This is a genomic window from Amycolatopsis sp. w19 (assembly GCF_051373225.1).
Lineage (GTDB): Bacteria > Actinomycetota > Actinomycetes > Mycobacteriales > Pseudonocardiaceae > Amycolatopsis > Amycolatopsis japonica.
The window spans coordinates 1-56,570 of the sequence record NZ_JBPQFM010000009.1; the positions used below are offsets into that span (position 1 = coordinate 1).

The 56,570-nt window shown below is 69.6% G+C and carries 55 protein-coding genes (1 of these 55 running past the window's edge); 19 read left to right on the plus strand and 36 right to left on the minus strand.

Annotated features, from left to right (window positions below; all coding sequences use genetic code 11):
- On the plus strand, positions 1-457 hold a 457-nt coding region (locus tag ACSMFO_RS19100; protein ID WP_436459926.1), incomplete at its 5' end, for a TNT domain-containing protein.
- Between the two features lie 72 nt (positions 458-529).
- Here ACSMFO_RS19100 and ACSMFO_RS19105 read toward each other — a convergent pair.
- The 8 genes from ACSMFO_RS19105 to ACSMFO_RS19140 form a co-directional block, all read right to left on the minus strand.
- Positions 530-1,117: a pentapeptide repeat-containing protein gene (locus ACSMFO_RS19105; protein ID WP_436459927.1), complete on the minus strand. Its 588-nt coding sequence runs from the start codon at positions 1,115-1,117 to the stop codon at positions 530-532.
- A 22-nt stretch (positions 1,118-1,139) separates the two neighbouring features.
- Positions 1,140-2,210 (minus strand): reverse transcriptase family protein, encoded by a 1,071-nt coding sequence (locus ACSMFO_RS19110; RefSeq protein WP_436459929.1) that lies wholly within the window; start codon positions 2,208-2,210, stop codon positions 1,140-1,142.
- A gap of 139 nt (positions 2,211-2,349) precedes the next feature.
- Positions 2,350-2,832 (minus strand): VOC family protein, encoded by a 483-nt coding sequence (locus tag ACSMFO_RS19115; RefSeq protein ID WP_436459931.1) that lies wholly within the window; start codon positions 2,830-2,832, stop codon positions 2,350-2,352.
- A 66-nt stretch (positions 2,833-2,898) separates the two neighbouring features.
- Positions 2,899-3,408 carry a hemerythrin domain-containing protein gene (locus tag ACSMFO_RS19120; protein WP_037332496.1) on the minus strand — a complete coding sequence of 170 codons (510 nt, stop codon included), beginning with the start codon at positions 3,406-3,408 and terminating at the stop codon, positions 2,899-2,901.
- Positions 3,409-3,514: 106 nt separating this feature from the next.
- Entirely contained in the window at positions 3,515-6,871 is a 3,357-nt protein-coding gene (locus ACSMFO_RS19125) for an error-prone DNA polymerase (RefSeq protein ID WP_436459933.1), read from the minus strand.
- 3 nt (positions 6,872-6,874) lie between these two features.
- Positions 6,875-7,027 carry a hypothetical protein gene (locus ACSMFO_RS19130; RefSeq protein WP_167551727.1) on the minus strand — a complete coding sequence of 51 codons (153 nt, stop codon included), beginning with the start codon at positions 7,025-7,027 and terminating at the stop codon, positions 6,875-6,877.
- 2 nt (positions 7,028-7,029) lie between these two features.
- Positions 7,030-8,640, minus strand: a complete 1,611-nt coding sequence (locus ACSMFO_RS19135; protein ID WP_436459935.1) for a DNA polymerase Y family protein — start codon at positions 8,638-8,640, stop codon at positions 7,030-7,032.
- The gene (locus ACSMFO_RS19140; RefSeq protein ID WP_038524473.1) at positions 8,637-9,311 is read right to left on the minus strand and encodes a hypothetical protein; all 675 of its coding nucleotides are present in this window, start codon (positions 9,309-9,311) and stop codon (positions 8,637-8,639) included. Before ACSMFO_RS19140 ends, ACSMFO_RS19135 begins: the two co-directional genes overlap by 4 nt.
- A gap of 228 nt (positions 9,312-9,539) precedes the next feature.
- On the opposite strand from ACSMFO_RS19140, the gene ACSMFO_RS19145 reads away from it, so the two are divergent.
- Positions 9,540-10,361: a hypothetical protein gene (locus ACSMFO_RS19145; protein WP_436459936.1), complete on the plus strand. Its 822-nt coding sequence runs from the start codon at positions 9,540-9,542 to the stop codon at positions 10,359-10,361.
- Positions 10,362-10,423: 62 nt separating this feature from the next.
- On the opposite strand, the gene ACSMFO_RS19150 is transcribed toward ACSMFO_RS19145, so the two are convergent.
- From ACSMFO_RS19150 to ACSMFO_RS19160, 3 genes are read right to left on the minus strand one after another with little or no spacing between them, the layout of a single operon-like run.
- Entirely contained in the window at positions 10,424-11,770 is a 1,347-nt protein-coding gene (locus ACSMFO_RS19150; RefSeq protein ID WP_436459938.1) for a hypothetical protein, read from the minus strand.
- A 58-nt stretch (positions 11,771-11,828) separates the two neighbouring features.
- Entirely contained in the window at positions 11,829-12,269 is a 441-nt protein-coding gene (locus tag ACSMFO_RS19155) for a VOC family protein (RefSeq protein ID WP_073847372.1), read from the minus strand.
- Between the two features lie 11 nt (positions 12,270-12,280).
- Entirely contained in the window at positions 12,281-12,766 is a 486-nt protein-coding gene (locus ACSMFO_RS19160; protein WP_436459940.1) for a pyridoxamine 5'-phosphate oxidase family protein, read from the minus strand.
- A gap of 180 nt (positions 12,767-12,946) precedes the next feature.
- On the opposite strand from ACSMFO_RS19160, the gene ACSMFO_RS19165 reads away from it, so the two are divergent.
- On the plus strand, positions 12,947-13,651 hold the full coding sequence (locus ACSMFO_RS19165; protein ID WP_436459942.1) for an SRPBCC domain-containing protein: 705 nt from the start codon (positions 12,947-12,949) through the stop codon (positions 13,649-13,651).
- Here the strand turns inward: ACSMFO_RS19165 and ACSMFO_RS19170 are convergent.
- From ACSMFO_RS19170 to ACSMFO_RS19210, 9 genes are all read right to left on the minus strand, one after another.
- Positions 13,648-14,424, minus strand: coding sequence for a hypothetical protein (locus ACSMFO_RS19170; protein WP_436459943.1), 777 nt, complete (start codon positions 14,422-14,424; stop codon positions 13,648-13,650). The two genes, ACSMFO_RS19165 and ACSMFO_RS19170, sit on opposite strands and share 4 nt — an antisense overlap.
- Before the next feature lie 226 nt (positions 14,425-14,650).
- Positions 14,651-16,213, minus strand: a complete 1,563-nt coding sequence (gene purH, locus ACSMFO_RS19175) for a bifunctional phosphoribosylaminoimidazolecarboxamide formyltransferase/IMP cyclohydrolase (RefSeq protein WP_436459945.1) — start codon at positions 16,211-16,213, stop codon at positions 14,651-14,653.
- Entirely contained in the window at positions 16,210-16,827 is a 618-nt protein-coding gene (gene purN / locus ACSMFO_RS19180) for a phosphoribosylglycinamide formyltransferase (RefSeq protein ID WP_037332511.1), read from the minus strand. Before purN ends, purH begins: the two co-directional genes overlap by 4 nt.
- Positions 16,828-16,903: 76 nt before the next feature.
- Positions 16,904-18,349, minus strand: coding sequence for a cell division protein PerM (locus ACSMFO_RS19185; RefSeq protein ID WP_436459948.1), 1,446 nt, complete (start codon positions 18,347-18,349; stop codon positions 16,904-16,906).
- 143 nt (positions 18,350-18,492) lie between these two features.
- Positions 18,493-19,299, minus strand: coding sequence for a DUF5336 domain-containing protein (locus tag ACSMFO_RS19190; RefSeq protein ID WP_436459949.1), 807 nt, complete (start codon positions 19,297-19,299; stop codon positions 18,493-18,495).
- A gap of 308 nt (positions 19,300-19,607) precedes the next feature.
- Positions 19,608-20,495 carry a succinate--CoA ligase subunit alpha gene (gene sucD, locus ACSMFO_RS19195; protein ID WP_005165134.1) on the minus strand — a complete coding sequence of 296 codons (888 nt, stop codon included), beginning with the start codon at positions 20,493-20,495 and terminating at the stop codon, positions 19,608-19,610.
- 1 nt (position 20,496) lies between these two features.
- A complete protein-coding gene (gene sucC, locus ACSMFO_RS19200; protein ID WP_016331197.1) occupies positions 20,497-21,666 on the minus strand; it encodes an ADP-forming succinate--CoA ligase subunit beta in 1,170 nt (389 codons plus the stop codon).
- Positions 21,667-21,783: 117 nt separating this feature from the next.
- A complete protein-coding gene (locus ACSMFO_RS19205; protein ID WP_436459951.1) occupies positions 21,784-22,143 on the minus strand; it encodes a hypothetical protein in 360 nt (119 codons plus the stop codon).
- Positions 22,140-23,966 carry a hypothetical protein gene (locus tag ACSMFO_RS19210; RefSeq protein ID WP_436459953.1) on the minus strand — a complete coding sequence of 609 codons (1,827 nt, stop codon included), beginning with the start codon at positions 23,964-23,966 and terminating at the stop codon, positions 22,140-22,142. The genes ACSMFO_RS19205 and ACSMFO_RS19210 overlap by 4 nt, the downstream gene beginning before the upstream one ends.
- Positions 23,967-24,553: 587 nt before the next feature.
- On the opposite strand from ACSMFO_RS19210, the gene ACSMFO_RS19215 reads away from it, so the two are divergent.
- Positions 24,554-25,240, plus strand: coding sequence for a M23 family metallopeptidase (locus ACSMFO_RS19215; protein ID WP_038519612.1), 687 nt, complete (start codon positions 24,554-24,556; stop codon positions 25,238-25,240).
- A gap of 187 nt (positions 25,241-25,427) precedes the next feature.
- Here the strand turns inward: ACSMFO_RS19215 and ACSMFO_RS19220 are convergent, their stop codons facing one another.
- Together ACSMFO_RS19220 and pcrA are read right to left on the minus strand one after the other, a co-directional pair.
- Positions 25,428-25,676: a hypothetical protein gene (locus ACSMFO_RS19220; protein ID WP_360129013.1), complete on the minus strand. Its 249-nt coding sequence runs from the start codon at positions 25,674-25,676 to the stop codon at positions 25,428-25,430.
- A 240-nt stretch (positions 25,677-25,916) separates the two neighbouring features.
- Positions 25,917-28,325, minus strand: a complete 2,409-nt coding sequence (pcrA, locus tag ACSMFO_RS19225; protein ID WP_436459955.1) for a DNA helicase PcrA — start codon at positions 28,323-28,325, stop codon at positions 25,917-25,919.
- A 90-nt stretch (positions 28,326-28,415) separates the two neighbouring features.
- Here pcrA and ACSMFO_RS19230 point away from each other — a divergent pair, with 90 nt between their 5' ends.
- From ACSMFO_RS19230 to ACSMFO_RS19260, 7 genes are all read left to right on the plus strand, one after another.
- The gene (locus ACSMFO_RS19230) at positions 28,416-28,835 is read left to right on the plus strand and encodes a DUF1707 SHOCT-like domain-containing protein (protein WP_436459956.1); all 420 of its coding nucleotides are present in this window, start codon (positions 28,416-28,418) and stop codon (positions 28,833-28,835) included.
- Between the two features lie 171 nt (positions 28,836-29,006).
- Complete coding sequence (locus ACSMFO_RS19235) at positions 29,007-29,294, plus strand: chorismate mutase (protein ID WP_038519624.1); 288 nt, start codon at positions 29,007-29,009, stop codon at positions 29,292-29,294.
- A 152-nt stretch (positions 29,295-29,446) separates the two neighbouring features.
- On the plus strand, positions 29,447-29,752 hold the full coding sequence (locus ACSMFO_RS19240; RefSeq protein ID WP_038519627.1) for a hypothetical protein: 306 nt from the start codon (positions 29,447-29,449) through the stop codon (positions 29,750-29,752).
- Between the two features lie 338 nt (positions 29,753-30,090).
- Complete coding sequence (locus tag ACSMFO_RS19245) at positions 30,091-31,320, plus strand: hypothetical protein (RefSeq protein ID WP_436459959.1); 1,230 nt, start codon at positions 30,091-30,093, stop codon at positions 31,318-31,320.
- 255 nt (positions 31,321-31,575) lie between these two features.
- Positions 31,576-32,421, plus strand: a complete 846-nt coding sequence (locus tag ACSMFO_RS19250; protein ID WP_395868020.1) for a hypothetical protein — start codon at positions 31,576-31,578, stop codon at positions 32,419-32,421.
- Between the two features lie 219 nt (positions 32,422-32,640).
- Positions 32,641-34,254: a serine/threonine-protein kinase gene (locus tag ACSMFO_RS19255; RefSeq protein ID WP_436459961.1), complete on the plus strand. Its 1,614-nt coding sequence runs from the start codon at positions 32,641-32,643 to the stop codon at positions 34,252-34,254.
- A 12-nt stretch (positions 34,255-34,266) separates the two neighbouring features.
- Positions 34,267-35,316, plus strand: a complete 1,050-nt coding sequence (locus ACSMFO_RS19260) for a serine/threonine-protein kinase (RefSeq protein ID WP_436459963.1) — start codon at positions 34,267-34,269, stop codon at positions 35,314-35,316.
- Here ACSMFO_RS19260 and ACSMFO_RS19265 read toward each other — a convergent pair.
- Entirely contained in the window at positions 35,313-35,981 is a 669-nt protein-coding gene (locus ACSMFO_RS19265; protein ID WP_038519642.1) for an alpha/beta hydrolase, read from the minus strand. The genes ACSMFO_RS19260 and ACSMFO_RS19265 overlap by 4 nt on opposite strands.
- A 70-nt stretch (positions 35,982-36,051) precedes the next feature.
- Positions 36,052-36,984, minus strand: coding sequence for a LysR family transcriptional regulator (locus tag ACSMFO_RS19270; protein ID WP_038519645.1), 933 nt, complete (start codon positions 36,982-36,984; stop codon positions 36,052-36,054).
- Between the two features lie 102 nt (positions 36,985-37,086).
- Between ACSMFO_RS19270 and ACSMFO_RS19275 the strand changes: the two genes are divergently transcribed.
- Both ACSMFO_RS19275 and ACSMFO_RS19280 read left to right on the plus strand, forming a co-directional pair.
- On the plus strand, positions 37,087-38,028 hold the full coding sequence (locus ACSMFO_RS19275; RefSeq protein ID WP_436459964.1) for a DMT family transporter: 942 nt from the start codon (positions 37,087-37,089) through the stop codon (positions 38,026-38,028).
- The gene (locus ACSMFO_RS19280; RefSeq protein ID WP_436459966.1) at positions 38,025-38,369 is read left to right on the plus strand and encodes a hypothetical protein; all 345 of its coding nucleotides are present in this window, start codon (positions 38,025-38,027) and stop codon (positions 38,367-38,369) included. Before ACSMFO_RS19275 ends, ACSMFO_RS19280 begins: the two co-directional genes overlap by 4 nt.
- A 77-nt stretch (positions 38,370-38,446) precedes the next feature.
- Here ACSMFO_RS19280 and ACSMFO_RS19285 read toward each other — a convergent pair whose 3' ends face one another.
- The 3 genes from ACSMFO_RS19285 to ACSMFO_RS19295 are packed head-to-tail and all read right to left on the minus strand — an operon-like array spanning position 38,447 to position 40,892.
- Positions 38,447-38,821, minus strand: coding sequence for a DUF4345 domain-containing protein (locus ACSMFO_RS19285; protein WP_436459968.1), 375 nt, complete (start codon positions 38,819-38,821; stop codon positions 38,447-38,449).
- Positions 38,822-39,529 carry a response regulator gene (locus ACSMFO_RS19290; RefSeq protein WP_085939730.1) on the minus strand — a complete coding sequence of 236 codons (708 nt, stop codon included), beginning with the start codon at positions 39,527-39,529 and terminating at the stop codon, positions 38,822-38,824.
- A gap of 7 nt (positions 39,530-39,536) precedes the next feature.
- Positions 39,537-40,892, minus strand: coding sequence for an ATP-binding protein (locus ACSMFO_RS19295; protein WP_038519655.1), 1,356 nt, complete (start codon positions 40,890-40,892; stop codon positions 39,537-39,539).
- 111 nt (positions 40,893-41,003) lie between these two features.
- Between ACSMFO_RS19295 and ACSMFO_RS19300 the strand changes: the two genes are divergently transcribed.
- Positions 41,004-42,275, plus strand: a complete 1,272-nt coding sequence (locus ACSMFO_RS19300; RefSeq protein WP_436459970.1) for a PspC domain-containing protein — start codon at positions 41,004-41,006, stop codon at positions 42,273-42,275.
- Complete coding sequence (locus ACSMFO_RS19305; protein WP_038519661.1) at positions 42,268-42,510, plus strand: hypothetical protein; 243 nt, start codon at positions 42,268-42,270, stop codon at positions 42,508-42,510. Before ACSMFO_RS19300 ends, ACSMFO_RS19305 begins: the two co-directional genes overlap by 8 nt.
- 296 nt (positions 42,511-42,806) lie before the next feature.
- Here ACSMFO_RS19305 and guaA read toward each other — a convergent pair whose 3' ends face one another.
- Positions 42,807-44,363 carry a glutamine-hydrolyzing GMP synthase gene (gene guaA, locus ACSMFO_RS19310; protein WP_038519664.1) on the minus strand — a complete coding sequence of 519 codons (1,557 nt, stop codon included), beginning with the start codon at positions 44,361-44,363 and terminating at the stop codon, positions 42,807-42,809.
- Positions 44,364-44,489: 126 nt separating this feature from the next.
- Between guaA and ACSMFO_RS19315 the strand changes: the two genes are divergently transcribed.
- The gene (locus ACSMFO_RS19315) at positions 44,490-45,020 is read left to right on the plus strand and encodes a DinB family protein (protein WP_436459973.1); all 531 of its coding nucleotides are present in this window, start codon (positions 44,490-44,492) and stop codon (positions 45,018-45,020) included.
- Positions 45,021-45,055: 35 nt separating this feature from the next.
- Positions 45,056-46,501, plus strand: coding sequence for an aldehyde dehydrogenase family protein (locus ACSMFO_RS19320; RefSeq protein WP_436459974.1), 1,446 nt, complete (start codon positions 45,056-45,058; stop codon positions 46,499-46,501).
- Here the strand turns inward: ACSMFO_RS19320 and ACSMFO_RS19325 are convergent.
- Genes ACSMFO_RS19325 through ACSMFO_RS19340 form a run of 4 tightly spaced genes read right to left on the minus strand, consistent with a single transcriptional unit; the run spans position 46,498 to position 50,828 of the window.
- The gene (locus ACSMFO_RS19325; RefSeq protein ID WP_436459976.1) at positions 46,498-47,937 is read right to left on the minus strand and encodes an FAD-binding oxidoreductase; all 1,440 of its coding nucleotides are present in this window, start codon (positions 47,935-47,937) and stop codon (positions 46,498-46,500) included. The two genes, ACSMFO_RS19320 and ACSMFO_RS19325, sit on opposite strands and share 4 nt — an antisense overlap.
- A 37-nt stretch (positions 47,938-47,974) precedes the next feature.
- On the minus strand, positions 47,975-48,769 hold the full coding sequence (locus tag ACSMFO_RS19330) for an ABC transporter ATP-binding protein (protein ID WP_360128964.1): 795 nt from the start codon (positions 48,767-48,769) through the stop codon (positions 47,975-47,977).
- Positions 48,766-49,824: a FecCD family ABC transporter permease gene (locus tag ACSMFO_RS19335; RefSeq protein WP_436459978.1), complete on the minus strand. Its 1,059-nt coding sequence runs from the start codon at positions 49,822-49,824 to the stop codon at positions 48,766-48,768. Before ACSMFO_RS19335 ends, ACSMFO_RS19330 begins: the two co-directional genes overlap by 4 nt.
- A complete protein-coding gene (locus ACSMFO_RS19340) occupies positions 49,821-50,828 on the minus strand; it encodes a FecCD family ABC transporter permease (RefSeq protein WP_051972690.1) in 1,008 nt (335 codons plus the stop codon). Before ACSMFO_RS19340 ends, ACSMFO_RS19335 begins: the two co-directional genes overlap by 4 nt.
- A 53-nt stretch (positions 50,829-50,881) precedes the next feature.
- Here ACSMFO_RS19340 and ACSMFO_RS19345 point away from each other — a divergent pair, with 53 nt between their 5' ends.
- Positions 50,882-51,865, plus strand: coding sequence for an ABC transporter substrate-binding protein (locus tag ACSMFO_RS19345; protein ID WP_436459981.1), 984 nt, complete (start codon positions 50,882-50,884; stop codon positions 51,863-51,865).
- Positions 51,866-51,883: 18 nt separating this feature from the next.
- Here the strand turns inward: ACSMFO_RS19345 and ACSMFO_RS19350 are convergent, their stop codons facing one another.
- Both ACSMFO_RS19350 and ACSMFO_RS19355 read right to left on the minus strand, forming a co-directional pair.
- Complete coding sequence (locus ACSMFO_RS19350) at positions 51,884-52,606, minus strand: maleylpyruvate isomerase N-terminal domain-containing protein (RefSeq protein WP_436459983.1); 723 nt, start codon at positions 52,604-52,606, stop codon at positions 51,884-51,886.
- A 9-nt stretch (positions 52,607-52,615) separates the two neighbouring features.
- A complete protein-coding gene (locus tag ACSMFO_RS19355; protein WP_436459985.1) occupies positions 52,616-54,322 on the minus strand; it encodes a GMC family oxidoreductase N-terminal domain-containing protein in 1,707 nt (568 codons plus the stop codon).
- Positions 54,323-54,399: 77 nt separating this feature from the next.
- On the opposite strand from ACSMFO_RS19355, the gene ACSMFO_RS19360 reads away from it, so the two are divergent.
- Positions 54,400-54,963 (plus strand): DinB family protein, encoded by a 564-nt coding sequence (locus ACSMFO_RS19360; RefSeq protein ID WP_436459986.1) that lies wholly within the window; start codon positions 54,400-54,402, stop codon positions 54,961-54,963.
- A 120-nt stretch (positions 54,964-55,083) separates the two neighbouring features.
- Here ACSMFO_RS19360 and ACSMFO_RS19365 read toward each other — a convergent pair whose 3' ends face one another.
- Together ACSMFO_RS19365 and ACSMFO_RS19370 are read right to left on the minus strand one after the other, a co-directional pair.
- Positions 55,084-56,217, minus strand: a complete 1,134-nt coding sequence (locus ACSMFO_RS19365; RefSeq protein ID WP_034304399.1) for a GuaB3 family IMP dehydrogenase-related protein — start codon at positions 56,215-56,217, stop codon at positions 55,084-55,086.
- Between the two features lie 161 nt (positions 56,218-56,378).
- Positions 56,379-56,570 carry the final stretch of a DUF3574 domain-containing protein gene (locus ACSMFO_RS19370; protein WP_436459987.1) on the minus strand. It continues 279 nt past the right edge of the window, so the window shows 192 of its 471 coding nt (coding positions 280-471); its start codon lies off the right edge, out of view — the gene reads right to left on this strand; it ends in the stop codon at positions 56,379-56,381.

Consider the following 56,570-nt stretch of genomic DNA (forward strand, 5'->3'; position numbering starts at 1 on the left):
GCGTGAGCCGCCGGTGACGCCGCCGCCTCCGCCGCCGATGCGGCGCGAGGAACCGGCCCGTCCGCCGGTCGCGGCGAACGCCGGGGCACCCGACGCCAAGCAGAACTGGCCGATCTCGCCGCTCAACGGCGAGCCGCCGCTGACGCTGTTCCGCGGCAAGGAGCTGCGTGAGCTGCCCGCCGGCAGCGAACTGGACCGTTTCGGCGGCCCGAACGGAAACCTGACCTACGCGGCCGGGACGCCGTTCGAGGAGCGCTCGCTCGTGCCGGAGTGGGTGAACCGGCCGTATCACGTGTACCGCGTGCAGCGTCCGCTCGAAGCCCTCGCCGGTGTCGCGATCCCGTGGTTCAACCAGCCGGGTGGCGGGTCGGCGTACCTGCTGCCCGCGTCCATCGAGGAGTTGCTCGCCGAGGGCGACCTCATCGAGCTGGACCCGGGCGAACCGCCGATCGACTAGCTCCCTCAAGCGCAATGAAAGGTCCTTTCCTCGCAAATTTTGCGAGGAAAGGACCTTTCATTGCACGCGGGGTCAGTGGATGACGAGGCCGTGCGCGGCGGCGTAGGCGATCGCGGTCTCGGTGTCCACGTGGACACCGGAGAGGTTCGCCTGCACCAGCCCGTTGGCGTCGAGCCGCGCGCCGCGCAGGTCCGCGCTCTCGAGTTTCGCGCCCGCCAGCCGGGCACCGGTGAGATCCGCGCCACGCAGATCGGCACCGGTCAGGTCCGCGTCCAGCAGGTTCGCCTCACGCAGTCGCAGGCCACCCAGGTCCACTTTGGACAGACGGGCCTTGCTGAGCGAGACGAGCGAAAGATCGCATTCGGTGAAGGCGATCTTCTGGAATCGGCAGTCCACAAAGGACGATCCGAGCATCGAGCAGGAGCTCCACCGCGTGCCGGCCAGTACGGTGCGGTCGAAGGTGCACGAGCGGAACGCCGACGCCTCGTGGCGCGAGCCCTCGAAGTCCGTCTTGGTGAAGTCGCACTGGTCGAAGGTGCAGCCTTGGGTGCGCAGCCCGCGCAGGTCGGCTTCGGTGAAATCACAGCCGACGAAACTGCGTTTTTCCCACCATTGCCGGGAAAGGACGGCTTCTCGGTAGTCCTCGGCAGTCTCGATCACCCGTCCAGGATCGCATACCCGCTCAACCCCAGGTGATCCTGCCGAACATCGCGCGCAGCTTCGCCGCCCGTGCCTGCGAAGACGCGGCGATCCAGCCGATCCGGCCGAGCAGATGGGCACGGAAGTCCGGATGCCCGCCCTGGTTCTGCGCTTCCGGGCCGGTTCGGGCGCAGTTGTGAAGCAGGGCACGCAGTGCGTCGTAGTCGGCACGCGTCGCGGCGGGCGCGCTGTTGACCACCAGGCCCGCGACCCGTTGCCGCTGGTGCGCGCCGGCGATCGACGTCTTGTCGTCCCGGAGCCGGAAGCCCTCGTCGGTCACGATCCGCCGGACACCGGGCAGCAACCGGTGCAGTGGCAGGGAATCCCCGGAGAACGCCAGATCGTCGGCGTACCGCGTGTACGTCGCGCCCAGTACGCGCGCGAGCCCGTCGAGCCGGCGGTCCAGATGATGCGTGACCGCGTTCGCGACCGAGGGCGAGGACGGCGCGCCCTGCGGCAGATGCGTGGCCGCCAGGTTAGTCAACAGCCGCGTTCGCGCCGAGTCCCGCCGTCCGCCGGGCACGGTGGTGAGGACGTCCGGCGGAACGGCGGTGGTGAGCACGCCCGCCAGCGCCTCCGCCACGGCGGGCGGGTAGCCGGCGACGGCGAGCAGCGCCGAGATCCGGCGCGCGGACACCGCCGGGAAGAACCCTTCGAGGTCCATCCTGACCACGGTCTCCCGCCCGGCGTGCGGCGCGGCGCACGACAACGGCGAACGCCCGCGCCGGAACCCGTGCGCGGCCTCGTGCACCGGCAGCGCGCCGACGACGTGCCGCACGATCCGGCGCTGCAGTTCGGCGAGCCGCGGTTTCGGCCGCTCGATGAGTCGCACGCTGCCCGACGCAGTCGGGATCCAGCGGTAGGTGTAGTGCCGGACCGGCTCGGCGGCGCGCCTGTTCCAGCCCTTCGCGTCGGCGAACCACGAGAGTTCGCCGGGCGTCAGGTCGAGCGCGGCGGCGCACTCGTCGACGGTCGTCCAGCGGGCCACCTGGAACCGCCAAACCGGCGGCAGGGGTTCGAGGAGCGACGCGGAGGTGACTCTTTCTCCTGTCATCCGCGCGGACTCGCACGCGGAGCATGCCGCGCTCGCGCGGGGCGCCTCGTCTCGCTGACTTCGTACTCCCCGGGGTTGCCCCGGAGTGGGTGGCGATCCACCGGCTCACCTCCGCGTCGCTGTCACCACCCTACCGATTTCAGCGGCTGGGGATGATCTTCGAGCCGGAGACGTACCGCATGGCCTCGATGAACTTCGGATCGTTCATCCGTCGCTCCATCTCCGGGTAGCCGAGATCGACCAGCCGGGTCTGGATCCACCACAGGTTGCCGAACGGATCCCGGACCCGGCCGACACGGTCGCCGAAGAAGAGTTCGGTCTGCCTCGTCACTTCTTCGGCGCCCGCCTCGACCGCCCGGCGCTGCGTCTCCACGCTGTCCTCGACGTAGAGCCTCAGATAAGCCGGAGTGTCGACCCAGTCGTCCTTCGCGTCGAACAACATGACGACCGAGTCGCCGATCCGGATCTCCGCGTGCCCGATCTTCCCGCCCTCGACGTACACCGGTTCACCGATCGGCTCGGCGTCGAAGACGCGCTTGAGGAAGTCGATCACGCCCGCGGTGTCACGCGAGATGATCCACGGGGTGACCGAGTGGTAGCCGTCGGGAATCGGGTTGCTCATCGGAGTTCTCCTCGTCGTCGTAAGCGATGAGAAGAACGCTAGAGCCCGTATAGGACAGATCGTGTCCTAATGCGTCTTCAGCAGGAAAGGCGGCTGCGACTCCTGCCACTCCGGCATGTCCAGCGAGTTGAGCACCTCGACGATCCGCTTCTCTTCGTAGCGGAAATGCGTCTCCATGATCGCCGTGAGGCCGTCCAGTTCCCGTTGGACGTCAAGGATCTCGTCCTGACTCGACCCTGGGCCGACACCGGCGACCAGCTCTTCGAGCCGTTCGATGATCCCGGTCATCACCCCGTGGTCGTGTGCGAGCTCTTCGAGCGAAGGTCGCAATTCGGGGAATTTGTCCGCCAGCACAAGGAAAGCGCCACCGTCCTCGCCGGTGTGATGCCTCGTGAGCGCCGAGCAGAAGGTGAGGCAATGCGCCCTGAGATCGCGTAGCCGCTCGGCACGCCCCTCAGCGACCGACCCGAGGTCGTCGTGCAGCAAGGCCAGCTCTTTACGCAGCCAGTTGTGAACCTGAACGAGTTGATTTCCGAACGCCGTCAACCGGCCGTTCGTCCGAGAAGGGGTTTCCATGATTTCCCATGGTCCGGCGCCTCCATGCCCGCGACGGTCTCTTTGCCGGGTGCACTGCGACGCTGGCGCAACTTCAGCACAGCCCCCCGGTGATCGTCAAGAGGATTCAGCGGAAGTCACGGGACTTGGCGGTGATCCGCAACGGCAGATGCCGGATCTGTTCGGCCAGGACGTTCACCACCTCACCGGTGCGCTCGACCACGCCTCGGATCAGCAGCGCGGGACTGCCGCGGGCGACCCGGTGATAGCGCTGCCACACGCCCATCGTGCAGACGACGTTGATCATCCCCGTCTCGTCTTCGAGGTTCATGAAGGTGACGCCGCCCGCGGTCGCCGGCCGCTGGCGATGGGTCACGGCGCCCCCGGTCAGCACCTCGGCGCCGTGCGGGATCTCGCGCAGGCCCGCCGCGGTGACGACACCGAGTTCGTCGAGGTGTTCCCGGATGAACTGGGTCGGGAAGCTGTCCGGTGACACCCCGGTGGCCCAGACGTCCGCGGCCGCGATGTCGATTTCGTCCATCCCCGGCAGCATCGGCGCTTTGACCCCGGTGATCAGCCCCGGCAGTTTCTCCAGGCTTTCGTCGGCGACCGCGCCCGCCGCCCAGAGCGCGCTCCGCCTGCTCTCGCCGAAACAACCGAACGCTCCGGCCGCGGCCAGCGCCTCGACCTGCGGTTTGGTCAGCCGCACCCGCCGGGCGACCTCCGCCAGATCCGCGAACGGGCCGTCGCATTCCCGCTCCTCGACGATCTTCCGCGCCAGGTTCTCGCCGATCATCCGCACGGTGGACAGGCCGCCGCGTACGGCGAGCAGTTCTCCCCCGTCCGGCAAGGGTTCCAGCGTCGCGTGCGGGAGGCTCGCGTTGATGTCCGGGCCGAGCACCCGCACTCCGTGCCGCCGCGCGTCGGCGACCAGCGACTGCGGCGAGTAGAACCCCATCGGTTGCGCGCGCAGCAAACCCGCCAGGAACGCGTCCGGGTGGTAGTACTTGAAGTACGAACTCGCGAACACCAGCAGGGCGAAACTCAGCGCGTGGCTCTCCGGGAAGCCGAAATTCGCGAAGGCCTTGAGCTTGCCGAAGATCTTCTCCGCCAGCTCCCCGTCGACGTCGTTCCTCGCGGCACCTTCGAGGAAACGTCGTTTGAGCCTTTCCATCTTGTGCTCGGAACGTTTGGCACCCATGGCGTGCCGCAGCTGATCCGCCTCCGCCGGGGTGAAATCGGCGATATCGAGGGCGATCTGCATCATCTGTTCCTGGAACAACGGGACGCCGAGCGTCTTCCCCAGCGCGTTGGCCAGTTTCGGATGGTCGAAATCCCATTTCTCCTGGCCGTTCTTGCGCCGGATGTAGGGATGCACCGAACCACCCTGGATCGGGCCGGGCCGAATGAGCGCGACCTCGACCGCCAGATCGTAGAATTTCTTGGGGCGCAAGCGGGGCAGCGTGGCCAGCTGCGCGCGGCTCTCCACCTGGAAGACGCCGATCGCGTCGGCACGGCAGAGCATTTCGTAGATGTTCTGATCCTTGAGATCCAATTCGGAGATGTCGACCTCTTCCCCTTTGTGGTCACGAACCAGATCGATCATATAGTGCAGGGCCGACAACATTCCGAGCCCGAGCAGGTCGAATTTGACCAGTCCGGCGGCGGCGCAGTCGTCCTTCTCCCACTGCACGACACTGCGATTCTCCATACGGGCCCATTCGATCGGGACCACCTCGCTCACCGGCTGTTCGCAGATCACCATGCCGCCGGAATGGATGCCCAGATGCCGGGGGAAGTCTTCGAGCGCGCAGGCCAGCTCCACGACCTCTTCCGGGATGTCGTGATCGTGGTCCTTCTCCGTGGCCCGCAACGCACCCCAGCGGTCGATCTGCTTGCTCCACGCGTCCTGCTGGCCGGGCGAGTACCCCAGCGCCCGCGCCGCGTCCCGGACCGCGGATCGCGCCCGGTAGGTGATCACGTTCGCCACCTGCGCGGTGTTCAGCCGCCCGTATTTCCGGTAGACGTACTGGATCGCCTCCTCGCGGCGATCGGATTCGATGTCGAGGTCGATGTCCGGGTAGCCGTCGCGTTCCGGGGCGAGGAACCGTTCGAAGAGCAGGCCGTAGCGCACGGCGTCGACCTTGGTGATGCCGAGCGCGTAACAGACCGCCGAGTTCGCGGCCGATCCCCGGCCCTGACAGAGGATCTTGTTGTCCCGGCAGAACCGCACGATGTCCCAGACGATCAGGAAGTAGCCGGGGAAACCCAGTTCTTCGATGATGTCCAGTTCGTGCTCGATCAGCTTCCGGGCCTTCTCGCGGTACTCGGCGTCTTTGTTCTTCTCGTGCTCCTTCGCGCCCTCGTAAGTGAGTTCCCGGAGGTAGGACGCTTCGGTGTGTCCCTCCGGTACCTCGAACGGCGGCAGCTTCGGTTCGATGTGGTGGAGTTCGAACGCGCACTCCCGCCCGAGCAGCGCCGCCCGCTGCACCGCGCCCGGATACCGCGCGAAGATCTCGGCCATCTCCTCCCCCGATCGCAGGAACGCCGTCCCCGCGGCGGGCAGCCAGCCCTCCATGTCCTCCAGGCCCCGCCGGGCGCGAATGGCACTGAGCGCGTCGGCGAGTGGCGCCCGCTCCGGCCGGGCGTAGTGCGCGGCCGTGGTCGCCACCGTCGGCAGGCCGAACTCGTCGGCCATCTCGCTCAGCAGGTCGTTGTGCGTGCTGTCCAAGGGAAGGCTGTGGTCGACGAGTTCGACATAGACGTTCTCCCGGCCGAAGCAGTCGATGAGTTCCTTCAACCGCACGACGGCCGCCGCAGGGCCTTCGGTGACGAGCGCCTTGCGCACCGCGCCCTTGCGGCAGCCGGTGAGCACGACGCACTTCCCGCGCACCTCTTCGGCGACCGCGCGCAGGTCGTAGACCGGCCTGCCCTTCTCCGCCCTTTCCTTGGGGGACAACGACCGCCTGTCGAAGCCGTGCAGCTGGCCGGCGGTGATCGCCCGGTTCAGGCTCAGATAGCCGTCCTTCTGCTTGGCCAGCAGGAGCAGATGCTCGCCCTCGGGATCGGCGAACCCGTTCTGCGGGCCGGACAGCCCGAAACTGAGCTCCGTGCCGAAAACGGTGTGCACGCCCAGTTCCCTCGCCGCTTCGGCGAAGCGCACCACGCCGTACATGCCGTCGTGATCGGTGAGCGCGATCGCGTCCAGGCCCAGCCGCGCGGCCTCCTCCACCAGTTCCTCGGGATGGCTCGCGCCGTCGAGGAAGCTGAAGTTCGAATGGCAGTGCAGTTCGGCGTACGGCACCCGGCGCGCGGTGGCGCCGTCGTCGTCACCGATCAGCCCGGTCAGATCCGCGGGCCGCTGGTAGCCCTGCCGCTTGGCGCTCCACGCGGGGCTGTCACCGCCGTCGCCGGGCGGTGACACCTCGCCCGCGAGCTCGCGGGCGAGGTCCTTCCACGGCCGCGGAGGATTGTTCCAGCCCATCGGTCACCGGTTCTCGGTCGAGCTTCTCGGCGCGGGGACGAACACTTCCGCGCGCGGAACGCACGCCGCCCAGGCCGTTTCCAGTTCCGCACGTTGCACCGGGATGGCCGGCTCCTCCAGCCATCGCCGCACCAGCCGCGTGTACTCCTCGTCCATGTTCAGTCGTACTTCCCTTCCAGTGTCCACATCGGATTCTTGTGGTGCTCGAAGCGGAGCAGCACCGCTTCCTCGGCGTCCTGCCCGTCGGCCAGCAGCACCTGCAACCGCATCCGCGTCCCCGACCGGGCATGGCCCGCGCCGGCCCGGACACCGACGAACCACGGCCCCGCCCAAGCGAGAACCTCGCGCGGCTCACCGCCTTCGAAGCTCACGAGACACGGCGCGGCGGTGACCCGGCGCCGCGCGGTGATCTCCACGACGCGTCCGTTCTCGTCCAGCACCTGGGCGGGCACCGGGCGGGCGAACACCGTCGCCGGGGAGGGCGACGGGAGCCTCCCGGCCCAGTTCGCGTCCGCCTGCGCCGTCTTCTCCCGCCTGTCACCCCACGGCACCAGCCGGGCCCGCTCGGCGGGGCCGTGGCCGCCGTCGAGCACCGCGGTGAAGACGCTCTCCGGGCCGAGTAATCCCTGCACCCGCACCAGGGCGCGACCGGCGCGCTCGCCGGACAGGTCCTCGTCCTCGGTGGACGGCCGCAGCACCCCCGCCGCACCCGCCTGCCACAACCCGAGCTGCAGCGACCGGCCTTCGACCGTCTCCTCCGGCTCCAGCCGAAGCCGGACGACCCCCGAATGGGGACGATCTTTGGCTTTCAGCCAGCCTTCGAACTGCCAGCGCACCCTGTCCGCGACGCCGAGCGGCGTCAGCGGTTCGGCGCAACGCCACACCCGGCCGAGCTGTTCGCCGGTCTCGGTGGTGGCGTAGATGCCGAGCCGGGTGCAAGCCAGCCCGTACGCGGCGAGCCCGGCATGGAAGCGTTCGCCGAGCCCTTTCGCCACGAACGCGGCGGCGTCGACCCGGTCGATCGGCGGATCGAACGCCTTCGCGAGCGAGAGTTCCGGTGGCGGACGGCGGCGCGACGGCGGACGTTCGGACCGTCCTCGTGCCAGCCGATGCGCGAGCACCCCCTCCATTCCGAACCGCGCGGAGACATCACTTTCACCGAGCGCCGCGAAGGCACCCAGCGTCTGCAGGCCGAGCTGCTTGAGCAAGGTGACCAGCTCGGCGCGGCCCGCCTCGGGCTGGTCGAGTTCGCGGATGGGCAGCGGGGCAAGGAATTCCGCCGTCCCACCGGGTTCGACCAGCGTCGACCGGCGGGCGGCGAGCGTCGCGGCGAACAGGCCGTCGGCCACGCCGACCTGGCTCTCCACTCCCGCCGCCACCGACACCTCGTCCACCAGTCTTTCGAGGAGGCCGTGCTCACCGCCGAAGTAACCGGCCGCGCCGTCGACCGGGACGGCGACGATCCCCGGGCGTACCACTTCGACCCCGACGGCCAGCTCTTCCACCGCCCGTGCGACGGATTCGAAGAGCCGGGCGTCACGACCTTCGTCCTCCCCGAAGACCGCCAGCTCCGGACAGCAGGACTGGGCCTCGCGCCGCCGCATCCCGCGGCGGACGCCGTAGCCCCTGGCCACCGCGGTGCAGGCGACCACACGGTTCGCCGAGAAGACCGCGGCCGGGCGGCCGACGGGTTCGCCCGCGACGGCCGCGGCGGCGACCGCGGGCCAGTCCGGGCACCACAGGACGAGCATGCGCACTGGCGGATTCATGCCGTGCCCCACTTGGTCGTGGGGAACTCGGCCCGCTCGACCTCGCCCTCGCCGGGAAAGCGCAGCAAGGCCGACATCGGCCGGGCGGCCGCACCCCGGCCGCCCGCCCGCACTTCCACCTCACGAGCGCGCAGATAACCCGCGCCGCCGCCGGTGAAACCCGTCCAATGCGAACGACGACAGCTCAGCTCGACTTCCGCACCGGGCCAGGAACCCAGCGAAAGCAGCACCGAACCACGGTTGCGTGCGCGGGCGGACAGCCTTCTCGCCACGTCGGGCCGGGCGAGCCCCGGACCGACGACCACGAGATCGAAACCGTCCAGCAAGGCCGCGGTCACCGCCGGGAACTCGGCACCGGGACGGGGGACCAGCGCCAGCCTGCCCACCTCGACCCCGAGTTCCGCGGCGGCGACCACCCCGAGCGTGGGCAGGCCGACCGCGACCGCCCACGCACCGCCGGCGGTCGCGGCGGCCAGCAGGGTGAGCATCAGTGACGTGGACCCCAGCACCGAAACGGTGCTCCCGCGCCGGAGCCCCGCGGCGGGCAGCAGACCGGACAACGCCGGGGACACCGGGAGCACCCTTCCCGTCGTCCTCGCGTGTTCGGCCGCGGAAGCCACGCCACTGGCCGTGCTCACTCCTGGCAAAGCCGCCAGCCTCGCCAACGGCAAGGCCCGCGCCTCGACCACCTCCGCTGTCACCGGACCTCGCCTCCCCACGACACCTAGACCGTCCTTTGTGGACGGCACCGGCGTGCCACGGGGAAGGCGGCACTTCGAACGCTTGTTCGATGACCCCAGTAGACCGGGTGGCGCAGCGGTTGTCAAGCGAGCCGGAACGATCACCGGACCTGTCACGTCCGAGACCGGGGGTCTTCCCGTCAGGAAAGGAAAACCGCAGTGGACGACGCTTGGCCCGAGACGGTGAACGGCTGGGAACTCGCCAGGGAAGGCCATATCGAGAACTACCGCAAACGCCTGGCCAACCGGGTCACGGTCACCGCGATGTGGGAGAACGGGACCGGGCGGGGCCGGGTGGACGCCCGCACCGAGCCGCTGGGCGGCGGCCGGACGCTGACCAGCAGCCGCAAGGACTTCCGGGACAAGGACGCGTTCTGGACCGCCGCGACCTGCGTGCTGGAGATGGCCGCGAACCTACCGTCGCTGGGCTGGCACACGAGCCCGGCGCCCACGGCGCTGGCCGGGACCGTGGCGGGCATGGTCGAGGCGGAGCCCGGCACCAGCGGTTACCCGGAGGCCGAACTGACGTTCACGTTGACCGACGGGCAGACCGTGACGCTGTGCATGACCGACGAACAGGCCTTCGACCTGAGCAACAGCATCTCGCGGCTCGATCACCACGTCTGGTCCGAAGAACGCGAAGACGACGAAGATGAAGACGACTACGACCTCGATGAGGTCGAACCCGTAGTCGTCGAAGAAGTGCCTGACGTCAGCGAAGTCCAGTCCGGCCCGGACAGCGGGCACGACCTGGTCATGGTTCTGGAGGAACGGTTCGGCGTCACCGAGGACGACCTGCTGGCGCACGTCGACTGGTCCGCGCTCATCGTGGTGGGTGAACCGGCGGTGAGTTCCCTCATCGAACGAGGTGGCGAACTGACCGACGCGGTCGCGCCGCGGTGGTATCCGGTCGTGGCGGACCGGCCCGGTGAACGCTGGGTCGTCCTGAAGCGCACCGGCCTGCGCTACCACGGCGAATGAAGCCTCGTGAGTGGCAAGGACGGTCAGAACCCGTCCTTGCCACTCACGAGACCCGGCCGACCTCAGACGGCACGGGGAAGCGGATCCGGGTGATACCGCCGGAAAGCGGGTGCGGCGGTCCCCGGCTCACCGTGCAGCCAGTCGTAGAGGAAGCGGAACTCCGGGCCGAACCGGTTCGCCTCGGCGTTCAAGCGTTCCGGTGACGTCGAAGGCCAGCGACCGGTTTCGACGCGGTCCCGCAACACGCGCAACGCCGTCAGTTCTTCCGCGGCGGTGTGCTGGCAGTGCCCGCCCCGATTCACGAACAGCTGCCGGATCCGGCCGGGATCGACGCGGTCGCCGTAGGTCCGCTCGTGTTCGGGGGCGACGCCGTCCCCGATCGGATGCAGCGTGACGACGGGCTGACGACCGCGCCCCGTCGGTGTCCCGACGCGGCCGAGCCATCGGGCGGCGGCCTTGTCGGCCTCGACCCGGGGCGCGGTCGCGAGCCGTGCCAAGTCGGCGTCGAGGTCCAGGCCCGCGTCACGGTAGGCCTGACTCACGAGGCCGCGTTCACTGGACCGGGTGAGCAGGCCGCGGTAGTCCACTCCGGTGTTCCCGGTCGGATTCCCGCCTGCCTGCGTCTCCAGATCCGCCCGGTGCACACCCCAGGCCAGCTGGTCGTAGACCGCCTGGACGAACTTCGTCTGCTGACGGATCTGCTCGGCGACATCGGCGGAACGGGGATGATGCGCCGTCGACCAGCCGGGGACGTCGGCGAACGCGTTGGCGAGAGCGAGACGCGCCCGTCCATCGGGTGATTCCAGCGCCTTCGCGATCACCTGATGGGCTTTCGCGAGATTCGCCCCCGGGTCGGCGATGCGGACGATCTCCAGTTCGGGCGCCAGCAGCGTCCGGACCGTGAACCCCAGATCGAGCGCTTGGGCGAACAACGCGGAACCACCCGCGACGGGACCGCACATCGCCAGCGCGCCGTCGATCCGGTGCGGGAGCCGCTCGGACAGCAGGACCGCGTTGAGCCCACCGCCGGAAGCTCCCCAGGTGAGCACCTGCTCCGGGCGGCCGACGTTGTGGTCGAACCAGGACAGCAGTGCCGTCTGATCGTGAACGGCTTCGCGGGCCGAGAAGCCGTTCGGCTTGCTGTAGAGCGACGCGGCCAACGCGTACCCCTCGCCGAGCAGAACGGGTTTCGCCTCCGCCCGGTTGGCGAGCTCGATCTCCTCGGGAACGTAGCCCGGCGGATAGATCCCGTGGTTGTACAGCAACAACTTGCCGTTCCAGTTCGACGGCACCTCGACCTGGTACCGGGCACCGTCGATCGTTCCGGTGTGCACGTGGACGTCGTCCGTGCCGATGGCGGGCGCACCGGTGACGATCAGCGCGGCGGCCAGGATTCCTGTCAGTGTCATGGCGGAAATGCTGGCAGCGCGGGGCGTCGCGGGAATCCGTCGAGACGCGGCTTCTCGCCTACGCTTCCCGGCGTACGAGTGCTTCCGCCAGCTCGACGACGATCCCCTCCGGGCCGCGGACGTAGCAGAGCCGGTAGCTGTCCTCGTAGCGCACCAGCTCGCCGACGAGCGTGGCGCCGTGCGGCCGCAACCGCTCGAGGGTCGCGTCGATGTCCTCGACCGAGAACACGAAGTGACTGATACCGGGCGTGTTCATCGGCGCGTGCGGATCACCTTCCGGCCCTTCCGGCGTGTGGTACTTGATCAGCTCCACTCCGCCGTGGCCGTCCGGCGGCCGCAGCACGGCGATATCCGTCCGGACCCCTTTCAACCCGGTGATGCGATCGACCGTGTCGCCTTCGAGCGACGCCTCGCCTTCCAATTCGAGACCGAGCGCGAGGAAGAACGCCTTGGCCGCTTCGAGATCGTGGACGACGGCGCCGATGTGTTCCAGCTTCATGACCGCTCCTTTCAGGCGCTCTGACGGCGGATGAGCTCTTCGACGGCGGTGGGCAGCGTTTCCTCGAAGTCGATGAGCTTGACCCAGGTCGGGGTCATCACGATGCGGACCATGCTCTCGTAGAGCGATTTCACGTTCTCTTCCCATTCGGCCCGCTGCTCCGGCGTCATCTCGTAGGTGCCGTTCCACTGCATGTACTCGTCGGGGATGCCGTCGACGTGGTCCAGCTCGACCGTGCCGCGCAGGAGCAGGATCTTCGGCGGGTGCGATTCGGTGTCGATCGTCAGCGCGACGGCCGGGTTGCGGCGCAGCGAGTGCAGCTTCGGCGCGTTCGTCGAGGTGCACATGACGATCTCCTTGCCGTTCCAGTGGATGCTGATCGGGATCGCCCGCGGCGTGCCGTCGGACGCGGCGTAGGCCAGCCGGGCCATGTCACGGGCCAGGAGCTCCTGGCTGTACGGGCGGTTCAGGATCTCGTCGATCGTGCTCTGCCGCATGTCTCTCTCCTCGGGTTCGCCGTCTTCGCGGACACCCCGGGGACGCCGCTGTCCGCCGCACTTCGACATCCCGAAATGTGACCTGCGCCACTTCGCCTTTAGCGGGCTAAACGCGATCCGGTTGTCGAAAGCGCCCCTGGCCAGGCGTCGCTCTCATAAGACACAAGAGAGAGGACAGCCATGGCGAAGGAATCCGAGGTCCGCTTCGAGGGCTTCATGCCCACCACCCCCGCCGACACCTGGGCCGCGATCACCACCGCCAGCGGCGGCTGGCTCTGGCCGATCCAGTACGAACCCCGCGACGGCGGCGCCGAGTCCGGCCTCACCCCCGACGGCGGCATGGTGACCGTCTGGAAGCCGTCGCGGCGCTTCGTCACGTACGCGGAAGACGAGAGCGGCTGGTTCAACACGCTCGAATACGTCCTCGAACCGAAGGACGGGGGCACGTACCTGCGCTACGAGCACACCACCGTCCTCGACGACTGGGACGTCGAATACGACGCGTGCCGTCAGCACACATCGTTCTACCACCACTCGCTGGGCGAGTACCTGACGCACTTCAACCGGCGTCAGGCGAAGTACTTCAAGACCGACGCGCCCGAATCGTCGAAGGCCCCGGAGGCGTTCGAGGCCGTGCGGGCGGCGATAGGCGCGAAGGCCGTGGGTGACCGTGTGTACCTCGACGTCCCCGGAGTCGAGGGCGTCGTCGACTACCTGACGCCGGCCTTCATCGGCGTCCGGACCGAAGACGCGCTGTACCGCTTCTACGGCCGGAACGTTTGGGGCTGGCCTGTCGGCATCGGGCACCACCTGTTCGCCGAAGACGCCGACGCGGACCAGGCCGAGAAGGCGTGGACGGCCTGGCTGAACGGCCTGTACGCCTAGCGGGGCAGGTTCTTCACGAGTTCGGCGCCCACGGATTTCGCCACTTCGGCGGACTCCGCGGGCGGGATCGGCGATTTCGTGAAGAACCCTTTGTCCCAGCCCTTGTAGGTGACGATGACGACGTGCGCGCCCTGGGTGACCCGCAGCTCCGCACCGCTGAAGGCGCTGTCGGTGTCGAGGGAGACGAGAACCGCCTTCTCCCCGATGCCTTGCACCTGCTGCTGACGCTCGGACGGCGCGGCCGACCCGGGGGACGACTCCGATGCGCGTTTCTCGGCGTCCGGCCCCTCGTAGCGGTACACCATGATCTGGAGGGCGCGGTCGTGGACGTTGTCGCTCTCCGGCGGCAGCCAGGAACAGCCCCGCTGCTTGGTGACGAACTCGCCTGCCTTCATCTCGTTGTCGCGGACGCCCTGGAAGCTGGTGGTGAACATCTTGTTCAGCAGCTCCGGGGAGACGGCGCACTCGGTGGGCGGCTGCTGTGAGACCGGCGCCTTGCCGACCGAGGAGTAGTACTCCGACCCGAGGATGGCGCCGGGAATGCCCAGGCCGAGAAGGACCACGCCACCCACGATCAGGCCGACGATCAGCCCGGTCTTTTTCTTCTTGGGCGGCTGCCCGTAGCCGGGCGGGCCATAGCCGGGCGGCGGACCGTATCCGGGACCGGCGGGCTGGCCGTAACCCGGCTGCTGTCCGTAGCCCGGCTGCCCTCCCTGCCCAGGCGGCGGGCCGTAACCCGGCCCCTGGCCGTACCCCTGCGGCGGCTGGTGCACCGATCCTCCCCTGGCGACTCACGTACGTCCGCGTCGCGTTTAGCCCGCTAAAGGCGACACGCGCCCGGACCTGCGTTTCGCGGGCTAAACGCGATCCGGAGCCAGCATGGCACGAACCCCAGAACCCGGGCACCGGGAACGCCCCCGAACCCCCTCGGATCGCGATTAGGGGGCTAAACGCAGGTCCGCGCGCGGATCGCGTTTAGCCCGCTAAACGCAGGTCGGCTCAGTGGGCGAAGTGCCGCGTGCCCGTGAGGTACAGGGTGACCCCGGCGGCCTCGGCGGCGGCGATGACCTCGGCGTCGCGGATCGAGCCACCCGGCTGGACGACGGCACGGACGCCGGCCTCCAGCAGGACCTCGAGCCCGTCCGGGAACGGGAAGAAGGCGTCCGAAGCGGCGACGGAGCCCTTCGCCCGCTCTCCCGCACGCGACACCGCGAGCCGCGAGGAGTCGACCCGGTTGACCTGGCCCATGCCGACGCCGACGGTCGCGCCGTCGTTCGCCAGCAGGATCGCGTTCGACTTCACCGCGCGCAGCGAACGCCACGCGAACTCGAGGTCGGCCAGCGTCCGCTCGTCGGCGGGCGCGCCGGTCGCCAGGGTCCAGTTCGCCGGGTCGTCGCCCTCGGCGGCGATCGTGTCGACGGTCTGCACCAGCATGCCGCCGGAGATCGGCCGGAACTCGATCGGATCGGGCGACGTGATCGCGGGCAGCTTCAGCAGCCGCACGTTCTTCTTGCGCTGAAGGATCTCGAGCGCCTCGGCGTCGAAGTCCGGCGCCAGGACGACCTCGGTGAACACCTCGGAGATCTGCTCGGCGGCCTCGCGGCTCACCGGCCGGTTGGTCGCGATCACCCCGCCGTAGGCCGAGACCGGGTCGCACGCGTGCGCCTTCCGGTGCGCCTCGGCGATGTCCTCGCCGACCGCGATCCCGCACGGGTTGGCGTGCTTGATGATCGCGACGGCCGGGGCGTCGAAGTCGTAGGCGGCGCGGCGCGCGGCGTCGGTGTCGACGTAGTTGTTGTACGACATGGCCTTGCCGTGCAGCTGTTCCGCGTGCGCGAGGCCGGGTCGCCAGTGCTTGTACAGCGCGGCCTTCTGGTGCGGGTTCTCGCCGTAGCGCAGCACGTCGCCGCGCTCCCACGAAGCGCCGGTGAAGTCCGGGAAGCCGGAGTCGTCCGCGGGCGCGTAGACGTTGGCGAACCACGCGGCGACGGCGGTGTCGTACGCCGCCGTGTGCGCGTACGCCTGCGCGGCGAGCCGCTTGCGGTCGGCCAGCTCGAAACCGCCCGCCGCGACGCGCTCCAGCACCCACTCGTAGCGCGACGGGTCGACCACGACGGCGACGCTGTTGTGATTCTTCGCCGCGGCACGCACCATCGCCGGACCGCCGATGTCGATGTTCTCGACACAGTCCTGGAGGCTCGCGCCCGAGGCGACGGTCTGCGTGAACGGGTACAGGTTGACCACGAGCAGGTCGAACGGCGCGATGTCGAGCTGCTTGAGCTGCTCGACGTGCTCCGGGCGGTCACGGTCGGCCAGCAGGCCCGCGTGCACGCGCGGGTGCAGCGTCTTGACCCGGCCGTCGAGGGACTCGGGGAACCCGGTGACCTCTTCGACCGGCGTCACCGGCACCCCGGCGTTCGCGATGACCTTCGCCGTGCCGCCGGTCGACACGATCTCGACACCCGCCGCGTGCAGCCCGGTGGCGAGTTCGAGCAGGCCGGCCTTGTCCGAGACGCCGATCAGCGCGCGCCGGACGGGACGCTGTCCCTGTGCGGTACTCACGAAAACCTCACCTTTCGTCCCTCGACCGAGCACCCGCTCCGGCCGAGTTTCTCGATCGTTTCCACCAGGAGCCTGCGTTCCACGGCCTTGATCCGCTCGTGCAGGACGTTCTCGTCGTCGTCGGGCTCCACGATCACCGGCTCCTGCGCGATGATCGGCCCGGTGTCGACCCCGGCGTCGACGAAATGGACCGTCGACCCGGTGACCTTGACGGCCATCGCCAGCGCGTCGGCCACGGCGTGCGCGCCGGGGAACGACGGCAGCAGGGCCGGATGCGTGTTGATCACGCGGCCGGGGAACCGCGCGAGGAATTCGGCGCCGAGGATCTTCATGAACCCCGCGGAGACGACCAGGTCCGGCTGGTAGGCGGCGACGGCTTCGGTGATCGCCTTGTCCCACGCCGCGCGGTCCGGATGGTCGGCCATCCGGACGGTGAACGACGGCACGCCGGCGCGTTCGGCCCTGGTCAGCGCCGCGACCCCGGTGCGGTCCGCCCCGACGGCGACCACCTTCGCCGGGAAGTTCGGCTTTTCGACGGCGTCGAGCACGGCTTGCAGCAGCGTGCCGGAACCGGACGCGAGGACGACGAGCTTCACCGGAGTGGGCAGGTCCAACCGACTAGCCAGAACGGGCTCCTTGCCACGGCGGTACGCACTCGGGCGTACGGCGCTTCACCTGGTCGCGACAACCCTAACGGTCGCCGCCGGGGGCGCTTTCGTCGCCGGACCCGTCGGTGGACTCGGTCACAGCGATGTCCTGTTCGGGCTCGGCTTCGGGCTCCGGTTCCACCGGGACCTCGTCGGCGTCCTCGCCCAGTTCCCGGGCGAGTTCCTCTTCGGCCTCTTCGTCGAGTGCTTCGTCTTCGAGCGCTTCGGCTTCGGGTTCCTCGACCGGTTCGACTTCTTCTTCGACTTCGGCGATCTCGGGTTCACCCGGCGGTGCGGGGGCCTCGTGCGGTCCGGCGAAGAACGCGACGAACCCGCCGGGGACGACGATCCAGCAGAAGGCGATCACGGACGCGACGCCGACCGGCACGCTGACCGGGTCGAACGGCCCGTCGCCAAGCCTTCCGCCGGAGACGGTCCCGAGGATGACGCAGCCGAACGCGACCAGCGCGCCCGCGACGGCGACCGCCCGCATCCGCAGCATCGGATCTTCGTCGATCGCGCGGATCCGCCAGCCGACCAGCGCACCGACCAGCGCGGGCAGGAGCAGCAACGCGGGCCACCAGACGGCGTGGTGCGACGGGATCCCCGCCAGCACCGGCACCCCGGGCACCTGTCCTTCCTGGTAGCCGAACATGCCGACGGTCAGCGAGCCGACCGAGAAACCGGGCCCGGTGGTGAACGACAGCGCGGCGACGACCGCGTTCGGCAGGTAGGCCACGGAGAGCACGAACAGGCCGAAGCTCGCACCGAAGCCCGGCTCGAACAGACTGTCCACAGTGGACCACGACAGCGCGGTGGCCGCGGTGAACACCACGGCACCGCAGGCGATGAGCGCGGCCAGGCCGAGTGCGCCCGCCCGCAGGCCGTGGACGGCCACGGGATCGAACCGGTCCCGGACCACGGCCGGAAGCCCGCAGACCTTGGCGACCCCAGCGACGGCGGCGAGCCCCGCGAGGAGGCCCGGCACGCAGAAAGCGGTCAGCGGGTTCACGTCGATCGGTGACCCACCGGCCGCCAGGGCGATCAGCACGCCGAACAGCGCGTGCGCCCCGGCGATCACCGTCACCACCGGGACGGCGTCCGCCGGGGTCCGGCCGCCGACACGGCGGGCGGCGCGCGCGGCCGCCCTCGCCACGAGCCAGCCGACGACGAGCGTCGGCAGCAGCGGCAGCACGCCGAGCGGATGACCGCCGAGGTCGAGTTCCACCTGCCACGAGGCGAGCCAGCCGGGGCCGGCGGCGAGCAGGGCACCGGTGGCGGAGAACCGGGTCCGGTCGGCGGCGAACGAGACCACCGCGAGCACGGCCGCGATGGCGGTAAAGGAGAAGAGCAGGGGCGCGCAGGCGGCGGCGAGCAACACACGAACCCGCTTCGCCCTGGAGACCTCCAGCTCGGGGACGAGGTCGCTCACCGGCTCTTCGCCCGGCGGGCGTTCGTCGCGGGTGAGCAGCTTCATGAACCGCACCATGACATCCGGACTGGGCCGTCCGGGTGAGGCACGCCGCCGCCGGTCGGGGCGCGTGGCCCAACCCACCCGGTCGGGTACCCCGGAAAAGAAAAACACCCGCTGTGACACGGAGAGTCACAGCGGGTGCTTTCGCGTTCGGTAGGTCAGCCCTGCTGGCCGAACCCACCGGGCGGCGTGCCCGGGTTCTGGCCCGACTCCGAGGACGAGGACGGCGGCTGCTGGAAGAACTGGCCCTGCTGCGGCGCGTACGTCGTGGCCTGCTGGCCCGGCGGCTGCGTCACCGGCGGCTGGAACCCGCCCGGCTGCGAAAACGGACCGGACTGCTCGCCCGGCTGCCCCTGCTGGCCCGCGCCGGGGAACGGCTGGACCTGCGTGGCGGCCGGGCCCTGCTGACCCTGCTGGCCGAACGGACCCTGCGGGCCCTGCTGCGGGAACTGCTGGCTGTACGGGGCCTGCGGCGCCTGCTGCTGCGGCTTCGCGGCGGGCAGCTTGATGACGTCGTGTTCGAAGAGCAGCGCGGCGACCGCGACCAGCATCTGCAGGATGCCGAGGATCAGCACCACGGTGAGGATGCCCGGGACCGAGACGTCCTCACGGCCGCTTCCGTAGCCGATGACCAGGTCCAGCGCGCCGAAGGCGCCGATGACGCTGAACAACGCGGCGAACGGCAGCGTCTTCGGGCCGCGCGGCAGCGCGTGCAGGGCCGCGAGCAGACCGCTGACCAGGAGGAAGACCGAGATCTGTCCGGCGGCGTCGGCCTCGTCGGAGAAACCGATGAAGAACTGCACCAGGCCGAGGACGGTGACGGCGAGCGCGAGCAGCAACGCCAGGTTCAGCGGGGCGGCCGGTGACGGCGCCTGCTGCTGCGGGAAGGCCCCCGAGGCGGGGTTGGGGTGTTGCTGGCCGCCACCCTGCTGGGGGTAGCCGGGCCCACCGCTGGGATAGGACATCCGAATGCTCTCCTGTCGTTCGACCGGCACCCCGGGGCGCGCGGGACTCCCGGGACAAACGAGGCGGCTGTGATGCTCGAACGCTAGCGCACACGCGGACACCCCACGCCTCGGGCTCTGAGACGTCTGTACACCTGATCTGGTTCCCGGCGGAACCCCTTCCCGACCGTCGGATCGCGTTTAGCCCGCGAAACGCAGGTCGGCCGCGGACGTGCGTTTCGCGGGCTAAACGCGATCCGGGGTGAAAGGAGGCGGGCCGGGCACCAGGTGGTGCCCGGCCCGCCGGGGAAAGCTCAGTCTCCGAAGGATCAGAGGCTGTTGTACAGCTCGCGCGCCAGGACGGCGGTCTCGCTCGGGGTCTTCCCGACCTTGACGCCGGCGGCCTCGAGGGCCTCCTTCTTCGCGGCCGCCGTGCCGGAGGAGCCGGAGACGATGGCGCCGGCGTGGCCCATGGTCTTGCCCTCGGGCGCGGTGAAGCCGGCGACGTAGCCGACGACCGGCTTCGTCACGTTGTCCTTGATGTAGGCCGCGGCGCGCTCTTCGGCGTCGCCGCCGATCTCGCCGATCATCACGATGACCTTGGTCTCGGGGTCGGCCTCGAACGCCTCGAGGGCGTCGATGTGCGTCGTGCCGATGACCGGGTCGCCGCCGATGCCGACACCGGTCGAGAAACCGATGTCACGCAGTTCGTACATCATCTGGTAGGTCAGCGTGCCCGACTTCGACACGAGACCGATCGGGCCCGCGCCGGTGATGTCGGCCGGGATGATGCCGGCGTTCGACTTGCCGGGGCTGATCACGCCGGGGCAGTTCGGCCCGATGATGCGGGTCTTGTTGCCGGTCGCGACGGCGTGCGCCCAGAAGTAGGCGGAGTCGTGCACCGGGATGCCCTCGGTGATCACCACGGCGAGCGGGATCTCGGCGTCGATCGCCTCGATGACCGCGTCCTTGGCGAACTTCGGCGGCACGAAGATGACCGAAACGTCGGCGCCGGTCTCCTTGATGGCCTCCTCGACCGTGCCGAACACGGTGAGGTCCTTGCCCTCGATGGAGACGGTCTGACCGGCCTTGCGGGCGTTGACGCCACCCACGATGTTCGTGCCGGACTTCAGCATCTTGGTCGCGTGCTTCATGCCCTCGGAGCCGGTGAGCCCCTGGACGATGACCTTGCTGTTCTCGTTGATGAAGATCGACATCTCACGCACCTGCCGCGGCGAGCTCGGCGGCCTTGTCGGCCGCGTTGTCCATTGTGTCCACCACGGTGACCAGCGGGTGGTTCGCGTCGGCAAGGATCTGACGTCCCTCGACGACGTTGTTGCCGTCCAGCCGCACGACGAGCGGCTTGGTGGCCTCGTCGCCCAGGATCTTCAGCGCCTCGACGATGCCGTTCGCGACCGCGTCGCAAGCGGTGATGCCACCGAAGACGTTGACGAAGACGCTCTTCACGTCGGTGTCGTTGAGGATGACGTCCAGACCGGCCGCCATGACCTCGGCCGAAGCGCCGCCGCCGATGTCGAGGAAGTTGGCGGGCTTCACGCCGCCGTGCTTCTCGCCCGCGTAGGCCACGACGTCCAGCGTGGACATCACGAGGCCCGCGCCGTTGCCGATGATGCCGACCTCGCCGTCGAGCTTGACGTAGTTGAGGTCCTTGGCCTTGGCCTTGGCCTCGAGCGGGTTCTCCGCGTCCTTGTCGACCAGGGCCTCGTGGCCCGGCTGACGGAACGAAGCGTTCTCGTCGAGGGTGACCTTGCCGTCGAGGGCGATGATCTTGTCCTGCGGGTCACGGACCAGCGGGTTGACCTCGACCAGGGTCGCGTCCTCGGAGACGAAGGTCTCCCAGAGCTTCACGACGACGTCGGCGGCCTCGTCGACGACCTTCTCCGGGAACTTGCCCGCGGTCAGGATCTCGACGGCCTTCGCCTTGTCGACACCGGCGATCGCGTCGACCGGGATCTTCGCGAGCGCTTCGGGACGCTCGACGGCCAGCTGCTCGATCTCCACGCCACCTTCGGCCGAAGCCATCGCGAGGAAGGTGCGGTTCGCACGGTCCAGCAGGAAGGAGAAGTAGTACTCCTCGGCGATGTCCGAGGCTTCGGCCACCAGCACGCGACGCGTGATGTGGCCCTTGATGTCGAGACCGAGGATCGCCTCGGCCTTTTCCGCGGCCTCGTCCGGCGTCTGGGCCAGCTTGACGCCGCCGGCCTTGCCGCGGCCGCCGGTCTTGACCTGCGCCTTGATGACGACCTGGTTGCCGATCTTCTCGGCGGTGGCCTTGGCTTCTTCGGGGGTGTTTGCCACGGCACCCGGCAGAACCGGTACTCCGTGGGCGGCGAAGAGATCCCTCGCCTGGTATTCGTAGAGGTCCACTACTCCAGTCTCCTGACGACACGCCACTGTGGTGGTCCGTTGCCGGACCGCGCTGTCGGACCAGTCGAGGTTAGCGACCTGCGCAGAAGCAGGGGACTCCGCACCTGGTGAAGTCGGTCACCGTACGCGGTCAGACGGTGTTTCCACGGTGTGAGACCGCACACCGGAGACCCAGTTCGCCGCGTCTTCCTGGCTTTCGAAGGCGTTGTCGAACCCGCTCGGGCCGTTACCGACCGCGAAGAGCAGCACGCCCGGAAGTGTTTCGGCGAGCCCTTCCGGTTCGCTCGCACCACGCAGGATCCCGAGGATGTCCGGATCCTCCTGTTCGACCGTCCGGACGAGTTGTTCGACGGTGTCGAGACGTCCGGCGTAGATGACCTCGACGCCTTCGTCGCGCAGCAACCTGCCGAGCGCGACCGCCGAACCTTCCTCGACACCGAACTCGGCCAGCACGACCCGAAGAAGTTGACGGGTCATCCGGCCCGCCGTGAACCCGCGACGGCCATTCCGGCCGCGACGAGGGTGACGACGGCGCCGCCCAGCGCGAGCCAGAATCCGACCCCCGCCGAGGAGCCCTCGTACTCCGAGCCGACGAGCGGCAGTTCCGCCGCGCGCAGGCCGAGCACCAGCGCGGCCCCGGCCAGTGCGGACGCCGCGGCGACCGGCCGTGAACGCGGGACGAGCGCGTACAGGCCGAGAACGACCGCCAGCGCGCCGAGCAGGCCCCACGACGCCGCGCCGAAGTTCGACCACAGTCCCGGGGCGGTGTAACCGGGCGCGCCGAACACCGGGGTGCCGAACGCGGCGATCGCCAGCACCGCGGCCGCGACGACCGGGGTGAGCACGGTCCCGCTCACGCGCGTTTCGTCCGTCTCTTCATCGGAGTCGTCGCGTTCCACGACACCGGTGATCACCGCGGCCAGCGCGGCGAGCGCGGCCAGCACGAGCGCGATGAAAGTCCAGGTGACCCCGGCGCCCGCCGAGTAGCCGACCTTGTCCGGCAACGGCACCGGCAGGTCGACCCCGAACAGCGCCGGGTCCACCGCCTTGTCCTCGGTCACGGACAAGGCCGCGCTCAGCACCGCGGCGCCCGCGAGGACAACGCCCGCCCACGTGGCCGCGACGACTCCCCTGGCGAACGCCGAGAGCCGCGGCACGAAGACGAACAGCGCGGGCACGGCGAGCACGACGGCGGCACCGAGCAGGAGCCAGCGCACCGGCGTCTCGGGGACCGGCGTCGGACCGTTGGCCTTCAGCACCGGGGCCAGCGCACCCGCGGCCGCGGCACCGGCCGCCAGCAACGCCAGGCCTCCGGTGGCGAGCCGCCACCAGAACAGCCCGGGCAGCCTGGCTTCGCCCGCCAGGTCACCGGTGACGGTCTCGTCCGCTTCCGCGACGTCGAACCGCGTGAAGGCCAGCCCGACCAGCGCCAGACCGGCGATGGTCACCACCACCGAACCCGGCGCGACCGAAAGCCGGTCCACGACCAGTCCCGCGACCACCGGCGGGACACCGACCGCGAGCGCCGCCAGCCCCGCGCCCGCGAAGCCGCCCTTGCCGACCCCTGCCGAGGGCGAACTCACGGCCACGAGCACCGTCAGCGGAAGCAAGGCCGCGAGCAGCAGGTACCCGGCCATCGCGACCGTCGGGCCCTCGAAGGCGTTCTTGGCCAGGAGGTACGCGTTGCCCGAACCGAACGGCGCGAGCAGCAGACCGACACCGCCCGCCACACCGAGCACGGGCCCGAGCAACCGCCAGCGGCGCCGTCCGTCGAGTTCACCCGCCAGTTCCGCCTCGTCGCGGGCGGTCCCGGCGGCGAAGGCCCCGGCCGCGAGGGTGAGCAGCTGCCCCGCCACCAGCGGCCACAGTCCCGGTCCGGCCTGCGGCATCGCGAGCAGCCTGTCGGCGAGGAACAGCTCCGGACGCGCGGCCAGGGAGCCGTCCGCGAGCAGCTGCAGATCCAGCAGCAGCCGCCCGGGCGCGAGCGCGGTGAGCCCGAGCACCAGGCCCGCCGTGAGCCCGGAGCGCCCGGAGACCAGTGCGTAGAGCACGGCCGCCGCGGGCGCCAAGGCCAGCACGACCAGCAAGGGAGCGGCGGTGAACCCGGCCGAACCTCCCCGGACGACGGGCATCAGCGCGCCGGCGGCCAGCGCGACCGCACCGGCCGACACCAGCCCCGCCGACAGCACGAGCGCTCGCGGGCGGGCGCCCGGTTCGCTCCGGAGAAGTTCGGCGGACGCGGTCCCGGGGACGGCTTGCCCGGTGGATTCGTCACCAGGGTGCCGTGAGCGCGAAGTCATCGACGGCGACGCTAGCAAGCCGGGTCCGGCCGGGCCCGGCAGCAGGGGGAACCAGCCTGGCCGATGGCCTCCCCCGCCGTGACTGGCTTGGCCTAGTCCGGGTAAGGATCCTTCAACACCGTCGGGCAACCGGTTATTTCCCTCGTTCGCCCCCTTTCCGGCCGCTCGGTACCCCCGAACGGCCCCTCGAACCTGTAACGCAAGTCACACGGTTGTGAGTAAACCTGGTTTAACTTTGGGTAATCCTCACTGGACAACGGCCAGATCTCCGTCGCCCGATCGGCCGAGAGCGCCGTCAGATCTTGCTGAGCGGGGTGCCGCTTCGTTACTGTCCCGGGGTCCCCATTACAGTCAGATCACGAATGAGAGCACCGAACGAACCACCCCCGAGGTCGTTCACCGGGATCCCCCGCCCGGGCTCTTGATCCGACTCCCCGAACACGGAAGGCCCCGTCTTGGCTTCACACCGCTCCCCCGGCGGCCAAGCTCCTTCCCCGGCGCTCGAGAACGCACTCGATGGTGCGGTCGTTCGCGTCCGGGGCTCGCACCGCCTGTCGCCCCCGTCCTCGGCCCTTCGCGGCCGTGTCGTGGTCGCGGCCGTCGCTGCCGGCGCCTTCGCGGCCGCCGCTGCCGGGCAGACCCTGAAGTCCGTTTCGGAATCCTCCGACGCCGCCGTCACCCCGCTGGCCAGCACCCAGGACGCGAGCGCCTCGTTCGCCCTCGGTGGCGGAGCCGGTGGTGGCGCCCCCGAACTGCTGCCGACGAGCCAGTCGACGAACGCCTCCGCCGAGGCCCAGAAGCTCTCGGACAACAACAGCATCACCCAGGCCCGTGTGAAGCGTGAGGCCGAAGCGGCCCGCAAGGCCGAAGAAGAGGCCAAGCGCCCCAAGACCTGCATGCCGACCAAGGGCACCTTCACCTCGGGCTTCGGCGCCCGGTGGGGCACGAGCCACCTCGGCATCGACCTCGCGGCCCCGATCGGCACGCCGATCGTCGCGGCCTCCGACGGCACGGTCATCGAAGCGGGCCCCGCCAGCGGTTTCGGCCTCTGGGTCAAGGTCCAGCTCGCCGACGGCACCGTCCACGTCTACGGCCACATGAACTCGTTCTCCGTCCGCGAAGGCCAGAAGGTCAAGTGCGGCGAGGAGATCGCCGAGGTCGGCAACCGCGGCCAGAGCACCGGCCCGCACCTGCACTTCGAGGTGTGGCAGAACGGCACGAAGAAGATCGACCCGCGCCCGTGGCTCGCCGCCCGTGGCGTGAGCGTCGGCTGATCGAGCCTCGCTCTTTCCCGCATCACCTTTCCTCACCACACCGGTGATCCCGTCCGTGACGAGGGCGCGCCGGGCAATGACGCTCAGGCGCGCCTTCAGGACCTCCGCTTCCCCCTTAGAGGGCATCACGAAGCGTCGTAGGTCCTCCGGGACGAAGCCCAGGTGATTTTCCGGGCTCTCAAAGCCCTCAGGCGACGCCGTCCGGCAGCTTCCGGACGAAGTACCCCACGGCGATCTGCCAGACCGTGCAGAGACCGGCCGGGCGCCGTTCGATCGGCCGCCATCCGGCGAAAAGTCTCCGGGAACGTGTGCGGTACCCGGCTGGCCGCGGCCCGAACAGCCATCGCCGCGCGTGCCCGCATACGACACACCGTCCGGCCCCGTCCGGTTCGTGTGTCCGCAGTAACGCGCGCCAGGCCGCGACCAGCCTGAGCACTTCCGGCGGTTCCGGACCCCGATCCGGTCCCGCCCCTTTTTCAACACCCCGCAAGTACTCGAGTACCCCACTCGAAAGAACCTGAAACAGCACCCCGTCCACACCGTGCGCCCCCTCCTCGGTTCGGGGCGCACCGGCTTGTCCAGCATACCCCAGAGCATCGAACTCGTGTTCGATGACACAGGTATACGGGAAGGGTCCGACAGTTTTCGGACGCGCGGGGAAAACCGCAGGTCAGGGCTAGAGTTTGACCATCGGGACGCTGCCGATCAGCATCAGGCGGACCTTGCCGGCGGCACCGAAATCGATCGTCGCCGTGGCACGCGGGCCCGCGCCGTCGCAGGCGACGACCGTCCCGAGCCCGTACTTGTCGTGGCTGACCCTGTCGCCGACGTCGAGCTTGAGCGCGACGGTGTCCTTCCAGCCCTTGCCGAACGGACTCGTGCTCGCCGTCCGCGACGACGCGCCGCCGCCACCGCCTCGGCTGCCCCAGGTCGTCGCGGCCCGCGGCGATCCGCCCGACGAACCGAAACCACCGGAGGAAGAGGAAGGCGCGAGCCTGCGCCAATCCACCAGATCGGCGGGAAGCTCGTCGAGGAACCGCGAAGCCGGGTTCATCTGCGGCTGGCCCCAGGCCGAGCGCACCATCGAACGGGAGACGTACAGCCGCTTCCTCGCCCGCGTGATCGCGACGTAGGCGAGCCGGCGTTCTTCGGCCAGCTCCGTCGGGTCACCGAGCGCGCGCATATGCGGGAAGATCCCGTCTTCCCAGCCCGTTCCGAAGACGACCGGGTACTCCAGGCCCTTCGCGGTGTGCACGGTCATCAACGTGACCACGCCCGCGTCGTGCCCGTCGCCGTCATCGCCGCCGTCGGGCGACGGGACCGAATCCGCGTCGGCCACCAGCGAAACCCGCTCCAGGAACGCGGGCAGCGAGCCCGGCTCCGGTACACCCGGGTCCGCCTCCGGCAGCTCGCCGTCCGGACCGGCGACCTCGGCGGTGAATTCGGTGAACTCCCGCGCGACGGTGACGAGTTCCGTCAGGTTCTCCACCCGCGACGCGTCCTGCGGGTCGTCGGACTCCTCGAGTTCCGCGCGGTAGCCCGTGCGTTCCAGGACCGCTTCGAGGATGTCGGCGACTTCGGCGCCGCTCTCCACGACCTCGCCGAGCTCGTCCATCAACTCGACGAAACCGGTGATCGCCTTGGCGGAACGCGGGTTCAGCAGCGGCACCTCACCGCTGACGGCACCGCGCAGCGCCTGCGCGAACGAGATGCGCTCACGCTCGGCGTACGTCGCGATGACGGCTTCGGCGCGATCCCCGATGCCGCGTTTGGGGACGTTGAGGATGCGGCGCAGGCTGACCGTGTCCTCCGGGTTCGCCAGCACCCTCAGGTACGCGAGCATGTCGCGGACCTCGCGCCGCTCGTAGAACCGCACCCCGCCGACGACCTTGTACGGCAGGCCGAGGCGGATGAAGATCTCTTCGAAGACACGGGACTGGTTGTTGGTGCGGTAGAAGACCGCGACATCGGAGTAGTCCGCTTCGCCCTTGTCCGCCAGCGCGTCGATCTCGCCCGCGACGAACGCCGCCTCGTCGTGCTCGTTGTCCGCGACGTAGCCGACGATCTTCTCGCCGTCACCGGAATCGGTCCACAGCCGCTTCGCGCGCCTGTTCGGGTTTCGCGCGATGACCGCGTTCGCCGCGTTCAGGATCGTCTGGGTCGAGCGGTAGTTCTGCTCCAGCAACACGGTCCGCGCGTTCGGGAAGTCGCGTTCGAATTCCTCGATGTTGCGGATCGTCGCCCCGCGGAAGGCGTAGATCGACTGGTCCGCGTCACCGACGACGCACAGCTCGGCGGGCTCGATCCCGGCCTCGTTCGCCTCGGTACCGACCAGTTCGCGGACCAGCGTGTACTGCGCGTGGTTCGTGTCCTGATACTCGTCGACGAGTACGTGCCGGAAGCGCCGCCGGTAGTACTCGGCGACGTCCGGGAAGGTCTGCAGGAGTTCGACCGTCCGCATGATGAGGTCGTCGAAGTCGAACGCGTTGGCCTGGTTCAGCCGCCGCTGGTACTCGACGTACACCTCGGCGACGCGGCGTTCGAGGTCGTTGCCCGCGTCGGCGACCGCCGTCTCCGGATCGATCAGTTCGTTCTTGAGGTTCGAGATGTGCACGGCCAGCGTGCGCGCCGCGTACCGCTTCGGGTCGATGTCGAGATCGCGGGCGACGAGGGTGATGAGCCGCTTCGTGTCGTCCGAGTCGTAGATGGAGAAACTCGACGACATCTCCAGCGTTTTGGCCTCACGGCGCAGGATCCGCACGCACATGGAGTGGAACGTCGACACCCACATGGCGTTCGCGCGGCGGCCGACGAGGTCGCTCACCCGCTCCCGCATCTCCGCGGCCGCCTTGTTGGTGAACGTGATCGCCATGATCTGGCCGGGGTGGACGTCCCGTTCGGCCAGCAGGTACGCGATCCGGCGGGTCAGCACCCGGGTCTTGCCCGAACCCGCGCCCGCGACGACCAGCAGCGGCGAGCCCGCGTGGGTCACGGCTTCGCGCTGTGCCGGGTTCAGGTCGTCGAGCAGATCCGAGTGCCGGGGCTTGGCCGGACCGTCCGCTGGGAGATCGAAGAGGGTGTTCATCGCCGGTCCACGCTACAGCGCCGGGCGTAGGCGGTGTTGCCGCCTGCCGTCCGACGCGCGGACGGTGTTCGCGGCGGAGGATCGGATGCCATGGACACCAACGGGATTCCCTCCAGGCTCAGGGCAGCCGACGCCGACCGCGAGCGGGTCGCCACCCGCATCCAGGCCGCCGGCGGTGAAGGCCGTCTCACTCTCGAAGAGGTGGAAGACCGGTTGAGCGCTGTGTATTCCGCCAAATACACGGACGACCTCGCCGCGCTCACCTCGGATCTGCCGAAACCCGCCCCGAAGCGGCGCCCGGTCGTCTTCGCGCATCCGGCGGTGCGGATCCACTTCGCGATCGCCGTCGTGCTTTCGGTGCTGTCGATCCTCCGTTGGGTTTCTTCCGGAGTGCCGTTCTTCTGGCCGGCAATGCCGATGTTCTGGCTGGCCATGAGCGTTCTCGTGCACGCCCGCGTCCGCGGAGCGCGGGGCCGCTTCAAGCCGGAGGACGGTATCGCTGTGGCATAATGACCGGCATGCGGCACCACGCGACGCGATTTTTTTACGGGACCCGGACTCCGGCTCCCGTGATCGCATAGTGCCGCCAATGCCATCACCCGAAGCCCCGGAGTCCACGGACCCCGGGGCTTTACGCTGTTCCGGGGGCCAGCAGGGAATCCGGACCGAAGAAAGGTCCCGATGAACACCACAGAGAAGCCGGACGCCGAAGAACCCATCGCCACGGCCGAAGAGATCGGCGAGCTCCGCAAGGAGATCGACTTCCTCGACGGCGAGATCCTGCGGCTGGTCAAACGCCGCGTCGAAGTCTCCAAGACGATCGGTGCGGCCAGGATGGCCGCGGGCGGCACCAGGATCGTCTACAACCGCGAGATGGACGTGCTCGCGCGCTACCGCGAACTCGGGCCGGAGGGTCGGCAGCTGGCGATGGCGCTGCTCAACCTGGGGCGGGGCAGGCTGGGGCGGTAGGTGGTAGCAAAGGTCCCTTGCTCCCCCACGACGCACCCGGATCGCGTTTAGCCCGCTAAACGCGGTCCGGCCACGTCACGATCCTGCGGCGTGAGGCGGAACTCAGGGTGTTCCCCGAGCCACGACGGCGCGGGACCAGGCAAACTGGACACATGATTAACCTCATCGCCGTGATCATCGCGATCGCCGGTGTCCTCGCGGCATTGGGCCATGTCGGTTATCTCGCCATGCTGAACAACGCGGCGGGTAAGCGCGCCGGCGGCACTCCCGTCGCCCAGTACGTCAAGACGCGTTGGCCGATCGCAGCGGGTACCACCGCGGCTTCGCTTTTCGCCTGGCTGCTCACGAGTGGGGGAACGACGCTCGACGTCATCGCGATTCTGCTTGCAGCGGGTAGCGGGATCACCGCCACGAAAGCCCTGCAATCGACCCAGCAGAAGTACCGCAGCGGCAACTGAGCGACCCCACCAGCGCCGATAGCACAGCGTTACGTCACCGAGGCCCGTTCGGCCGCGCCCGACCGAGTGAAACATCTGCAACTTGCAGAGTGGGTGAAGACTTGCGGGTGTCGAACTTTTAGTGTGGACCTCGTGAGGACCCTTGCGTCTGGGTCGGGCGATGCCCGTATGGCGCGCGGGGGCGATGGCCCCGCGCGCCCCGAGTCGTATGCGCGTGCATTTGCTCACGAGACTGCCCGGGAGTCTGCAAGCGAGGGATCCCGTGAAACCGCTGCTCCGTTCGGCTTAACCGGTGTCACATCGCCGTCAGGGCGGGCCTGTGAGGGGGTCGCTCGGACATGAACGGCTGGGCGGAACACCAGGGACGCAACGGCACCACACAGACAGGTCGTCACCGGGCGGGCGGCACCGAGAGCTGGACCCCACCCGTGCCGCCGAGGCGGCAGCGCCCGACCGGGCACGGGCATCACGCGCACCGCGAGTTCGCCCCGCCTTCCACCGGTTCCCTTCCCTTGCCGCCACCGCGGAACAGGAGGGCGCCGAGCCCCGGCTATGCCCCATCGAGCGGCCTGCTGCCGCTCCCCCAGCCCGCTCGCGAGGTTCCCGTGGAGCGCCCAGCCCGCGTCGAGGTCTCGTTGACCGAACCAGCCATGACGCCCGTCGAGGAGCGACGTGCGAAGGCCGCCCAGCGCACGAAGGTGACGCTGACCGCCCCCTCCCCCCGTCGTCCCGAGCCCGCGGAGATCGACGACAGCGACGTCCGTGTCTACGTCGCCCCGCCCGTCGACGGCCTGAGCACCTTCGACCTCGGCTCGGTGCCCGCCTCGGTGACCCCGCCCAAGACCTGGCGCAAGGCCGCCTGGTTCGCGGCGGCGGCGTCCGCGCTGGTCGTGGTCGGCCTGCTCTTCGCCGGTTCGTTCCTGGTCGGCAAACCCCTCCCGGAGCAGCAGAGCCAGGGCGGCTGGCCCGGATACCGCGGCGGAAGCCCGCTGACCCAGGACGGTCTCGCCGGCAATCCGGCCACCCCGCCCCAGGGTGGCGCGGCGGGCAACCCGTCCGAATCCGAGACCGACTCCTCCACAAAAGACGACCGGAGTTCCAGCAACTCCGGCACCTCGTCGGACAGTGCCGACACCGGCACCGGCTCGTCGCGGCCCGACTCGGGCGCACCGGCCACGTCCGGATCCGCGCCGTCGTCGAGCGACCGGCCGCAGAAACCGCCGGTCGTGCCCGCCGACCGCACCACCACGACGGCCGCTTGGTACGCGTCGCAGCCGGACGCGCAGGCGATGGGCGACAACACCGAGATCTTCCTCAACTCCGTCACCACCGACCCCCAAGAGGCGTCCTCGGTGACCTCCGGCAGCCTGGGCGAAGAAGGCGCTCAGGGCCTCCGGGAGCGCTACGCCGATGTCGCCTACTTCGAGGTGAAGAAGGTCAGCATCGACCAGCGCCGCGGCGTCACGGTCAACACCGTCGAAGTCACTCACAAAGACGGTACGAAGACCATGGAGCAGCGCACGTTCACCTTCGGTGACGACGAAAAGATCATCGACGACGGCATGTAGGCGACCGCGCACGTGCAAGTGTCCTGTTCCTCTGCACGTGCGGTGCGTTGAGCGGTCATCCCTGGTCCGGGTGGGTGACCTATGCTGCCGTTCGTCGTATCGCGACGGCATTCCGGCGATAGAGCCTGGCCGTGCACCGTCCGCACAGGGTTACCTGACGACTGCAGGGTCCGCACCGTTCAGAAGACGGCCGCGCGGACCAAAGGCACCGGCCGAACGGCCCAGTGCCTGCCCCGGACCAGAGCGAGGAATTTCGTGCTTGATCGACAGCGCATACGGCGTGAGGACGCCGTACGTGTCGAGGACGTCATCCCGGAAGAGATCCTGAACGACACCCGCGTCGACCGCGAGTATCTCGAGCAGGTCTTCCGCGAGCCGCAGAAGTTCGTACCCGCGCGCACCCGTGAAGAGCCCGCGCCCCGGCCCGAGCCCGAAGAGGACGAGCCGGAGAGCCGCGCCGCCCGGCGGGCCAAACTGGCCGGGCTGGTCGCCGCCGGACTGCTGGTCGCGGGCGCCGTCGTCACCGCTGGCGTGCTCGCGGGCACCCAGCGGGAAGGCACGGTGCCGGGCGCCGCCGCACCCGAGACGATGAGCGGGGCCGCCGCGCTCGGCGGGCTCGCCGTCCCGGACTCCACGGAGCCGCAGCGGAAGCAGGAGACGCCGACGACGTCGGGCACCAGCTCGAAGGCCCAGCCGTCTTCGGGAACCGGTTCGGGCTCGCTCCCCCGGCAGAGTTCCCCGGCGGGCAGCACGAGTTCTCAGCCGGCCACCAAACCGGCCGCGGTCAGTACGGTCGAGGGCAAGATCGAGGCGGTCCGGACGTTCTACCGGACCGTCGACGCCGATCCCTACGGCGCGATGTCGCTGATCACGCCGGTGCTGGCCGAGTCCGAAGCCGGCAGGCTGATCGAGGCCTGGAGCTCGATGGACGCCATCCAGATCCAGGACATCCGCGAACAGGCCGACGGCACCATCCTCGCCGTGGTGACCATGCGCAACCCGGACGGCGGCCTGCTCCGGGTCACCCAGGTACTGGAATTCGCCGACGAGACGACCGGCCTGATCACCGACGCGCGACTGCTGTCCGCGCAGCACATGTGACGAACACCCCGCGTGTAACAGCCCTCCACCCAGGGCGATCAGAGTGTGCCGCGTGTGTGTGCGCAGAGTGAGCGCCTAGCCTTGTCACGAGTCGGTCTCGGAAAAGCCGGCACACAGACCACTACATGTGCATACGCTCCAACGCTGTGGCGTGCTGAAGGCCGCACCGCGTGCGCGGACGACTCCGCGACGTGAAGACGGAGCCCAAAGGGAGGTCGCGTGAGCGACGAGGGTCGCCTGGTCGCCGGTCGATATCGCATCGCCGGGCGGATCGGCACGGGCGCGATGGGGGCCGTGTGGCAAGCGCACGACGAGGTACTCGGCCGCACGGTGGCGATCAAACAGTTGCTGCTGCAACCGGGGCTTGAGGCTCACGACGCCGAAGACGCCCGCCAGCGCACGATGCGTGAAGGACGGATCGCCGCGCGACTGCACCACCCGAACGCCATCTCGGTGTTCGACGTCGTCACCGACGACAACGGCCAGCCCTGCCTGATCATGGAGTACCTGAACTCCACGAGCCTCGCCCAGGTGCTGCAGGAGGAGCGGACGCTGCCGCCGACCGAGGTCGCGCGGATCGGCGCGCAGGTCGCGGCGGCACTGACCGAGGCGCACGCGGTCGGCATCGTGCACCGCGACATCAAGCCCGGCAACATCCTGCTGGCGCCCAACGGCACCGTGAAGATCACCGACTTCGGCATCTCGCGGGCCAAGGACGACGTCACGGTCACGAAGACCGGGATGATCGCCGGAACCCCCGCCTACCTGGCGCCCGAGGTGGCCATCGGCGGCGACCCCGGCCCGGAGTCGGACGTCTTCTCGCTCGGCTCGACGCTCTACGCGGCTTGCGAAGGCCAGCCGCCGTTCGGCCTGAGCGAGAACACGCTGAGCCTCCTGCACGCCGTCGCGGCCGGGCAGATCATCCCGCCGCGTCAGTCCGGCCCGCTCGCCAGCGTGCTGGCCGTGCTGCTGCACCCGGAGGTGCGGCACCGGCCCACCGCCGAAGAGTGCGAAGAGCTTCTCGCCGCCGTCGCGCGGGGTGAAACGCCGCTGGGCGGTCCCGCCGACGAAACCGTGCTCGCCGCGCCGATCGCGGGCGCGCTCGCCGGTGGCGGCGTGACCCAGGCGCTCGACAGCGAGGCCGCCGGTCACTCGGGTTCGCTCCTCGACGATCAGGCCGCGGCCGGTTCGTACTACGACGACGAGGACGACTACCACCAGCCGCCCGCGTCGGGATACCCGGAAGACGACTACGACGGGTACGACAACTACGACGAGACGGCGTTGCTGTCCGAACGCGGCCAGCCCGGCGGCGGCCCCGCGCCCACGCGCGCCGTCCCGATCCCCGCGGGCGGCTACGACGACGATCCCTACGACGACGATTACGACGACCCGCCCCCGCCGCCGCCCACCCGCGCGCAGACCAGCCCGGTGGACGAGGACGACGAGAAGCCGGGTGCGTGGAAGAAGCCCGCGATCATCGGCGGTGTCGTGGTCGTGGCGCTGGCCGCGCTGGGCTTCTGGCTGCTGAGCCCGAACAACCCGGAGACGCCCGCGCAGGTGGGGAACTCGTCGACGAAGCCGACTCCTTCGGCGACGTCTTCGGCTCCGGAGACGACGGAAACGCCGACGGAGACGGAGTCGGCCGAGCCGCCCAAGGAGACGACTTCGTCGAAGAAGACGTCGAGCAAGGCGACGCAGACGCAGGAGCCGGACCCGCCGTCGCCGACGAAGACCCCGACCAAGACGACACCGACGAAGACAACGACTCCGACTACACCGACGACTCAGTCGAACACCGAGACACCGACATCGACCCCGCAAAACTCGTGACCGAGGCTGCAATTGAGTTCTGAAGGTTCCATCGTCGGCGGCCGATACCGCCTCGACCAGCCCATCGGGCGTGGCCGGGCGGGCATCGTGTGGCTGGCGTTCGACACCCGTCTGCTGCGCACGGTCGCGATGAAGCGCATGTATCTGCCCGTCGGCCTGCCGCCGGACCGGGCGGAGCAGGCCAAGGCCGTCGTCGTCCAAGAGGGCAAGGACGCGGCCAAGTTCGAGCACGCCACCGCCATCAAGGTGTACGACGTGCTGCCCGACGGGCCGGACGTGTGGCTGGTGATGGAGTACATCCCGTCCCGCGGGATGGCGACCTTCCTCGCCGAACACGGCAGGCTGACCGCGGAACAGGCGGCCGGGCTGGGCATCGTGCTCGGCCGCGCGCTGGCCGCGATGCACGAGGCCGGGGTGGTGCACCGGACGGTCGAGCCGGGCACGGTCCTGCTGGCCGACGACGGCGGTGTGAAGCTCACCGACATCGGCATCACCGGTGGCGGCCCGAGCCCGGCGTACCGCGCGCCCGAGGTGGCCCGCGGCGAACCGGCGACTTCGGCGTCCGACGTGTTCTCGCTGGGCGCGACCCTGTACACGGCCGTCGAGGGGGTGCCGCCGTTCGGTGAGGACGGCGAGTCCTCGGAACGGCCGCCGCAGACCGCCGGGCCGCTGGCCGGCGCGTTGCGCAAGATGCTGCGGGCGGAGCCGGACGCGCGGCCGACGATGGCCGACACCGTCCGCTCGCTGAACGCGATCACGGAAGGGCGGCAGACGGCGTTCATCCCGCCGACCGCCCCCGCGATGCCGACGGTCCCGGCCTCGATGCCGATCCCGACGCAGCAGCCGTCGCAGCAGCCGGTTCCGCAGTTCCCCCAGCACCAGCCGCAGCAGTATCAGCCGCCGCAGCCGCAGTACGCGCCGCCGACGCAGCAGTACGCTCCCGCTCCCGCCGCGCCGGCGGCCGCGAAGTCGCCGGACACCCGGAAGCTGCTGATCACGGTCGGCGCCGTCGTGGCGGCGATCCTGATCGGCGTGCTGTTCGCGGAGCTGTTCCTGATTTAGAGCCGCTCGCGGACCAACGTCGCCAGTTCGACGGGGCGGCTGAGGTACGGGCTGTGGCTCGCGCGCCAGGTCACCGTCGTGTCGCACCGGGCGGCGAAGTGGACGACCATTTCCGGGACGAGCGCCCGGTCTTCGGTGCAGGTGACGTACGTGGTCGGGGTGTCCTTCCACGCCGAGCCTTCCGGCGACTCGTCGAAGATCGTGACGGGTTCCGGGCGCAGCAACTCCGTGGCGCGCTCGGCGACGGCGTCCGTGCAGTCGGCGTACATGGCCTCGCGGACGGCGGCGAGGTCGAGATGGGTCCAGCCTTCCTCGTCGAAGATCAAGGGCAGCTGCTGGGGTTCGCGGCCGGTTTCCTCTCTGGTCCGCTCGATCCAGTACTGCGCGGTTTCACCCGGCTCGCTGACGATCGCGGCCAGGTAGATCAGGTGTGCGGTCCCCTGAAGCCCGCTGGCCGTCAGGCCGCCGAAGGAATGCGCGAGCACCACCGGCGGCTCGGCCGCCTTGTCGACGATTTCCTGGACGGTCCGGGTGGTTTCGGCGATCGGGCGGCCGCCGAGGTCGGGGACGGTGACCTCGACGCCGTCCCGGCGAAGGCGTTCGACGAGGTCGTCGAAATGGGCGGGCTGGTGCCATGAGCCGTGCAGGACGATCAGGGGACGCACGGAAGTCCTTTCGCTGGCGGGAATATGGCTTCCCTGCCAGGTTGTCGACCGCCCGCGCGGCTGTTCAAGCTCAGCCGGTTTTCGTGCCCACTCGACCATTCCCGCTTGCCTGTCCGGCCCCTTCGCGGATCGCGCCGAGGAATCGCCGCACCGCGGGATGTTCCCTGGCGTGCGCGGCGACGGCCGCGTGGATGGACCGCACCGGATCCGGACGGCGGACCTTGCGGATGGCGACGCCGGGATGCGGGGCGCCGAGGCCGAGCTCCGGGATCAGCGCGACACCGAGCCCGGCGGCCACGAACCCTTGTGCCGTCTGGTAATCCTCGGATTCGACGACGTGGTTCGGGGCGAAACCGGCCGCGCCGCAGGCGTCGAGCAGGATGTCGCGGCAGGCGCCGGGGAGACCGTCGACGCCGACCCAAGGATCCTCCGCGAGCTCGGCGAGATCGAGCACGCGTTTGCGGGCGAGCCGGTGGTTCTTCGGCAGGATCGCGCGGTACGGGTCGTCGAGGAGGTGGATGTACTCGACGCCCTTGATCCGGGGAGAGCTGCTGGGGAGCACGATCATCGCGACGTCGGCCTCGCCCGACTCGATCTCGGGCATCGAATCGTCGGGCTCGACCAGTTTCAGGTCGAGGCGGACACCAGGGAAGTCCCGGCGCAGCGCGGCGACGGCCAAGGGCACCAGCGACGCGCCCGCGGTGGCGAAATAGCGGATCGCGAGCCTGCCCGTGCGGCCTTCCTTGAGTTCGGTGAGCGCGGCTTCGGCCTTGGCGAGCTGCGTGCTCAGCGTTTCCGCGTGTTCGGACAGCAGCGAACCGGCGGGCGTCGGGCGCACGCCGCGGCCGACGCGTTCGAGCAGTTCGACGCCGGCTTCCCTTTCCAGGGTGGACAATTGCTGGCTGATCGCGGAGGGTGTGTAGCCGAGGTTCCGGGCGGCGGCGGTGATCGAACCGCTACTGATGACGGCTCGGAGGACCTGCATGCGGCGGACGTCCAGCATGGTCCGATCTTACAGTTCTTCTTAAGGCTCCCTGCAGTTATTTTCGCTTGTCCTTACGCGTCGGCCCCGCGAAGCTGGGCCAGACACTTGAGGAGGACTGGGGTGGGCGAGACGAAGACCCTGCTGCGGATCGGCGCGCTGGCGCTCATGTGGGGATCGAGTTTCTTCTGGATCAAACTGGGGCTCGGCGCGTTCACGCCGGTGCAGCTGGTGCTGGCGCGGGTGGCGCTCGGCGCGGCGGTGCTGATCGGGCTCTGCTATCTCGGCCGGGACAGGCTGCCGTCGGGACGGCGGATCTGGGGACACCTGGCCGTCGCGGCGTTCTTCCACAACGCGCTGCCGTTCCTGCTGTTCGCGTGGGGTGAGCTGACCGTCGATTCGGGGATCACCGGCGTGCTGAACTCGACGACGCCGCTGTGGGTGTTGCTGGCCGCTCCGATGATGGGCGCGCGGACGAAGATGACCGCGGTGCGGGTCACCGGGCTGGTCGCCGGGCTCGCCGGGATCCTGCTGATCTTCGCGCCGTGGGAGGCTTCCGGCCTGCTCAGCTGGGGTGCGCTGGCGTGCCTCGCGGCGGCCGCGAGCTACGGCTTCGCGTTCGTCTACGAGGGCAAGTACCTCACCGGCACCGGTGACTCGCCGATGTCGCTGGCCGGCGGGCAGATGCTGCTGGCGACCGGGTTCCTGCTGCTCGCGATGCCGATGGGCGGCTTCGAACCGGTGCACCTGAGCACCGGCGCGATCGTCGCGGTGGTGATCCTGGGCATCGGGTCGACCGGGATCGCGTTCGCGCTGAACTACCAGCTCCTCGCGAGCGAGGGTGCCGTGGCGGCGTCGATCGTCGGCTACCTGCTGCCGGTGGTCTCGGTGCTGCTCGGCGCGGTGTTCCTTGCCGAGCCGCTGAACCTGCGGGTGATCGCGGGGATGGTCGTCGTGCTGGGCGGGGTCGCGCTGACCCGGCTCCGCCCGAGGGAGCAAGGGACCTTTGCTACCACTCCGCAGGTCGAGCGCCCCTTGGCCGCCGCCGGGGAGGCCGCGCCATGACGGACACGACGACGCTGTGGCGCCCGACCGGACCCGTCGAACTCGACCTCGTCCGCGACTCGGGCTGGCGCGAGTGGCCGCCGAGGCTGCCGGAGCAACCCATCTTCTACCCGGTGCTGAACGAGGACTACGCGATCAAGATCGCCCGTGACTGGAACGTGCGCCACAGCGGCGCGGGCTTCGTGACACGGTTCGAGGTCGAGACGTCGTTCGTCGAGCGGTACCCCGTCCAACAGGCGGGCGGGAAGACGATCCTGGAACTCTGGGTCCCGGCCGAGGACCTGGCCGAGTTCAACACGCACATCGTGGGGAAGATCGAGGTCACCCACGAATTCCGCTGACCTGCGTTTCGCGGGCTAATCGCGACGCGGTGGGGCCTGGGGGCTCGCCGGATCGCGTTTAGCCCGCGAAACGCAGGTCAGGGCGCCAGGGCCGCGAGGATGAGCAGGGCGGCGAGGACGATCTCGACCCAGAAATAGAGCCAGCTCGGATAGAACCGCTCGGGCCGTTCCGCGAACCGCGCGACCAGCCGTCCGAAGGCCATCCCGGCGAGCGCGACGGCCACCGCGATCGCGACACCCCGTTGGATCCCTCCGACATCGAAAGCCGCGAACCCGAGCAGCACCGCGACAGCCACCCCGAAGCCGCCGTAGACGGCCCGCACTTCGGTCCTCGCCGTCGCCGACTCCAGCGAGATGCCGAACGGCCGGATCAGCCGCTTCGGCGCGGCGAGCCCGAGCAGGCCCATGCCCAGGAAGAACACGGCCACCAGGCCGAAGAGAACAGGCGCCACCTAGACGAGACGCCGGTCGGAAGCCCAGCGCGAAAGCTCGTACCGGTTCGAAAGCTGCGTCTTCCGCAGGACGCTCGACACGTGGGTCTCGACGGTCTTCACCGAGATGAACAGCTCCGACGCGATCTCCTTGTACGCGTACCCGCGCGCGAGCAGCCGCAGCACGTCGCGTTCCCGCGGGGTCAGCAGGTCGAGATCCGGGTCGCTGATCGGCGCGGAACCCGGCCGGTCGGCGAACGCGTCGAGCACGAACCCGGCCAGCCGCGGCGAGAACACCGCGTCCCCGTCCGAGACCCGCACGACGGCGCGCACGAGCTCCTTCGACGAGATCGTCTTCGTGACATACCCCCGCGCCCCCGCGCGGATCACGGCGATCACGTCCTCCGCGGCGTCGGAGACCGACAGCGCGAGGAACACGACGTCCGGCAGTTCCGGCCGGACCCGGCGCAGCACCTCGGCGCCGCCACCGTCCGGCATGTGCACGTCGAGCAGCACGACCTGCGGTTTGGTCCGGGCGATACCCGCGACCGCCTCGGCGACCGAGCCCGCCTCACCGACCACGCGGACGTCGTCGGTGATCGAGTCCAATTCGGTGCGCACACCCGCCCGGAAGAGCGCGTGGTCGTCGACGAGGAAGACCTTGACCGGCTCCCGCGTCTGCTGGTTCTCCGTCACGATGCTCCCTCGCTCGCCCTGTCCCGTGAGCATAGCGACCTCACGCCGCACCCTTCCCCGCCTTGACCGGCATCTCCAGCTGGACCTCGGTTCCTTCACCCGGTGCGGTACGCAGTTTCAGCTTCCCGCCGTGCCGTTCCATCCGCCCCCGGATGGAATCGGCGAGACCGTGCCGGTCGCTCGGCACGACGTCGGGGTCGAACCCCTTGCCCCGGTCGCGCACGAACACGGTGACCGCTGTCGGCTCGACCTCGGCGTACACGCTGACCTCGTCGACGCCCGCGTGCTTGGCGGCGTTCACGATCGCTTCGCGCGCCGCCTGGACCAGCGCGGTCAGCGGCTCGTTCAGCGTCGCCTCCCCCACGACGACCTGCTGCACCGAGATCGCGAACGCGTCCTCGACCTCGCCGCACGCGGCCGCGAGCACTTCGGACAGCTGACCGCTGACGGCCTCTTCCTCGGTCTTCTTGCTCTTGCCGTACCCCGACGGCCCGTACAACCAGCCACGCAGCTCGCGTTCCTGACCACGCGCGAGCCTGGCGACCTCGCGCGGCGATTCCGCCTGTTTCTGGATCAGCGCGAGGGTCTGGAGGACCGAGTCGTGCAGATGCGCGGCGATCTCGGCGCGTTCGTCGGTGCGGATGCGGGCGGTGCGCTCGTCGGACAGGTCGCGGACCAGGCGCAGCCAGAACGGGACGGTCAGCACGGCGACGCCGAACAACGTCGCGATCACGGCGACCAGCGCGAACTTGACCTGGTCGATGCTGCCGCTTTCCAGGACGACGACGCCGATGCCGGTCATCACCAGCGCGACACCGGCGACCAGGCGGATCGCCGCCGACCAGCCCCCGCCGCCGAGGAACGCCGTGGCGACCCCGCCCTTGGCGCTGATACGCCAACGCCGCCGCTGCGATTCGTCGGCCTCGCGCCAGACGACGGCCGCGCCGATCATCGCCAGCGCCAGCGGGATGGCGACCCAGCCGCTGATCAGGCCGGTCAGCGTGCCACTGGCGACGGCGAGGCCGACACCCAGCGCGATGAGCCCGAAGGCCTGCTGCTTCTCCTTCGGCGCGGACTTCTCCGGCTCGGCCTCGCCGGATCGCTGCTGGACGAACACCCAGAGCAGGCCGTAGGCGAGCAGGCCAACGCCGTTCAGGGCGGCCAGCAACGCGAACGCGATCCGGACCCAGAGCACCTTGACGCCGAGGTGGTCGGCGAGGCCGCCGGCGACGCCCGCGATGGCGCGGCCGGAACGGCGGCGATACATCTTGGGCGGCTCGAACGGTGCCGGGGACAGGCTGCCGGGAACGGGCACCGGAGTGCGCTCGATGATCGTCGGCTTCACCTGTCCGGCGAGGTCGTTGGGGGCGGATTCCTGCACGTTCTCCATGGTCACACGGAGTGGGATACTGATCCATCGGGGAAACCCCTGACTCTTCCCGCTGGGGGAAACCTCAGGGGAGTTCCCGGATGTGGCGAGGGCCGGCCGGGGCGCATTCTTTGTGGCATGAGTGGGAGTGAGACACAGGTTCCGAAGCGCGGCCCCGCGGCCGGCTTCGAGGAGACCGTCAAGGATTTCTGGCGGAGCAGGCCGGTCCGGCCGGTACACGGCCGCAAGTTCGCCGGCGTCGCCGCGGGCATCGGCTACCGGTACGGCATCGACCCGACCGTGGTCCGTGTCGCGCTGGTCGCCGCGACGGTGTTCGGCGGATTCGGCGTCTTCGTCTATCTGCTGGGCTGGCTGTTCCTGCCGCAGGAAGGCGACCGCGTTTCCGCGTTCGAGGGTCTGATCGGCCGGGGTCGCGCGTCGAGTTCGCCGGCGTTCGCGGTGCTGCTGCTGATCCTGCTGTTCCCCGGTCTCACCTGGACCTTGAGCGGCGGCTGGATGACCGACGGCACCGGGCTGATCGGTTTCGCGCTGATGGCCGTCGCGTTGTACCTGCTGCACCGCAACCGCGGTCAGTTCAACCGGCCGTCGATGCCCACCCCGGCTCAGCCCGCCGCCGCGTTCTCGATGGCGTCGGCGTCGGCCGCCTCCGCTTCGACGGCGACCGAGGGCGGCTGGGACCCGCTCGCGGCCGACCCGTCCGCTTGGGATCTGCCGAATGCCTCGCCGTCCGGCGGCATGCCGCCGCAGACCCCTCCTCCGCCCCCCGCACCGCCGATGCCCCGTCGCCGCAAGTCGAAGATCGGCGCCGCGACCTTCGGGATCGCCGTGCTGGTCGGCGGGGTCGGCACCGTCCTCGCCCTGGACGGTGAGCCGTGGTTCACCATGCAGCACGTCGTCGGGCTCACCCTGGCCGTGGTCGGTATCGGGCTGGTGGCCGGTTCGTTCGTGCGAGGCGGTCGCGGCCTGATCGGGCTCGCGGTGCCGCTGGCGATCGTCGGGATGGCGCTGACCACGGTGCCGTTCGAGAACTTCTCGGTCAAAGGCGGCGTCGGCGACCTGACGGCGACACCCGTCCAGGTGTCCGAGGTGCTGCCGGAGTACCACCGCTCGGCGGGGAACATCGACGTCGACCTGACCAAGCTGCCGGCGGGCGCTTCGGTGACCACGAAGGTGTCCAACGGTGCGGGCAACTCGACGGTGCTCGTGCCGGCGGGAGCCGAAGTGAAGGTCTCGTGCGAGACGGGCGCGGGGGACATCGACTGCCTCGGCCAGTCCCGCTCGGGGGTGGGCGAGGAAGTCATCGACTTCACCTCGCCGGGGTCCAACGGGCAGAAGATCACTGTGAAGGTCGAGAACGGGGTCGGGAACGTGGAGGTGCGTCGTGGCTGAGTACGACTACGACAACTACGACAGCACGCAGACCCAGGCGGCTCAGCCGGCGAAGCGCGGGGTGGACGTCATCACCCTGATCGTCGGGATCGCGACGCTGCTGGTGTCGGGTTACGTCCTCTCGGACGGCTCCACGTGGCTCCCGCAGTTCGACTTCCGGTGGATCATGGCGGGCGGGGCGATCTTCGTCGGCGTCCTGCTACTCGCCGCTTCGCTGCGCAAGAGCCGCCGCTAGCGGCGCCGCTGACGCTCCACCCCACTCCGAAGGCCCCGGCCCCTCGCCGGGGCCTTCGCCTTGCTCCGCCCCCCTCCCGCGCCGACCTGCGTTTCGCGGGCTAAACGCGATCCGGCGTCGCCAAGGTGCACACCCCCGCCGACCTGCGTTTCGCCCCCTAATCGCGATCCGGGCCGCGGCGGGTGCCCCAGGCCCCAGAACGCAGTTCGCGGGCTAAACGCGATCCGGTCGCCTGGGTGCCCCCAGGACGGACAGATCGCGATTAGCCCGCGAAACGCAGGTCGGAAGAGGTGCGGTCACTCCCACTCGATGGTGCCCGGCGGCTTGGACGTGACGTCCAGGACCACCCGGTTCACCTCGGCGACCTCGTTGGTGATGCGGGTCGAGATCCGCTCCAGGACCTCGTACGGCAGCCGCGTCCAGTCCGCGGTCATCGCGTCCTCGGACGACACCGGCCGCAGCACGATCGGGTGCCCGTAGGTCCGCCCGTCGCCCTGGACACCGACGCTGCGGACGTCGGCCAGCAGCACCACCGGGCACTGCCAGATCTCGCCGTCGAGCCCGGCCGCCGTGAGCTCCTCGCGCGCGATGGCGTCCGCCGCGCGCAGCGTCTCGAGCCGCTCGGCGTCGACGGCGCCGATGATCCGGATGCCGAGCCCCGGGCCCGGGAACGGCTGCCGCTGCACGATCGTCTCCGGCAGCCCGAGCTCCAGCCCGACGCGCCGCACCTCGTCCTTGAACAGCAGTCGCAGCGGCTCGACGAGTTCGAACTGCAGGTCGTCGGGCAGCCCGCCGACGTTGTGGTGGCTCTTGATGTTCGCCGCGCCCTCACCGCCGCCGGACTCGACGACGTCCGGGTACAGCGTGCCCTGGACCAGGAACTTGTAGTCGCCCTCGGCCTTGAGGTCGCGCTCGGCCTGCTCGAACACGCGGATGAACTCGCGGCCGATGATCTTGCGCTTCTCCTCGGGGTCGGTGACCCCGGCCAGCGCGTCGAGGAACCGGTCGCGCGCGTCGACGGTCACCAGGTTGACCCCGGTCGCGGCGACGAAATCGCGTTCGACCTGGGTGCGCTCGCCCGAGCGCAGCAGACCGTGGTCGACGAACACGCAGGTCAGCCGGTCACCGATGGCCCGCTGGACCAGCGCGGCGGCCACGGCGGAGTCGACGCCGCCGGACAGCCCGCAGATCGCCCGGCCGTCGCCGACCTGCTCGGCGATGCGCTTGACCTGGTCGTCGACGATCGACGACGTCGTCCATTGCGGCTTGATGCCCGCGATGTCATGCAGGAAGCGGCGGAGCACCTCCTGGCCGTGCGGCGAGTGGTGCACCTCGGGGTGGTACTGGACGCCGGCGAAGCGGCGCTCGACGTCTTCGAACCCGGCGACGGCGGCGCCGTCACTCGAAGCGGTCACGGTGGCGCCCTCGGGGGCCTTGGTGACGCTGTCGTTGTGGCTCATCCACGCGGGCTGGTTGCTCGGGAGACCGGCGTGCAGGACACCCCCCTCGCCGGCGACGCGGACCTCGGTGCGGCCGAACTCGCGGATCCCGGTCGGCTCGACGGTGCCGCCGAGAGCCTGCGCGAGCACCTGGTGGCCGTAGCAGATGCCGAGGATCGGCACGCCCGCGTCGACCAGCCCGGGGGCGAGGGCGGGCGCGTTCTCCGCGTACACGCTGGAAGGACCACCGGAAAGGATGATCGCGGAAGGGTCCTTGGCGAGGATGTCCTCGGCGGTGGCGGTGTGCGGGACGACCTCGGAGTAGACCTGCGCCTCACGCACGCGGCGCGCGATCAGTTGCGCGTACTGCGCCCCGAAGTCCACGACGAGTACCGGACCGGTGGGACTGGGCACCTGAAACCTCCAGATCAGAGCAGTACGCTTCCCCACCATCGTCCCAGGTGGGCCCGGTCACCCCGCCGCCAACCCCCTCACGATTCAGGACAGCGGATGACCGCGACGCGGCCTAGCGTCCGGGACATGGGCATCGACTGGAGCAAGGAACTCTCCGAACAGCTCGACTGGCACTGGACGAACCACCTGCGCCCTCGGCTGGGCACCCTCACCGACGACGAATACCTCTGGGAACCCGTCGAGGACTGCTGGACGGTGAGGCCGGGCGAGAACGGCGACGTCACGATCGACTGGGCGTATCCGGAGCCGTCCCCGCCGCCGGTCACGACCATCGCCTGGCGCCTCGCGCACATCATCGTCGGCGTCTTCGGGATGCGGACCGCGTCGCACTTCGACGGCCCGCCCGTCGACTATCAGACCTTCCCCTACGCAGCCTCCGCCAAAGAAGCGCTGGAGCAGCTCGACGACGCCTACGCGCGCTGGCGTGACGGCGTCCGCGCCCTCACCGCCGAAGGCCTCGAACGCCCCTGCGGCGAGGCTGAGGGCCCGTACGCGGAGTACCCCTTCGCGGCCCTCGTCCTGCATATCAACCGGGAGGCCATCCACCACGGCGCCGAAATCCTCCTACTGCGCGACCTCTACACGCGTCGCGTTTAGCCCGCTAAACGCGATCCTGGAATACCTTGTCACCCATGGACATGATCACCCCGGAGCCGCGCCCCGCCTGGATCGCCGGACGCCCCGAGCAGGGCGCTTCGACGCTCACCGTGCATCACCCCTTCGACGGAAGCGAAGTCGCCACCGTCGCGGTGCCCGGCCCTGATCAGGTCGAGCGAGCGGTGAGCGCGGCGGCGAGTGTCGCGAAGGAGTTCCGGCGTTCTTCGGCGCACAGCCGCGCCGCGGCGCTCGACCACGTTTCGCGGGTCATCGCGGGCCGGGCCGAGGAGATCGCCGAGGTCATCACCGCCGAGAACGGCAAGCCGCTCAAGTGGGCCGAGGCCGAGGTGCGGCGCGCGGTGTCGGTGTTCCGGATCGCCGCCGAGGAGGCCCGCCGGTTCAGCGGTGATCTGCAGCGGCTGGACACCGACCCGGCGGGCGAAGGCAGGCTGGCGCTCACCCGCCGTGTCCCCCGCGGCCCGGTGCTGGGGATCGCGCCGTTCAACTTCCCGCTGAACCTGGTGGCGCACAAGGTCGCGCCGTCGCTCGCGGTCGGCGCGCCCATCATCGTCAAACCCGCGCCGCGGACGCCGCTGGCCGCGCTGATCCTCGGCGAGATCCTGGCCGAGACCGACCTGCCGGAGGGCGCGTTCTCGGTGCTGCCGCTCGGCAACGAGGAGACGTCGGCGCTGGTCGCGGATCCCCGGCTGCCGGTCGTGTCGTTCACCGGTTCGGGTCCGGTCGGCTGGTCGATCGCGGACGCCGCGCCGCGCAAGCACGTCGTGCTCGAACTCGGCGGCAACGCGGCCGCCGTCGTGCTGCGCGACTGGCCGGATCCCGAGGGCGCGGCGGAGCGGATCGCGACCTTCGGCAACTACCAGGCCGGGCAGTCCTGTATCGCCGTGCAACGCGTCATCGTCGAACGCGAGGTCGCCGAAGAGTTCGTGCCCGCCTTGGTGGGAGCCGTGAAGGCCCAGCGCACCGGCGACCCGTACGACAAGAACACCGATGTGGGCCCGGTCGTCGACGAGGCGGCCGCGGAGCGGATCGTGGCCTGGATCGACGAAGCCGTCGCCGCGGGCGCGAAGATCCTCACCGGCGGCAAGCGTGACGGAGCCACGGTGGAGCCGACCGTGCTCACCGACGTCCCACCGTCCACAAAGGCCTGGGCGGAAGAGATCTTCGGCCCGGTGCTCGCGGTGTCCATTGTGGACGGTGTCGACGAGGCTTTCGCGTCGGTCAACGAATCCGCCTACGGCTTGCAGGCCGGCGTGTTCACCCGCGACGTCCATCTCGCCTTCTACGCCTCGACAGAACTCGAAGTCGGCGGCGTGATCATCGGCGACGTCCCGTCCTACCGAGCGGACCAGATGCCGTACGGCGGCGTGAAGGGATCGGGCGTCGGCAGGGAAGGCGTTCTCGCCGCGATGAACGACCTCACCGAGGAACGGGTCACCGTCTTCACCGGCATCGACCTCTAATCCGGAGTGACGGCCTGCGCGAACCCGAAGACCTTGTCCGGGTCGTAGGTTTTGGCCACCTGCTTGAGGCGGGTGGCATTGCCGCCGTAGTACGCCGTCATCCAGTCGGGCAGGGCGGGGTCGATGTAGTTGACGTAGCCCCCGCCCAGCCCGAGCCCCGTCACCACTTCCGCGACGGAATCCGTTGCCGCGGAACGGTTACGCGTGTCCGCCTGGCTGTAGATCTGCACACTGCCGATCGCTTTCCGGTGCCAGAACGCGGTGGCGTCCGGTGCGACGTCGGCGACGGCACCGCCGAGACCGTCGACCAGGAGATCCATTCCGCGCCTGCCCTTGAGCACGGACGTCAGCTTCGCGGGATCGGCCGGTTCTTCGAGTATTCGCGATGACGCCACAAAGGACTGTCGGCTTTCGCTGCCGGAGAAGTACTTCATCGCGCCGAGATAGTCGAGCTGCTTTACCGAACGCGTCGCACCGGGGAATCCGTCCAGCAGCTTACCCAAGGAGGCGGAATCGCCGACGTAGCAACCGGCGATGCGCGCGCCGACCGGCGATCCCCCGGACAGCACGACGTTCGCCCACAACTCCGGCGGCGCTTGGGGAAGCCACCGCTGCCACTCGGCGAGCACGTCGTTCGCGCTCCCGGCCGGGAATCGCAAGGAGAACACCGAAACAGCCGAAGGCGCCGGGTCGGTGCGAAAGGTGAACGAGGTGACGATCCCGAAGTTGCCGCCTCCCCCACCGCGCAACGCCCAGAACAGATCGGGTTCGGAATCCGCCGACACCGTCCGAAGCTTCCCGTCCGCCGTGACCACTTGCGCGGACACCAAGTGATCACAGGTGAGACCGTATTTCCGGGCGAGGACGCCGATTCCGCCGCCGAGCGTCAACCCGGCGATCCCGACGCTGGGACAGGAACCCGCGGGCAGGCAACGCCCCGCGCCGCCTAGCGTCGCGTAGACGTTCTTCAGTTTCGCGCCCGCGCCGATCACGACCTGTTCACCTTGGACGTCCACTGAGGACATTCCGCCGAGGTCGATCATCAGGCCACCGTCGGGAACCGAGTAGCCGGCGTAACTGTGGCCACCACTACGAGCGGCGATCGGAACCCGCCGTGCCGCGGCGGAAACCGCTTCCTGCACGTCCTCGGGTTTGACGCATTTCGCGATCGCGGCGGGCTTGAGCCCGTCGAAAGCCGGATTGAACACGCGTTTGGCGTTGTCGTAGCCGGAATCCCCGGGCAGAAGAAGGGAGATCTTGTTCCGCAGCGCCGCCCAGTCCGGCGGGCCGGACGGCGGTGTGACACCGGTGCTCGGCGGCAGCGACGTCCCGGGCGCGGAACTGGGCGCCTGCGCGGGAGGCGCGGCCGAGCACGCCGTCGCGGCCACTCCGGCCACGGTCGCACCGGCGAGTTTGAGGAACGCCCTTCTCTCCATGCCCGTTAGACGCGTAGCGGACGGGCAGGTTGCGACGCTACGCCCGAAGGTGTGCGCTCACCGGCACGACCAGCGGCGTACCGGACACCGGATCCTCCATGACCTTCGCCGACAGGCCGAAGATCTCGTCGAGGAGCGGTTCCGTGAGGACCTCCGCGGGCGGGCCCTGCGCGACGATCCGGCCGTCGCGCATCGCGACCAGCTTGTCCGCGTACCTGGCGGCGAGGTTCAGATCGTGCAGCACCATCACCACGGTGGTCCCGCGTTCCTTGTGCAGCCGGTACACCAGGTCCAGCACGTCGATCTGGTGCGCGAGGTCGAGGTAGGTGATCGGCTCGTCGAGCAGGAGCAGCCCGGTCTCCTGGGCCAGCGTCATCGAGATCCACGCCCGCTGCCGCTGCCCGCCGGAAAGCTGGTCGACGACCCGGCCCGCGTACTCGTCCATCCCGGTCAGCCGCAGCGCCCGCTCGATCGCCTCGTCGTCGGAGGACGACCACTGCCGGTACCAGCTCTGGTGCGGATGCCGCCCGCGCCGGACCAGATCGGAGACGGTCAGCCCTTCGGGAGCGGACGGCGTCTGCGGCAACAGGCCGATGATCTTGGCGACCTCACGGGTCGGCAGCTTGTCGATCCGCTCGCCGTCCAGCAGGACCGCGCCCTGGCGTGGCTTGAGCAACCTCGCCAGCGCACGCAGCAAAGTGGACTTTCCGCAGCCGTTGGGGCCGATGATCGCGGTGACGGTCCCGTCGAGGACGTCAAGGTCGAGCTCGGTCACGACGGGCGTTTCGCCGTAACCGAGTTCCAGCTCCCGGGCACGCAGTCTGGCGTTCACGCGCGCTCCTCCTTACGGCTGCGGATGAACAGGAAGATCAGGTAGGGCGCACCGAGGATCGCCGTCAGCACGCCGACCGGGAGCCCGGACAGGACCGGTGTCACGCGCACCACGAAATCCGCGCCGACGGTCAGCAGCGCGCCGAGGAGCATCGATCCGAACAGTGGCGGCTGCGCCGAGCGGACCAGCCTCAAGGCGATCTGCGGGGTGGCCAGCGCGACGAAGGTGATGGGCCCGGCGGCCGCGGTGGCGACGGCGGCCAGTGCCGCGGCGAGCAGCAGCAGGGAACCCCGCGCCGCGTCGACCCGGATGCCGAGACCGCGCGCGGTGTCGTCACCGAACTGCAGCCCGCCGATGGTGTGCCCGGCGATCAGCGTGACCGGCGCGAGCACGGCCAGCGCGAGCAGGACCGGGCCGACCGATTCCCAGCCGACGTCGGCGAGGCTGCCCACGATCCACGTGGTCGCGCGCGCGGCGTTGTCGACGTCTCCGACGGTCAGCAGCCAGTACACGAGGTTGTAACCGACGGCGGACAGCGCGATACCGATCAGGACGAGCCGATAGCCGTCGATCCCGCGCCGCCACGAAAGCGCGTACAGCAGGATCCCCGCGATCACGCCGCCCGCCAGCCCGGCGAGCGGGACGCCCAGCGTGCTCGCCAGGCCGCTGACCTGGCCGGCCGTGCCGCCGGCGACGATCACGCCGACCGCGCCGACACCCGCACCCCAGGTGATCCCGAGGATGTCCGGGCTGGCCAGCGGATTCCGGGCGATGGTCTGGAACAGCGCACCCGAAAGGCCGAGGGCGGCGCCGACGCCGATCGCGGTCAGCGTCCGCGGCATCCGCAGGTCGAAGATGATCCCGCGTTCCCGCGCGGTGCCACCGCCGAACAGCGTCTTCAGGACGTCGCCGAGGCCGATGTGGGAGGTGCCGATGCCGATGTTCAACGCCGCGACCAGTACCAGCGCGATCGCCGCGAAGAGCACGACGGTGAGCGTCCTCGGCCGGACCGTCCAGGCCGCCGGGCCGAGCGAGATCACCTTGGGAGCCGTCATATCCGTGCCAGGCCCTTCTTGCGGACGAGGTGGACGAACACCGGCACACCGAGCACCGCCAGCATGATGCCGACCTCCAGGCTGTCCGAGGCGACGACGCGGCCGAGGAGGTCCGCGGCGAGCAGCAGGATCGCGCCGAGCACCGCCGAGAACGGCACCAGCCAGCGGTAATCGGGTCCGCTGATCGCCCGCGCGAAATGCGGGACGAGCAGGCCCAGGAACGCGATCGGCCCGCAGGCGGCGACGGCGGCGCCGGTCAGCAGCGTGATCGCCGCGACCCCGAGCAACCGTGTCCGGCCGACCCGCCGCCCGAGCGCGACGGCGACGTCGTCACCGAGCGCGAGCGTGTTCATCCCCGGGGTGTTGATCACCGCGAGGAGCAGGCCCGCGGCCACGAAAGGGGCGATCTGGCCGATCATCGCGGGATCCCGGCCCGCGATCGAACCCACGTGCCAGAAGCGGTACGTCTCCATCCCGCGGTCGTCGCCGAGGACGATCGCGGAGATGACGCCGTTGAGCAGGGCGCTCACGGCGGCTCCCGCCAGCGCGAGCGTCACCGGTGTGGCGCCGCGGCCGCCGACGGCGCCGAGCAGGAACACGACGGCGCTCGCGACGAGAGCCCCCGCGAAGCCGAACCAGATGAACGCGTAGAGGTCGTCGATGCCCAGCACGACGACGGCGAGCACCACCGCGAACGCCGCGCCCTGGGTGACGCCGAGCAGACCGGGGTCCGCGAGCGGATTACGGGTGTGTCCCTGCATGAGCGCCCCGGCCGCGCCGAGCGCGAGTCCCGCCAGGACACCGAGCAGCGTGCGCGGCACCCGCAACGAACGGACGATCAGGTGATCCGGCACACCCGCGGGATGGAAGATCGCGTCCCAAACCACACCCAAGGGAATCGAACGCGCACCGAGGGCGACGCTCGCGACGCAGATCACAGCCAGAAGAGTGAGGAGCAGGGCTCCCGCTGTCGCCTTTCCAACACGAACTTCCACTGTGGACATCCGCCATCCTATGCTCCGGTTAGGAAAGCCTAACCGCACAGAAAGAGTGACCCATGACCCCACCCCGGCGCGCAGCCGTCGCCTTCGCCGTGACCGCCTGCCTGGCACTCTCCGCATGCGGTGGCGGGGCGCAGGAATCCGCCTCCGCCGGCACCGGCCAAAGTGGATTCCCGCGCACCGTCGAACACGTGATGGGGTCGACCACGATCGACAAGCAGCCCACCACCGTCGCCGCGCTGGACTCCAGCTACGTCGACGCGACGCTGGCGCTCGAGACGAAGGTCGTGGCGTACACCAAATATCGCAACTACGACAAGCTGCCGGACTACCTTGGCGACGACCGCAAGTACGCCGAGGGCGCCAAGGAGATCGGCGCGCTCGAAAGCCCGGACATCGAGCAGCTGTACGACATCAAGCCGGATCTGATCGTTTCGGCGAAGGTGCGTCACGAGAAGTTCTATGCCGAGTTCGGCAAGGTCGCGCCCACGGTGTTCAGCCAGACCACCGGCGCCACCTGGAAGGACAACATCCGGATGCTCGGCAAGGCGCTGGGCAAGGAAGCCTTGGCGGAGCAGAAGATCAAGGCCTACGAGGAGCGGGCCCGCAAGGTCGGCGACGCGATCAAGGCCAAGCTCGGCAAGCCCGCCGCCGTGTCGGTGGTCCGCTTCGTCGAAGGGGAGCCGACCGTGCGGCTCTACAGCAGCGCGTCGTTCCCCGGGACCGTGATGGCGGACGCCGGGTTCCAGCGGCCCGCCGGGCAGCCGGACAACAAGGCGAAGATCTCGAACGACCTGAGCCAGGAAGAGATCGGGAAACTCGACGCCGAAGCGATCTTCGTCGCCAGCTACACCGACGAGACGAAGCAGGCCGAAAGCCCGAAGACGAAGTTCCAGTCGAACCCGCTTTGGGGCACCCTCAAGGGAAAGGTGATCGACGTCAACGACACCACGTGGTTCACGTCGGTCAGCCTGCAGGGCGCGCACGCCATGCTGGACGACATCGCGAAGCAGTTCGGCGTGGACTCGTTCCGCGCTTAGTCCTTTGTGGACGCGCCGTCACAGCCAATGCGGCAGTGGCGGCGCGGTACCGTCCAAAGTGGATCCATCACTGCGGCCGGTGACCCAGGCCAGCACGTCGCCACGGGTCCCGGTCAGCGTCGTCAGTTCCCCTTCGCTCATCCGCCACTCGTGGCGGTACCCGTCGTCCTCGGCGGCGATCAGGAGCACGGCCGGCAGCTCGCCGCCGTACATCCCGATGGCGTTGCCGACAACGGTGTCGAACTCGTCGCCGAGCAACTCGGCGACGCAGGCGAAGTCGTAACCGACGTCGAGATCGGCGAGATGGATCGCGGTCTCGGAGAGCCGGAGCCAGAGCACGAACTCCGCCGAGATTTCCCGACCCTGCCTGGCTCGCACCCGGACCCACCAGGCGTCGTCCGGCAGGCTCTCCGCGACCTCGACCAGGCGAGCGGCGGAGCCGACGACGTCTTCGGCGATCTCCTCGACGGACCGGTACGCACCCTTCTCGATGTCGTGGTCCCTGGCCGCCTCACCGGCGTACATCGGCGTCTCGACACCCGATTTCGCCCAAGTGAGCAGGTTGACCAGGCCGTCGGCGTTCCGCGCGAGATGGGACAGCAGATGCGCTCGTGTCCAGCCGGGCAACGCGCTGGGGCCGCGCACGGCCTCCTCGTCCATCTGTCCAACTACGCGCGCCCATTCTTCGTGAAGGGCGCGGACGCGGTTCAGCAACGCGTGTGCGCGTTCGGAGGCTGTCACACCCCCAACCTAGCGCCGAAGCGCCGCCGGCGCGGCCGCCGGAACCGCGGGATTCTTCGGCGCGATCGGTTCGAGCCGCGCGTACGGCGAGTCCTGCGACGGCCTGCTGTCCTTTTCGCCCTTGTTGGGCCAGAACGAGAAGGCCCGCTCGGCCTGCGCGGTGATGGTCAGCGAGGGGTTCACGCCGAGGTTGGCCGTGATCGCCGAACCATCCACAATGGACAGCCCGGGATAGTTGAAGACCCGGTGGTATGGGTCGATCACGCCGTTGTCGGCCGTCGTGCCGATCGGGGCGCCGCCGATGAAATGCGCCGTCAGCGGGATGTCGAAGATCTCGCCCCACGTGCCGCCCGCCATGCCGCCGATACGCTCGGCGGTGCGGAGGTTGGCCTCGTGCCCGGCGGGGATGAAGCTGGGGTTCGGCTCGCCGTGGCCCTGCTTGGACGTGTACTTGCGGCGTCCGAAGAGCCCGCGTTTGGTGTACGTGGTGATGGAGTTGTCGAGGCTCTGCATCACCAACAGGATCACCGTGCGCTCGCTCCAGCGGTAGCCGTTGAGCAGCTTCACGGTCTGGACCGGGTGCTTGACCATGAAGTTCACGGCCTGACGCCAGCGCGGGACCGCCGAGTCGCCTTCGGTGGCGATGGTCTGGAGCAGGCTCATCGCGTTGCTGCCCTTGCCGTAGCGGACGGGCTCGATATGCGTGTTGTCGTCGGGGTGGATCGACGACGTGATCGCGACGCCGCGGCTGAAGTTCCGCTCCTCGTCGACCGACGTGCGGGCGGCGCCGATGATGGCCTCGGAGTTCGTGCGGGTCAGTTCGCCGAGACGCGGCGAGAGCTTCGGCAGCTTGGCCGTGTCGCGCATGCTGTGGAGCAGGTTCTGCGTGCCCCACGTGCCGGCCGCGAGCACCACCTGCCCCGCGGTGAGCTTGTGCCGGAACTTGCGCGAGGTGGTCCCGGTCTTCTTGATGCTCACCTCGTACCCACCTGCGTTTAGCGGGCTAATCGCGCTCACGGTGGTGAGGGGGATGACCTGCGCGCCGTCCTTCTCCGCGAGGTAGAGGTAGTTCTTGACCAGCGTGTTCTTGGCGCCGACGCGGCAGCCGGTCATACAGGCGCCGCATTCGGTGCAGCCGGTGCGCGCCGGACCCGCGCCGCCGAAGTACGGGTCCTCGGCGCGCTCCCCCGGCTTGCCGAAGTACACGCCGACGGGCGTCGGGTGGTACGACTCCGGCACGCCCATGTCCTCGGCGACGCCCTTCATGACGACGTCGGACGGCGTGACGCTGGGGTTGGTGACGACGCCCAGCATCCGGCTGGCCTGGTCATAATGCGGGCCGAGCTCGGACTCCCAGTCGGTGATGTGGGACCACTGCGGGTCCACGTAGAACGGCTTCAGCGGGCGGTACAGCGTGTTCGCGTAGACCAGCGAGCCGCCGCCGACGCCCGCGCCGGCGAGCACCATGACGTCCTTGAGCATGTGGATGCGCTGGATGCCGTAGCAGCCGACCTGAGGCGCCCAGACGTAGCGGCGAAGGTCCCAGGACGTCTTCGCGAACTCGTCGTCGGCGAAGCGGCGCCCCGCCTCGATGACGGCGACGCGGTAGCCCTTCTCGGTCAGGCGCAGGGCGGCGACACTGCCGCCGAACCCGGAGCCGACGACGATCACGTCGTAGTCGAAGTCGTCTTCAGTGGTGGTGTTACTCGCAGTCACACCCTCGACTGTAACTCCGGCCACCCCTTCTGACCAGAGGTAAGTTACTCGCCGGTTACCTTCCACTCGGATGGTGCATGCTCGGACACGTGATCGACGATTTCGCGAAGGAATACCTGCACAGTGACCTGCGAGAGATCCGGGAGGCGATGCTCCGGAAGCTCGACGGGCTTTCCGAGTACGACGTCCGGCGTCCGCTGACTTCGACGGGGACCAACCTTCTCGGCCTGGTCAAGCACCTGGCGGCATGGGAGGCCCGGTACTTCGGCGAGGTTTTCGATCGACCGTTCCCCGGGGTGATCCCTGAGCGCGGGACCGACCTGTGGGCGACCGAGCACGAAACCCTCGAGGAGATCATCGGCCGCTATCGGCGCGTCTGGGAGCACTCCGACGCGACGATCGCCGCGCTTCCCATCGATGCGCCCGGACGCGTGCCGTGGTGGCCGAGTCCCGACGTGATGCTGTTCAACATCCTCGTCCACATGCTCACCGAAACCAGCCGGCACGCCGGCCACGCGGACATCCTGCGAGAGCACCTGGACGGCTCCGTCGACCTTGCCCCCACCAAGGACCCTGCCTTCTGGAAATCCCGCCATTCCGAAATCACCCGCGCCGCCCGGGCGGCCTCAGAGCGCCTTTAGCGGGCTAAACGCGACACTGGTGGGGCGCATGGGACAGGTGTGACCGGTGGGGCACGTGAGCAAAGAACGGCCCGGATCGCGTTTAGCGGGCTAAACGCGATCCGGGCCGGGAAGCGAGGGTCAACGGCGAACGGTCAGGCCCACCCGCTGGAACTCTTTCAGGTCCGAGTAGCCCGTCTTCGCCATCGCGCGGCGAAGCGCGCCGAAGAGGTTCACGACGCCCTCAGCGTCCGAAGACGGCCCGAACAGCAGCGTCTTCAGGTCGACGGCGTAGTCCGGCCCCAGCGCCACGCGCGAACGCGGCAGCGACGGGTGCGCGGCCGCCGACGTCCAGTACAGCCCCTGCCCCGGCGCCTCGGAGGCGGCGGCCAGCGGCGCGCCCAGCATGACCGCGTCGGCACCGCAGGCGATGGCCTTGGCGATGTCGCCGGACGTGCTCATCCCGCCGTCGGCGAGCACGTGGACGTACCGGCCGCCGGTCTCGTCGAGGTAGTCGCGGCGCGCGGCCGCGGCGTCGACGATCGCGGTCGCCATCGGCGTCCCGATCCCGAGCACGCTGTCGGTGCTCGTCACACCGCGGCTGGCCCCGTGGCCGACGATGACGCCGGCCGCGCCGGTGCGCATCAGGTGCATCGCGGTGCGGTAGTCGCTCACGCCACCCGCGATCACTGGGACGTCGAGCCGCCCGATGAAGTCCTTCAGGTCCAGCGGCTCGGCGTCGCGCTGGACGTGCTCGGCCGAGATGATCGTGCCCTGAACGACGAGGATCTCGACGCCCGCCGCCAGCAGATCCGGCGTGAGCTCGGCGGCGTGCTGCGGGCTGACCCGCGCGGCCACCGTGACCCCGGACTCGCGGACGGTCTTGATCGCCTCGGTCAGCAGGTCCAGCCGGATCGGGGCGGAGTGCAGCTCCTGCAGCTCACGCACGATCGCGGTCGGGTCCTCGGTGTCTTCGGCCGCCCGGACGAGGCGGAAGATCGCGTCCTCGACGTTCGGGTGCCGCGCCCAGAGCCCTTCGGCGTTGAGGACGCCCAGCCCGCCGAGCTCGCCGACGGCCACCGCGGTTCCCGGCGACACGATCGCGTCGGTGGGGTGCGTGACCAGCGGCAGCTCGAACCGGTACGCGTCGATCTGCCAGGCGGTGGACACGACCGAAGACGACCGGGTGCGCCGCGACGGCACGATCTCCACGTCATCGAGGTCATACGCCCGCCGCGCGGTGCGGCCCATGCCGATCTCGACCAGATCCCGCACGTCAAGTCCCTTCTCACCGACGACCGTTACACCCCATTGTCGCTAGGCCGCGTGGGTGACCTGCGCACGGGGCACCCGAACCGGGCCGGAAGTCACACCAGCCCCAGGTGCCCCACCCGTTTCACGTTTAGCCCGCTAAAGGCGCTCTGGGGGTCTTGGGGTCAGAACGAGACCTTTTCGACGGAGTCGGTCCGGAGGACGGATTCCTGCGCGAAGGCCTTCTTGTAGTCGGTCCGGATCTCCTCGATCTCGCGGTTCGCGTCGCGATCGGTGAACGGGTACACGACGACGATCACCCTCGACCTCTCCCGCGAGATCACGCCGTCCGAGCCGCGCCACTGGCCGCGTCCGGT

Bases quoted from the DNA above. Each gene is read 5' to 3' on its own strand.
- ACSMFO_RS19335 (WP_436459978.1), bottom strand. From the start codon at position 49,824: ATGACGGCTCCCAAGGTGATCTCGCTCGGCCCGGCGGCCTGGACGGTC.
- ACSMFO_RS19245 (WP_436459959.1), top strand. From the start codon at position 30,091: ATGAACGGCTGGGCGGAACACCAGGGACGCAACGGCACCACACAGACA.
- ACSMFO_RS19300 (WP_436459970.1), top strand. From the start codon at position 41,004: ATGAGTGGGAGTGAGACACAGGTTCCGAAGCGCGGCCCCGCGGCCGGC.
- ACSMFO_RS19125 (WP_436459933.1), bottom strand. From the start codon at position 6,871: ATGGGCTGGAACAATCCTCCGCGGCCGTGGAAGGACCTCGCCCGCGAG.
- ACSMFO_RS19210 (WP_436459953.1), bottom strand. From the start codon at position 23,966: ATGACTTCGCGCTCACGGCACCCTGGTGACGAATCCACCGGGCAAGCC.
- ACSMFO_RS19325 (WP_436459976.1), bottom strand. From the start codon at position 47,937: ATGGAGAGAAGGGCGTTCCTCAAACTCGCCGGTGCGACCGTGGCCGGA.
- ACSMFO_RS19230 (WP_436459956.1), top strand. From the start codon at position 28,416: ATGGACACCAACGGGATTCCCTCCAGGCTCAGGGCAGCCGACGCCGAC.
- ACSMFO_RS19130 (WP_167551727.1), bottom strand. From the start codon at position 7,027: ATGGACGAGGAGTACACGCGGCTGGTGCGGCGATGGCTGGAGGAGCCG.
- ACSMFO_RS19340 (WP_051972690.1), bottom strand. From the start codon at position 50,828: ATGTCCACAGTGGAAGTTCGTGTTGGAAAGGCGACAGCGGGAGCCCTG.
- ACSMFO_RS19280 (WP_436459966.1), top strand. From the start codon at position 38,025: ATGACGGACACGACGACGCTGTGGCGCCCGACCGGACCCGTCGAACTC.
- ACSMFO_RS19160 (WP_436459940.1), bottom strand. From the start codon at position 12,766: ATGCGGCAGAGCACGATCGACGAGATCCTGAACCGCCCGTACAGCCAG.
- ACSMFO_RS19190 (WP_436459949.1), bottom strand. From the start codon at position 19,299: ATGTCCTATCCCAGCGGTGGGCCCGGCTACCCCCAGCAGGGTGGCGGC.
- ACSMFO_RS19240 (WP_038519627.1), top strand. From the start codon at position 29,447: ATGATTAACCTCATCGCCGTGATCATCGCGATCGCCGGTGTCCTCGCG.
- ACSMFO_RS19115 (WP_436459931.1), bottom strand. From the start codon at position 2,832: ATGAGCAACCCGATTCCCGACGGCTACCACTCGGTCACCCCGTGGATC.
- ACSMFO_RS19270 (WP_038519645.1), bottom strand. From the start codon at position 36,984: ATGCTGGACGTCCGCCGCATGCAGGTCCTCCGAGCCGTCATCAGTAGC.
- ACSMFO_RS19110 (WP_436459929.1), bottom strand. From the start codon at position 2,210: ATGACAGGAGAAAGAGTCACCTCCGCGTCGCTCCTCGAACCCCTGCCG.
- ACSMFO_RS19360 (WP_436459986.1), top strand. From the start codon at position 54,400: ATGCTCGGACACGTGATCGACGATTTCGCGAAGGAATACCTGCACAGT.
- ACSMFO_RS19345 (WP_436459981.1), top strand. From the start codon at position 50,882: ATGACCCCACCCCGGCGCGCAGCCGTCGCCTTCGCCGTGACCGCCTGC.
- sucD (WP_005165134.1), bottom strand. From the start codon at position 20,495: ATGTCGATCTTCATCAACGAGAACAGCAAGGTCATCGTCCAGGGGCTC.
- ACSMFO_RS19185 (WP_436459948.1), bottom strand. From the start codon at position 18,349: ATGGTGCGGTTCATGAAGCTGCTCACCCGCGACGAACGCCCGCCGGGC.
- ACSMFO_RS19120 (WP_037332496.1), bottom strand. From the start codon at position 3,408: ATGGAAACCCCTTCTCGGACGAACGGCCGGTTGACGGCGTTCGGAAAT.
- ACSMFO_RS19235 (WP_038519624.1), top strand. From the start codon at position 29,007: ATGAACACCACAGAGAAGCCGGACGCCGAAGAACCCATCGCCACGGCC.
- pcrA (WP_436459955.1), bottom strand. From the start codon at position 28,325: ATGAACACCCTCTTCGATCTCCCAGCGGACGGTCCGGCCAAGCCCCGG.
- ACSMFO_RS19205 (WP_436459951.1), bottom strand. From the start codon at position 22,143: ATGACCCGTCAACTTCTTCGGGTCGTGCTGGCCGAGTTCGGTGTCGAG.
- ACSMFO_RS19165 (WP_436459942.1), top strand. From the start codon at position 12,947: ATGGCGAAGGAATCCGAGGTCCGCTTCGAGGGCTTCATGCCCACCACC.
- ACSMFO_RS19135 (WP_436459935.1), bottom strand. From the start codon at position 8,640: ATGAATCCGCCAGTGCGCATGCTCGTCCTGTGGTGCCCGGACTGGCCC.
- ACSMFO_RS19150 (WP_436459938.1), bottom strand. From the start codon at position 11,770: ATGACACTGACAGGAATCCTGGCCGCCGCGCTGATCGTCACCGGTGCG.
- ACSMFO_RS19155 (WP_073847372.1), bottom strand. From the start codon at position 12,269: ATGAAGCTGGAACACATCGGCGCCGTCGTCCACGATCTCGAAGCGGCC.
- ACSMFO_RS19320 (WP_436459974.1), top strand. From the start codon at position 45,056: ATGGACATGATCACCCCGGAGCCGCGCCCCGCCTGGATCGCCGGACGC.
- ACSMFO_RS19315 (WP_436459973.1), top strand. From the start codon at position 44,490: ATGGGCATCGACTGGAGCAAGGAACTCTCCGAACAGCTCGACTGGCAC.
- ACSMFO_RS19290 (WP_085939730.1), bottom strand. From the start codon at position 39,529: ATGCTCACGGGACAGGGCGAGCGAGGGAGCATCGTGACGGAGAACCAG.